This window comes from Vicinamibacterales bacterium (assembly GCA_036496585.1).
Taxonomy (GTDB): domain Bacteria; phylum Acidobacteriota; class Vicinamibacteria; order Vicinamibacterales; family 2-12-FULL-66-21; genus JAICSD01.
The window spans coordinates 229,627-277,272 of sequence record DASXLB010000004.1 but is presented as its reverse complement, the minus strand read 5'-3'; the positions used below and the strand labels follow the sequence as shown (position 1 = coordinate 277,272).

At 69.1% G+C, this 47,646-nt stretch carries 39 protein-coding genes (1 of these 39 only partly in view); 18 read left to right on the top strand and 21 right to left on the bottom strand.

All coding sequences use genetic code 11. The features are described 5' to 3' along the window. The 3 genes from VGI12_01675 to VGI12_01665 all read left to right on the top strand — a co-directional run. The coding region (locus VGI12_01675; GenBank protein HEY2431352.1) for a hypothetical protein at positions 1-251 on the top strand (251 nt) is incomplete at its 5' end. Further along, entirely contained in the window at positions 206-1,660 is a 1,455-nt protein-coding gene (locus VGI12_01670; GenBank protein HEY2431351.1) for an NCS1 family nucleobase:cation symporter-1, read from the top strand. The genes VGI12_01675 and VGI12_01670, both read left to right, overlap by 46 nt. 20 nt (positions 1,661-1,680) lie before the next feature. Beyond that, positions 1,681-2,490, top strand: coding sequence for a hypothetical protein (locus VGI12_01665; protein ID HEY2431350.1), 810 nt, complete (start codon positions 1,681-1,683; stop codon positions 2,488-2,490). Between the two features lie 52 nt (positions 2,491-2,542). On the opposite strand, the gene VGI12_01660 is transcribed toward VGI12_01665, so the two are convergent. After that, positions 2,543-2,899, bottom strand: a complete 357-nt coding sequence (locus VGI12_01660; protein HEY2431349.1) for an RNA-binding protein — start codon at positions 2,897-2,899, stop codon at positions 2,543-2,545. A gap of 359 nt (positions 2,900-3,258) precedes the next feature. Between VGI12_01660 and VGI12_01655 the strand changes: the two genes are divergently transcribed. Genes VGI12_01655 through VGI12_01640 form a run of 4 tightly spaced genes read left to right on the top strand, consistent with a single transcriptional unit; the run spans position 3,259 to position 6,642 of the window. After that, positions 3,259-4,008, top strand: a complete 750-nt coding sequence (locus VGI12_01655) for an MIP/aquaporin family protein (protein HEY2431348.1) — start codon at positions 3,259-3,261, stop codon at positions 4,006-4,008. A gap of 39 nt (positions 4,009-4,047) precedes the next feature. Further along, entirely contained in the window at positions 4,048-5,559 is a 1,512-nt protein-coding gene (gene glpK, locus VGI12_01650) for a glycerol kinase GlpK (GenBank protein ID HEY2431347.1), read from the top strand. 55 nt (positions 5,560-5,614) lie between these two features. After that, positions 5,615-6,154: an FKBP-type peptidyl-prolyl cis-trans isomerase gene (locus VGI12_01645; protein HEY2431346.1), complete on the top strand. Its 540-nt coding sequence runs from the start codon at positions 5,615-5,617 to the stop codon at positions 6,152-6,154. 29 nt (positions 6,155-6,183) lie between these two features. Continuing rightward, positions 6,184-6,642 (top strand): FKBP-type peptidyl-prolyl cis-trans isomerase, encoded by a 459-nt coding sequence (locus VGI12_01640; GenBank protein ID HEY2431345.1) that lies wholly within the window; start codon positions 6,184-6,186, stop codon positions 6,640-6,642. Here the strand turns inward: VGI12_01640 and VGI12_01635 are convergent. The 4 genes from VGI12_01635 to VGI12_01620 all read right to left on the bottom strand — a co-directional run bounded on the left by VGI12_01635 (position 6,626) and on the right by VGI12_01620 (position 10,148). Next, complete coding sequence (locus VGI12_01635; protein HEY2431344.1) at positions 6,626-7,306, bottom strand: HAD-IA family hydrolase; 681 nt, start codon at positions 7,304-7,306, stop codon at positions 6,626-6,628. The genes VGI12_01640 and VGI12_01635 overlap by 17 nt on opposite strands. A 28-nt stretch (positions 7,307-7,334) precedes the next feature. Then, positions 7,335-8,135 (bottom strand): hypothetical protein, encoded by an 801-nt coding sequence (locus tag VGI12_01630; protein ID HEY2431343.1) that lies wholly within the window; start codon positions 8,133-8,135, stop codon positions 7,335-7,337. A 109-nt stretch (positions 8,136-8,244) separates the two neighbouring features. Further along, positions 8,245-8,409, bottom strand: a complete 165-nt coding sequence (locus VGI12_01625) for a hypothetical protein (protein ID HEY2431342.1) — start codon at positions 8,407-8,409, stop codon at positions 8,245-8,247. A 56-nt stretch (positions 8,410-8,465) separates the two neighbouring features. Then, complete coding sequence (locus VGI12_01620; GenBank protein HEY2431341.1) at positions 8,466-10,148, bottom strand: dynamin family protein; 1,683 nt, start codon at positions 10,146-10,148, stop codon at positions 8,466-8,468. A 50-nt stretch (positions 10,149-10,198) separates the two neighbouring features. Between VGI12_01620 and VGI12_01615 the strand changes: the two genes are divergently transcribed. Further along, complete coding sequence (locus tag VGI12_01615; GenBank protein ID HEY2431340.1) at positions 10,199-10,642, top strand: FKBP-type peptidyl-prolyl cis-trans isomerase; 444 nt, start codon at positions 10,199-10,201, stop codon at positions 10,640-10,642. Positions 10,643-10,668: 26 nt separating this feature from the next. On the opposite strand, the gene VGI12_01610 is transcribed toward VGI12_01615, so the two are convergent. The 9 genes from VGI12_01610 to VGI12_01570 form a co-directional block, all read right to left on the bottom strand. Then, positions 10,669-11,703, bottom strand: a complete 1,035-nt coding sequence (locus tag VGI12_01610; protein ID HEY2431339.1) for a hypothetical protein — start codon at positions 11,701-11,703, stop codon at positions 10,669-10,671. A 126-nt stretch (positions 11,704-11,829) separates the two neighbouring features. Next, positions 11,830-12,279 (bottom strand): thermonuclease family protein, encoded by a 450-nt coding sequence (locus VGI12_01605; protein HEY2431338.1) that lies wholly within the window; start codon positions 12,277-12,279, stop codon positions 11,830-11,832. 209 nt (positions 12,280-12,488) lie between these two features. Further along, the gene (locus VGI12_01600) at positions 12,489-15,731 is read right to left on the bottom strand and encodes a DEAD/DEAH box helicase (GenBank protein ID HEY2431337.1); all 3,243 of its coding nucleotides are present in this window, start codon (positions 15,729-15,731) and stop codon (positions 12,489-12,491) included. A gap of 234 nt (positions 15,732-15,965) precedes the next feature. Next, positions 15,966-16,451 carry a hypothetical protein gene (locus VGI12_01595; GenBank protein ID HEY2431336.1) on the bottom strand — a complete coding sequence of 162 codons (486 nt, stop codon included), beginning with the start codon at positions 16,449-16,451 and terminating at the stop codon, positions 15,966-15,968. Between the two features lie 34 nt (positions 16,452-16,485). Continuing rightward, on the bottom strand, positions 16,486-17,478 hold the full coding sequence (locus VGI12_01590; protein HEY2431335.1) for an LLM class flavin-dependent oxidoreductase: 993 nt from the start codon (positions 17,476-17,478) through the stop codon (positions 16,486-16,488). Positions 17,479-17,518: 40 nt separating this feature from the next. After that, positions 17,519-19,141, bottom strand: a complete 1,623-nt coding sequence (locus VGI12_01585) for a S1C family serine protease (GenBank protein HEY2431334.1) — start codon at positions 19,139-19,141, stop codon at positions 17,519-17,521. 124 nt (positions 19,142-19,265) lie between these two features. After that, the gene (locus VGI12_01580) at positions 19,266-20,273 is read right to left on the bottom strand and encodes a rod shape-determining protein (GenBank protein ID HEY2431333.1); all 1,008 of its coding nucleotides are present in this window, start codon (positions 20,271-20,273) and stop codon (positions 19,266-19,268) included. A gap of 162 nt (positions 20,274-20,435) precedes the next feature. Beyond that, a complete protein-coding gene (locus VGI12_01575; GenBank protein ID HEY2431332.1) occupies positions 20,436-20,675 on the bottom strand; it encodes a hypothetical protein in 240 nt (79 codons plus the stop codon). A 50-nt stretch (positions 20,676-20,725) separates the two neighbouring features. Then, the gene (locus tag VGI12_01570) at positions 20,726-22,903 is read right to left on the bottom strand and encodes an ATP-binding protein (protein ID HEY2431331.1); all 2,178 of its coding nucleotides are present in this window, start codon (positions 22,901-22,903) and stop codon (positions 20,726-20,728) included. A 103-nt stretch (positions 22,904-23,006) separates the two neighbouring features. On the opposite strand from VGI12_01570, the gene VGI12_01565 reads away from it, so the two are divergent. Both VGI12_01565 and VGI12_01560 read left to right on the top strand, forming a co-directional pair. Next, positions 23,007-23,354: a polymer-forming cytoskeletal protein gene (locus VGI12_01565; protein ID HEY2431330.1), complete on the top strand. Its 348-nt coding sequence runs from the start codon at positions 23,007-23,009 to the stop codon at positions 23,352-23,354. A 94-nt stretch (positions 23,355-23,448) separates the two neighbouring features. Continuing rightward, entirely contained in the window at positions 23,449-23,961 is a 513-nt protein-coding gene (locus VGI12_01560; protein ID HEY2431329.1) for a hypothetical protein, read from the top strand. A 117-nt stretch (positions 23,962-24,078) separates the two neighbouring features. On the opposite strand, the gene VGI12_01555 is transcribed toward VGI12_01560, so the two are convergent. The 4 genes from VGI12_01555 to VGI12_01540 form a co-directional block, all read right to left on the bottom strand. After that, positions 24,079-25,095, bottom strand: coding sequence for a rod shape-determining protein (locus VGI12_01555; protein HEY2431328.1), 1,017 nt, complete (start codon positions 25,093-25,095; stop codon positions 24,079-24,081). Between the two features lie 142 nt (positions 25,096-25,237). Beyond that, positions 25,238-25,594, bottom strand: coding sequence for an STAS domain-containing protein (locus VGI12_01550; GenBank protein HEY2431327.1), 357 nt, complete (start codon positions 25,592-25,594; stop codon positions 25,238-25,240). Positions 25,595-25,631: 37 nt separating this feature from the next. After that, positions 25,632-27,944: a protein kinase gene (locus VGI12_01545; protein ID HEY2431326.1), complete on the bottom strand. Its 2,313-nt coding sequence runs from the start codon at positions 27,942-27,944 to the stop codon at positions 25,632-25,634. Positions 27,945-27,995: 51 nt separating this feature from the next. Beyond that, positions 27,996-28,790: a cupin domain-containing protein gene (locus VGI12_01540; protein HEY2431325.1), complete on the bottom strand. Its 795-nt coding sequence runs from the start codon at positions 28,788-28,790 to the stop codon at positions 27,996-27,998. A 66-nt stretch (positions 28,791-28,856) separates the two neighbouring features. Here VGI12_01540 and VGI12_01535 point away from each other — a divergent pair, with 66 nt between their 5' ends. From VGI12_01535 to VGI12_01525, 3 genes are read left to right on the top strand one after another with little or no spacing between them, the layout of a single operon-like run. Then, positions 28,857-29,717: an NAD(P)-binding domain-containing protein gene (locus tag VGI12_01535; protein ID HEY2431324.1), complete on the top strand. Its 861-nt coding sequence runs from the start codon at positions 28,857-28,859 to the stop codon at positions 29,715-29,717. Positions 29,718-29,746: 29 nt separating this feature from the next. Beyond that, positions 29,747-32,827: a hypothetical protein gene (locus VGI12_01530; GenBank protein HEY2431323.1), complete on the top strand. Its 3,081-nt coding sequence runs from the start codon at positions 29,747-29,749 to the stop codon at positions 32,825-32,827. After that, on the top strand, positions 32,806-34,176 hold the full coding sequence (locus tag VGI12_01525) for an APC family permease (GenBank protein HEY2431322.1): 1,371 nt from the start codon (positions 32,806-32,808) through the stop codon (positions 34,174-34,176). The genes VGI12_01530 and VGI12_01525 overlap by 22 nt, the downstream gene beginning before the upstream one ends. Here VGI12_01525 and VGI12_01520 read toward each other — a convergent pair. Then, on the bottom strand, positions 34,162-36,258 hold the full coding sequence (locus tag VGI12_01520; protein HEY2431321.1) for an ATP-binding protein: 2,097 nt from the start codon (positions 36,256-36,258) through the stop codon (positions 34,162-34,164). The genes VGI12_01525 and VGI12_01520 overlap by 15 nt on opposite strands. A 92-nt stretch (positions 36,259-36,350) precedes the next feature. Here VGI12_01520 and VGI12_01515 point away from each other — a divergent pair, with 92 nt between their 5' ends. From VGI12_01515 to VGI12_01495, 5 genes are all read left to right on the top strand, one after another. Further along, positions 36,351-36,998 (top strand): hypothetical protein, encoded by a 648-nt coding sequence (locus VGI12_01515; protein HEY2431320.1) that lies wholly within the window; start codon positions 36,351-36,353, stop codon positions 36,996-36,998. 85 nt (positions 36,999-37,083) lie between these two features. Further along, positions 37,084-40,428: a CPBP family intramembrane glutamic endopeptidase gene (locus VGI12_01510; GenBank protein ID HEY2431319.1), complete on the top strand. Its 3,345-nt coding sequence runs from the start codon at positions 37,084-37,086 to the stop codon at positions 40,426-40,428. A 35-nt stretch (positions 40,429-40,463) separates the two neighbouring features. Then, the gene (locus VGI12_01505; protein ID HEY2431318.1) at positions 40,464-41,189 is read left to right on the top strand and encodes a hypothetical protein; all 726 of its coding nucleotides are present in this window, start codon (positions 40,464-40,466) and stop codon (positions 41,187-41,189) included. A gap of 7 nt (positions 41,190-41,196) precedes the next feature. Continuing rightward, on the top strand, positions 41,197-42,537 hold the full coding sequence (locus VGI12_01500) for a hypothetical protein (protein HEY2431317.1): 1,341 nt from the start codon (positions 41,197-41,199) through the stop codon (positions 42,535-42,537). A 7-nt stretch (positions 42,538-42,544) separates the two neighbouring features. Beyond that, positions 42,545-42,991, top strand: a complete 447-nt coding sequence (locus VGI12_01495; protein ID HEY2431316.1) for a YhcH/YjgK/YiaL family protein — start codon at positions 42,545-42,547, stop codon at positions 42,989-42,991. A gap of 27 nt (positions 42,992-43,018) precedes the next feature. Here VGI12_01495 and VGI12_01490 read toward each other — a convergent pair whose 3' ends face one another. After that, the gene (locus VGI12_01490) at positions 43,019-46,549 is read right to left on the bottom strand and encodes a UvrD-helicase domain-containing protein (protein HEY2431315.1); all 3,531 of its coding nucleotides are present in this window, start codon (positions 46,547-46,549) and stop codon (positions 43,019-43,021) included. Next, a protein-coding gene (locus VGI12_01485) for a PD-(D/E)XK nuclease family protein (protein HEY2431314.1) crosses the window boundary here: on the bottom strand, positions 46,546-47,646 show its 3' portion. It continues 2,259 nt past the right edge of the window; only the last 1,101 of its 3,360 coding nucleotides appear in the window; the start codon falls outside the window, past its right edge; the stop codon is at positions 46,546-46,548. Before VGI12_01485 ends, VGI12_01490 begins: the two co-directional genes overlap by 4 nt.

The following is a 47,646-nucleotide window of genomic DNA, read 5'->3' as shown; positions in this document are numbered from 1 at the left end:
GAGGCACGGCTGAAGACCGGCGCGGCAGCATCGGCAGCCCTGAAGGGCTGCGCTACAGCATCGGCAGCCCTGAAGGGCTGCGCTACAGCATCGGCAGCCCTGAAGGGCTGCGCGACGGACATGGGCAGGCTCGAGGGCCTGCGCCGCAGCATCCGGCGGGGTCGGCGGCACGGCGCCACAAGGTGTGCGCTACACTCTCCCGCCAATGCCGGCCACTCAAGTCCTTCTCGCCGACGGGCGCGTCGAACTGAGCGATCGCACGCGCATCGAGCGCAGCCCGCTGTACAACGACGACCTCGCGCCGGTGCCGATCGCCCTGCGCAACTGGTCGACCTACAACTACGCCGCGCTGTGGATCTCGATGGCGCACTGCATCCCGACCTACATGCTCGCCTCGGGTTTGATCGCCACCGGAATGAACTGGTGGCAGGCGCTCCTCACGGTCGCGCTCGGCAACACCATCGTGCTCATTCCGATCCTCCTCAACTCCCATCCGGGCACCAAGTACGGCATCCCCTTTCCGGTCTTTGCCCGCGCGGCCTACGGGACGATCGGCTCGAACCTGCCTGCGCTCATGCGCGCGCTCGTCGCGTGCGGCTGGTTCGGCATCCAGGCCTGGATCGGCGGCGAGGCGCTCAACACGTTCTTCGCCAACCTGATCCCCGGCTGGCCGGCCCTGCTCGGCGCCGGCGTCGCCGGGCACACGACGACGGAGTGGGTCTCGTTCCTGCTGTTCTGGAGCCTCAACGTGTTCGTCATCTACCGCGGCATGAACCTGCTGCGGCACGTCGAGAACTGGGCGGCGCCGTTCGTGCTCGTCATGACGTCGGCGCTCCTCGGCTGGGCGCTCTGGCGGGCGCACGGGTTCGGGCCGCTGCTCGAGGATCCGGGCAGGTTCGCGTCGTTCGGCGCGTTCTTCAAGGTGTTCGTACCGTCGTTGACCGCGATGATCGGCTTCTGGGCGACGCTGTCGTTGAACATGCCCGACTTCACCCGCTTCGGCCGCAGCCAGCGCGAGCAGATCGCGGGTCAGGTCGTGGCGCTGCCGACGACGATGTTCGTGTTCGCCGCGATGGGCGTACTGATCACGAGCGCGACCGGGATCATCTACGGCGAGCTGATCTGGGATCCGATCAAATTGATCGGCGGGTTCCACGATCCGATGATCACCGCGGTGTCGATGTTCACCGCCGTCATCGCGACCCTCTCGGTCAACATCGCCGCCAACGTCGTCTCGCCCGCCAACGACTTCGCCAACGCCTTTCCCCGCGCGATCGGCTTCAGGACCGGCGGACTGATCACCGGCGTGCTCGGCATCGCCATCCAGCCGTGGCGCCTGCTCGCGGATCCCTCCGGCTACATCTTCACCTGGCTGCTCGGCTACTCCGGCGGATTGGGTTCAATCGCCGGCGTGCTGATCGCCGATTACTGGATGGTCCGCCGCACGCACCTGGAACTCGAGGACCTGTACCTGCCGGATGGCGCCTATCGCTATACCGCGGGCTGGCATCTGCCTGGGGTCGTCGCGACGCTCGCCGGCTGCGCCGCGGCGTGGGGCGGCCTGGCCATCCCGGCGATGCGGCCGCTCTTCGACTACGCATGGTTCGTCGGGCTGGCTGTCTCGTTCACGCTCTATGCGGCGCTGGCGAAAAGGCGCTAGCATCTCCAGAGGTTTCCACCATGCTGTCTCGATCACTCGCTCGGCTCGCCTTGCTCGTCCTTCCCGTGCTCACGGCTTGTTTCCAGTCGTCGACGCTCGTGAAGCTGAACCCGGACGGCAGCGGCACCATCGAACAGACCACCACCATCTCCGCGCAGGCACTCAGCCAGCTCGAGTCGTTCGGGACGATGGGCGGCAAGGACAAGAAAGACGCCGGCAGCGATCCGTTTTCGATTGACGAAGCGAAAACGGCCGCGCCGAAGATGGGCGAAGGCGTGACCTTCGTCTCAGGCGACCGGATCGACACCCCGGATCACAAGGGGCTGAGGGCGGTCTACGCCTTCACCGACATCCGCAAGCTGTCTCTGCGTGAGATGAACGCACCGGCGGGAGCCGACGTCGGCGGCAAGCCGTCGCAGCCGATGTCGCTGGCGTTCGCGCAATTGCCCAATGGCCACGCGCTGCTGACCATCAAGAACGACACCGATCTGAACAAGGCCGGGGCCACCGCCAAAACGGAGGCTGCCGGCACGCCCTTCGGCGGCATGGACCAAAAGCAGGCGATGGAGATGATGAAGGCGATGTTCGCCGGGATGAAAATCGACTTCGCGATTCAGGTCGGACACGTCGTCAAGACGAACGTTCCGTATGTGAGCGGCGGGACGGTCACGCTCCTCAGCATGGACTTCGACCAGGTTCTGTCCAATCCCGCCGCGCTCGAGCAGATGGAGAAGGCGCAGTCGCTGGACGACGCCCGGGTGGCGCTGAAGGGGGTCAAGGGGATCAAGGTCACCCTCGATCCGGAGCTGACGATCGAATTCACGAAGTAGCGGTCCAACGGAAGCGCCGGGCGCGCCTCCGTTGGGGTCTCTCACGCGTCGATTACCAGCGGGGCTCGCGCCGGCCGCCCTTGCCGCCGCCACCGCCGCCGCCACGGCCGTAACCGCCGTCGCCATACCCGCCGCCGCCGCCGAAGCCGCCGGACCGTTCAGGCCGCGGTCGCGCTTCGTTCACCGTCAGGTTGCGCCCACCGAACGAGTAGTTGTGGAACTTATCGATCGCCTTCTGCGCGTCCTCGTCGGTGGCCATCTCGACGAAGGCGAACCCGCGCGCGCGGCCCGTGGCCATGTCGCGCATCACCTTGACCGAGTCGACCGCGCCAGCCTGCGCGAACAGTTCCTGCAGTTCCGACTCACCCGCCGAAAATGGCAGGTTTCCCACGTACAACTTCCGGGCCATCTGCGTTCTTCTCCTGTCCCGTACCGCACGGGAACAACAACCGGATCCGTCAGCGTCCGGTCGGAAACAAAACTGATTGGGCGGAAGGCTCGGAGCTCTGACAAGGAGGCGGGCAGTTCGTCCAACTCTGACGGCTTCAGGGTAGCACAGGGAGCGCGGGGGCGCATCCGGTCCAAGCCCGTACCCTGAATCCCTCTGTCCACCATCACACGATGCCCTGTGCACTACCGCGCGGGCGCGCCCTGCGAGCCGGGCTGGCCCGCCGCGCCGTGCGAGCCTGGCGGCCGATCGTCTGCCATGGCACGCGATCGCCCGGCTCCCTTCGTGAAATCGCGCGACAGCGCGTATACTCCCGGCCCATGCAAGCGCTCCTGGCCGAAGCCGTCGGCACCATGATCCTGGTGCTGCTCGGCGACGGCGTCGTCGCCAACGTCGTACTGGAGCGGACCAAGGGTCAGAACAGCGGCTGGATCGTGATCACGACCGGATGGGCCGTGGCCGTGGCGATCGCGGTCTACGCGGTTGGCCGCATCAGCGGCGGGCATCTGAATCCCGCCGTGACGATCGCGCTCGCCGCCATCGGCAGCTTTCCGTGGGCGCAGGTGCCCGGCTACTTGGCTGCGCAGCTGGTCGGCGCCTTTGCCGGCGGCGTGCTGGTGTGGCTGGCCTACCTGCCGCACTGGGGGGAAACGAGCGAGGCCGGCGCGAAGCTCGGCGTGTTCTGCACCGGCCCGGCGATCCGCCACGGCGTCGGCAACGTCGTCTGCGAGTTCATCGGCACGGCGGTCCTGCTGTTCGGGGTTCTGGCGATCGCCGCCAACGCCCAGACGCTCTCGAAGCCGGGCGACGTCGACCTCTCGTTCGTCTTCAGCCGCGGCCTGCAGCCGTTGCTCGTCGGCATGCTGGTGCTCGGCATCGGCCTGTCGCTCGGCGGTCCGACCGGCTACGCGATCAACCCGGCGCGCGATCTCGGTCCGCGGCTCGCGCACGCGCTGCTGCCGATTCCCGGCAAGGGATCGTCGGATCTGGCTTACAGCTGGATTCCCGTCTTCGCGCCGATCGCCGGCGGCCTCGCCGGCGCCGGGCTCTACGTGCTCGTCGGATTCTAAGGAGGGGCGCGTGCATCGCGAACGAGCGACCATCGGCGCATGATGATGCCCCGCTACGTCGGCGCGCTCGATCAAGGGACGACCAGCACGCGGTTCATGATCTTCGATCGCGGCGGCAACGCGATCGCGCGGCATCAGCTCGAGCATCAGCAGATCCTGCCGCAGCCCGGCTGGGTCGAGCACGATCCGCTCGAGATCGCCGCCCGCAGCGACGAGACGATCGCGCGCGCCATGCGCAACGCCAACATCCAGTCGGACGATCTGGCGGCGATCGGCGTCACCAACCAGCGTGAAACGACGATCGTCTGGAACCCGAAGACCGGTCACCCCTGGTACAACGCGATCGTCTGGCAGGACACGCGGACCGATCGCCTCATCAACGCGCTGACCGCGGCGCAGGCCGAGGCCATCCGCGCCAAAACCGGGCTGCCGCCCGCGACCTACTTCTCGGGCGCGAAGATTCAGTGGATTCTCGACAACGTGCCCGGCGTGCGTGCCGCGGCCGAGCGCGGCGACGCGGTCTTCGGCACCCCCGACACCTGGGCCATCTGGCATCTCACCGGCGGCCGCAGCGGCGGCGTCCACGCGACTGACGTCACCAACGCGAGCCGGACGCTGCTGATGGATCTGCGGACGCTGGAGTGGGACGAGGAGCTGCTGCGCATCTTCACGATCCCGCGGCGGATGCTGCCGACGATTCGTCCGTCGGCCCACGCCGCCGCGTTCGGAGTGACGCGTCACGACGGCGCGACCGGCGGCGAAGTGCCGATCACCGGCGATCTCGGCGATCAGCAGGCCGCCACCCTCGGCCAGGTCTGCATCAAGCCCGGCGAGGCAAAGAACACCTACGGCACGGGCAATTTCATGCTCCTCAACACCGGCCGCAACATCGTCCCCTCGAACGCCGGCCTGCTGACGACCGTGTGCTACCAGCTGCAGGGCCCGACGATCTACGCGCTCGAGGGATCGATCGCGGTGACCGGGTCCGCCGTCCAGTGGCTGCGCGACCAGCTCGGCATCATCAGCAGCGCCGGCGAAATCGAGACGCTCGCCAACACGGTCGCCGACAACGGCGGCGTCTATTTCGTGCCGGCGTTCTCGGGTTTGTTCGCGCCGTACTGGCGGTCGGACGCGCGCGGCGCCGTCGTCGGCCTGTCACGCTTCAACACCAAGGCGCACCTCGCGCGCGCCACGCTCGAAGCGATCTGCTACCAGACGCGCGACGTGCTCGAGGCGATGGTCGCCGATTCCGGAGTCCGCCTCGAGGTGCTGAAAGTCGACGGCGGCGCGACCGTGAACGACACGCTGATGCAGATGCAGGCGGACGTCCTCGGTGTGCCGGTGGTGCGCCCGGTGGTCGCCGAGACGACCGCGCTCGGCGCGGCCTACGCGGCGGGGCTCGCCGTCGGCTTCTGGTCGGATCTGAACGACCTCTGCGAGAACTGGCGAATGGACAAGCGATGGGAGCCGCGCTGGTCGGTGGATCAGCGTGACGCCGCGTACGCCGGATGGAAGAAGGCGGTACAGCGGACGCTCGACTGGGTCTCCTGACCGCTTGACAACGCCGCGGCCCGGGGCGCATCGTCTCACCGGAACCTGTCAGCCAATGTCCAAACCGCAACTCTCAGTACCTGCAGCGGAGCCGTCCTCGTCGTGGATGGCGAACTCGTGGAATCGGATCCGGATCCGGCGCGGCCGGCCGTGGATGCTCGCGCCAGTCTTCCTGGCGGCGGCGCTGGCTGGCTGTTCCGGCGGCTCGAACGGCACGTCGGGGCCCGCGCCGATTCCGGCGCCTCCCGATGTCGCCGCCGTCCCGGCCGATGCGCAGCGCACGTCGGACAACCTGGCGAGCAAGGTGCTGCAGGCCGGGACAGGCGCCCGTCATCCGCGCGCGAACTCCGAGGTCACCGTCCATTACACAGGATGGAGCACCGACGGAAAGATGTTCGACAGCTCGGTGGCACGCGGCGAGCCGGCGACGTTTCGTCTCGACAGAGTGATTCCTGGCTGGACCGAGGGCGTTCAGATGATGGTTGAAGGCGAGAAGCGCCGTTTCTGGATTCCGGCCAAGCTCGCTTACGAAGGCGCGGACGGCCCGCAGGGAGTGCTGGTGTTCGACATCGAGCTGATCCGCATCCTCTCCTGACCGGTGAGACTTCGCGGTACACTTGCAGGATGACTCCGCTGCTCCGACCCGGACGCCTCGTCGCAGCCGTCCTGATTTCCGCGTGCGCCGCCGGATGCGACTTCGGCAAGGTGGCGGCGCCGACGGCGCCCGATCAGAGCAACGTGCCGTACTCGCAGACCGACTTCACCATCGGCACGGGTGCGACGGCGGTGCCGGGAAGCACAGTGACGGTGAACTACGGGGCGTGGCTCTACGACGACACCGCGCCCGACAAGAAGGGTGTGCAGCTCGACGCCAATACGACGACGTTCGTGATCGGCGCCAACCAGGTCATCCCGGGCTTCGAACAGGCCGTCACGGGGATGAATGTCGGCGGAACGCGCCGCGCCATCATCCCGCCATCGCTGGCCTATGGCTCGACCGGCTCCAACGGCGCGATCACGATCCCGCCAAACGCCGCGCTCGTCTTCGACCTCGCCCTGACCGCCGTCACACCTCCCCAGTAGCCCGCCGCCTGTTCCCCGGCGAGTCACGCGCAAGCGCGTCGAGCAGCGACGGCAGCTGCGAGAGATCCATCAGTTCGGCCGCTCTCGGCAGCGCAGAGGTTTCAGCGAGACGATTGATCCAGATCGCCCGCAGCTTCAGCGCTGCCGCTGGTGCGATGTCGTGATACAGACTGGCCGCGACATGGACGTGGGCGCGCGGGTCGGCGCCGGTGCGGCGGAAAAACGCCTCCCAGTGGTTCGCCGCCGGCTTGTAGGAACCGATCTCCGAGGCGACGATCGTCAGGTCGACGGGCACGCCAATGGCCGCCAGGGACGCCTCGATATAGTCGCGATCGGTATTCGAGAGAATGGCCAGCCGCCACCCGCTGGCGCGAAGCGATCGCAACGCCTCGGGCACCTCGGGGAACGGCGGCCACGACGGCAGCGACGCGGCCAGCGTTGGCACCTCGCTCGCGGGCGCGCCGAGTTCGCGCATCGCCATCGTGAGGATCTCGCGATACGTGCGCCGGCCGTCGTGCTCGAGCCGCGGTTCGATCTGGTGATACTGCTTCAGCTTCTGGTCGGCCTCTGGCTCGCCGAAGACGCGCGCCATCACCGAGCGGATACCGCCGTTCCAGTCGATCAGCGTGCCGTAGCAGTCAAAGGTCGCCCAGCGATCTGACATATGGCGGCGCGGCCCGTGTCAGCCGCTATCACCCGCCGAGCTCGCTCAGCCACGTCTGGGCGGCAGTGCGGGCGGCAGCGGTCGCTTCCTTGCCCGCGCGGTAGCAGACTTTCCAGGGCGATGACTTCGCCTGATAGGCGGGATTCTCGAAGGTCGACGCGCCTTCCTGGGTCTTCAGACGGGCGTTGAAGTCGACGTCGGCGGACAGCGCCAGGAACTCTTTCAACCGCTTGACGATGATCGGCTTCGGATCGTCCGGATAGTCGCGGTTCCAGCCGGCGAGTTCGTCTTGATAAGCCTTCGTCTGGCGGGCCCGGTCCTGTTTGATCGCGTCGAGCCGCATCTTGCGCATCTCGGGCGTATTCGTCGCCGCGGCCGCCTGTGCTGCGCCCTTTATCGCCTCTTCGATCTGCTTGCGCTGTTCCGCCGGGAGGCTGGCGAGCGCCTTCGTCGATTCCGCGAACTGCTTGTTCTGCTCGTCGTCCTGCTTCTGCTGTTCCTGTTCGGGCGTCGTGTCCCAGGTCGGCGCCTCGGGTCGGTGACTCTGCCGGACCTGCGTGTACTGCTTCTTGAAATCCGGCGTGGCGGCGTACGCCTTCACCCATCCCGCCGCCGACGTGACCGCCTGCGCGCGCGCGGCCGGCGGCAGCATTTTAAAGGCCTTCGACGGCAGTGCCGGGTCGTTGACGCCGCCGGTGATGATGCTGCCGATGGCTTCCTTGGCCGCCTCTGGCGTCAGCCCGAGTTGCGACAGACCGTCCAGCCCCGCCGCGGCGATCCCTGCCGCGACTCCGGCGAACAGCACGATGCGGATCCACTGTGCTCGCATGGCCAGCGATTATAACGTCCCGTCCTGGAGAGGCGCGGGGTTTGGCGGCGGAGGTGGAGGCCTATCGAATCGGGACACACCCGGCGCCGAGCGATGTCACCTGGAGAGGTCAGGCTGGCTGCTGTTTGACGGCCTTGGCCGCCAACTCGCGCTGGCCTCTGAGAATGCTGCACCATTCCTTGTGCTCGGCCACGGGCATCCCGCACTCCACGCAGACGTGGATGCGCTGCTTCGGCTCGGCCTTTTTCCTAAACAGCTTCTGGAGGAAACTCATAGCCTCTCAGACGGATAAAACCTGCGGGAGGTTTGCAGAAACGTTTTCCGGAGGCCTCAGGCCGCGAGCTGATCCACCCGGTCGCGCAGGCCCGCCACCGCGGCCCGCAGCTGGCCCAGCCGCGCCTCTGTATCCCGCAGCTTGTCCCTTTCGGACCGTATGAGCCGCGTGTAGGGAGCGATCCCCTCCCGCATTCGCGCCGCGCTGTGCTCGATTTCTTCGCGGAAGCGCGACGTCAGCGCGTCCGACAGGCTGGCCCGAACGCCGGCGATCCGGTTGCGCATCTGCACCTTGGCCCGCGCGCGCCGCGCCGGGATGATGAACAGCCCGAGCGCCGCGATCACTCCGGCCAGCAGGATCCCCGTGACGTCGGCCGCGGCCGTGCTGGCAGCCACCGTCACCAGGGTGCCGAGCCCGACCGCGCCCGCGCCGGCCGCCGCCGCCGCGGCCACCGCGTTGCGCGCGCCGTCGGCGAGCTGGCTTGCCTCCCGCCGGCGGTCGTAGCCCTCGACGACCCGCTGCGCGGCGCCGCCGACGCTCTCGACCATGCGGCGCCGCTGATCGTGAAATGGACGGGCTTCCTCGTCCTCGGGCGCAACGACGAGGCGATCCTGGAAGGCGCGGCGGCGCGCGGAGAGATGGCGGGTGATGCGCTGCCACTGCCGGAAATCGGCTTCGACCAGCCAGTCAATCAGCTCGTGGACGCGCGCCTCTATCTGCTGCGGCGCGTCGGCGACGACCTGCCGCTCGAACCCCTCCTGTACTCGCGACCGGTTCAGCAGATCCAGGACGCGTCCGATCCGGATGGTGTCGTCGAAGTAGTCATCGCCGCGGCGCTCCATCTCGAGCAGCACGTTGTCGATCACGGCCAGGCGCGCGCCGATGTCGTGGAGCATGTCACGCTCGTAGGCGGCGAGCTGCTGCTCGACGTCGTCGATGACGGTGACGTCCTCGGTGAGCGCCTGGAGGCGCTCGTGCGTCGACGTCACGTAGCGCTCGATCAGGGCCGCGCCAACGCCAATCGGATTGAGCAGCTTGAGACGGGTGCGTGCAACGGAGTCGAGCGACCCGCGGATGTAGTCCTCGAGCGCCGCGAAGCCGCTCGACGACCAGAGGTGCGGTTCGCCGCTCCTGCCACGGAACGCGGCGCGCGCGCTGACCGCAAAGATCTCGGGCGTGACGCCGAGCCACCGCCGCGCGTTCCCGGCGACGTAGGCGCGGACCTCGCCGACCTCCTTCTCCCCCGCGAGGATGTCGATCTTGTTGATGACGATCACGACCTTCTTGCCCCACTCGGCGATCTGCTCGAGGAAGGCGCGCTCGGTCTCGGTGAACGGCCGGTCGGCGGAGGTGACGAACAGGACGAGATCCGCCCGCGGCACGAAGCGGGTCGTGATCTGCTCGTGCTCGCGAAGGACGGCGTTGGTGCCCGGCGTGTCGACGATCTGCATGTCGCCGTAGCGGACGGGGGTCACCCGGGCGGTCGTCGGGGTCACACCCTCCTCGACCAGCCGTTCCCCGGCGAGCGCGTTGATGACCGCGCTCTTGCCGGCGTTGAATTCGCCGACCACGACCAGCAGGAACAGTTCGTCGAGCTGTTCGATCGAGCGTTCGAGCGGCGCCAGGCTCTCGTCGCTGGCGTTGAACCTGATCAGGCTGGCGCGAAGGTCGCCGAGAATCCGACGCTCCTCGCGTAACAGCTCCTGCTCGGCAGGCCCGAGTAGCCACTGCAGCGCCACAACGGCCCCGACGGTGCAGGATGCGCGCCAGATCGCGTTATAGTGGACGCATGAGGCTCGTCGTTGCCGCCGGCGTCATAGCGGCCTGTGGGTTGAGCGCGGCGTGCGGCCAGTCCGTCACCAGTCCGTCCTCGACCGCTCCCTACAGCCAGATCGATCTCCTGCTCGGCACCGGCGACGTGGCGGTCAGCGGAAACATCCTCACGGTCAATTACACCGGCTGGCTCTACGACACTTCGAAGCCCGACACCAAGGGACTGCTGTTCGACACGAGCAACGGCAAGACGCCGTTCGTGTTCACGCTGGGGACCGCGTCGGTGATTGCGGGATGGGACCAGGGACTGGTCGGCATGAAAGTCGGCGGGATCCGGCGCCTCGTCGTTCCGCCGTCGCTCGCCTACGGCGGGATTCGCAACTCTTCCATTCCGGCGTATTCGACCCTGGTGTTCGACGTCGAGCTGTTGGGCACGTGCCCCGCGGCCGGCTGCTCGTGAGCGGGCGGCGCACCGCGCCGCGGGGCTTACCGGCCCAGCCGGACCTTGACGCCCACTGACACGTATCTCAGCCGATCGTCAATCATCGCTTCACCGCCGCTTTCGGCGTCCCCCTTGATCCGCATGATCCCCGCGTCGCCGAAGACGGCCAGCCGCTGCTTCTGACCGATCCACGCTTCCATCCCGCCACCGAAAACCCAGCTCCAGCCCTTGGTCTTGTACTGAAAGGTCTGCGCCGCGACGTCGATCGTCTCGGCCGTGGTGTTGGTCGCCTCGTGGTAGTTCACGCCGCCCTGGCCGTAAATGCGGACCACGCCCGCCTGCGCGCCAAGCTTGCCCAGGATCGTCCACACGTCGCTGTCGAGCGTACTGTTGAATTTGAACGTGTCGCCGCCCGACGCCGTGACTTCGTGCGGGCGGATGTACGAGCCCTCGATGCCGACGAACCGGGTCAACCAGAGCGTGGCGCCGAAGTTGTACGTCAACCCGTGCGACGTCTGGCTGCAGGGCGTCGCGTTGCCGCAGAACAGATCGCCGGTGTTGCCGAAACTGGTGAAGGCCCCGCCCGCGAACATCAGAAGTCCCTTCGGCAGCGGGCGGCTGGGAGTGCCGCTGTTCTCGTCACCCTCCGCCGTCGGCTTGGGCGGCGTGTAGCTGCCACGGACCAGCAGCAACGAGGGAGCCACGCCGCCCACGTCGACCACGATCGTGTTGACCGGCCGCACCCAGTAGATGCCCGCAATCTCGCGGCGGTCGCAGCCTTCGGCCACGGCCGCCGGCTGGCGCGCGCGATCGACGATCACCACCTTGCGCAGCGTGCCGCAGGTATCCACGAAGATGTTCGCGTCCATCTCGGTGATGCCGGCCGGAAGCGAGAAGGAGACCTTCGCTTCGCCGTCGGCGTCGACGGCGGTGGTGCCGGCGGACGCGGCGTTGGCCACGACCTCGACCTGGCTGCCCGCCGGGGCATGACGCACGTACACCGTCTGCGCCGACACCGCTCCAGCCCCCGCGATCACTGCTGCGGCCGTCGTCGCGACAATCCTCCACGGAATGCCCATCCACTCTCCTTCGCGTCGATTATATCGGTCCACGGATCCGCCGCGGCCGCGCCATCCAGGGTAAGACGCTTCGTCCCGACAAAAGGCCGTCCCTGCCGCGGGCGTGTATCACTCGGAACCCCGCGGTCAGGGCCGCCCACTCCAGATTCCGACGCGAGCCTGCTGCGCACGCGCTTGCGCCCGCGCGAGTTCCTCGCCGCGCGGCCCGCCAGGTCTGCCCGACACCCGCGCCAGGCCCTCAGCGACCAGCAGCGCGTTGACGAACGTTCCATCGTCCAGCACCACCCAGGCACTGGCCCGCGAGGTCGCCGACGGGAATTCCAGACGCACGAACCGCCGGCCGACGAGGCCCTCGAGCCGCGCACTCGCTTCGCGGGCGAACGGTTCTCCGTCGAAGCCGCGGCGGGCAATCCGCGGCGCATGGATCCCAGCGAGGCGCACGTGCCCATAGGTCGCGAGCACCACCGTGTTGCCGTCGACGACGCCTTGCACCGCCACCACGTCGGGACCCGACAGATGCTGCGGGACAGCGATTGCTGCCATTGCCGCCATGAACACAACGCGCAGGAACTGCATGACGCCACACTCCTTCAACGGGTTACAGGGAACGGCGTCGTGCCACTGCAATCGACACTCCGGTCACCAGGTGGCCGATCTGATCGTCAGGGAGCGCTACGAGGCGTCGCCCGCCGCCGAGCAACGGGCGAGCACCACATCGAGGAGGAAGAAGGGAGACGGGCTGGTTGAATTCGGGGCGCGGATGGCAGAGATGAACGCGGAAGCCATCACTCGAGCAGGATCTCGAGGTCCTCCCGGCTCAGAGACCGGAGCAGCCCTTCGTCGGCACGGACGATGGCGTCGGCGAGGTCGCGCTTGGTCCCCTGCAGCTCGATGATCTTGTCTTCGACCGTGCCGACCGCCAGCAGGCGGTAGGCGAAGACGTGCCGCGTCTGGCCGATGCGGTGCGCGCGGTCGATCGCCTGCGCCTCGACCGCCGGATTCCACCACGGGTCCAGCAGGTACACGTATTCCGCCGCGGTCAGGTTGAGGCCGAGCCCTCCCGCCTTCAGGCTGATGAGAAAGAGCCGCGTGTCAGGGTCCTCCTGGAACCGGCGCACCGGCGCTTCGCGATCGCGCGTGCGCCCGTCGAGATACTCGTAGCGGAAGCCCTCCGCGTCGAGACGCGTCCTGAGCAGCGCCAGCAGGCTGGTGAACTGCGAGAAGACGAGACACTTGTGCCGCTCGTCGATCACTTCGGCGAGCTGCGGCACCAGGGCATCGAACTTGGCCGAGGGATCGCCGGCGCGCGCCGGATCGACGAGCCCCGGATGACAGGCCGCCTGCCGCAGGCGCAGCAGCGCCTCGAGGACGTGAATTTTCGACCGCTGGATACCGTCGCGGGCAATGCGCGACAGCAGCGTCGATCGATAGTGGTCGCGCAGCTCGTCGTAGAGCTCGCGCTGGGGCCGGGACAGCTCGCAGCGGATGGTCAGCTCGGTGCGGGGGGGCAGCTCCGGCGCCACCTGCGTCTTGGTGCGGCGCAGGATGAACGGACGCACGCCTCGGGCGAGCACGTCGACCGACTTCGGGTCCCGGCGCGAGGCCGCCGACCCGTGCCGGGCGAACGCCGAGGAGCTGCCGAGCAGGCCGGGATTGAGGAACTCGAACAGGCTCCACAGCTCGCCCAGATGGTTCTCGATCGGCGTGCCGCTCAGCGCCAGTCGGTTCGAGGCGCGCACCAGCCGCGCCGCCTTCGCGGCCGCGGTCGCCGCGTTCTTGATCGCCTGCGCTTCGTCGAGCACCGCGTAGTCGAACGACACGTCCTTGAGCAGCAGCGCATCGCGCCGCAGCGTCCCATAGGTGGTCAGCACCACGTGATGACGCGACACGGCGTCGAGTGTGCGGCCGGCGCCGCTGAAGTCGAGCACCGTGAGCTGCGGCGCGAAGCGCCTCGCCTCTTCCACCCAGTTGAACAGCACCGACCTCGGCACGACCACGAGCGAGGGGCCGCGCAGCTCGCGCGAGGCCCGCAGCCGATCGAGCCAGGCGAGTACCATCACCGTCTTCCCCAGCCCCATGTCGTCAGCGAGACACCCGCCGAAGCCGAAGCGCCTCAGGAACGCCAGCCACCCCAGCGCGTCGCGCTGATAGTCGCGCAGTCGGCCGTTGAACGACTTCGCCGGATCGAGCGGGGTGAGTCCGCCGAACGTCGACAGCTCGTCGCGGGCGCGGACGAAGCGCTCGTCCATGTCGACGGCGGGCAGATCGGCGAGCGCGGCGTCGAGCAGCGCCGCCTGCGAGCCGCGGAACCGGACATGATCGCCCGACGCCTCGCCGGCGCTGGCGATTCCGGCGAAGCGGAGGAGCCATTCGTCCGGGACCATCCCTTCGCTGCCATCGTCCAGCGTCACCGTCGAGCGCCCGGCGCGCATCGCTTCAAGCAGGCGCGGCAGCGGCGCCGTGAGGCCTTCGCCGAAGTCGACCGTGCCGTGAAGCTCGAACCAGTCGATCCCCGATTTGACCTCGGAGGTCATCCGCTGCGCCGGCCTGAAGGCTCGGCCTTCCGCCTCGATCCGCCAGCCGAGCGGCACCAGCGTCCGCACGGCGTGACCGAGCATCGCCGGCGAGATCGCGTACCCCTGGCGCGCGGCGAGATAGTCCCAGTGCCGCGCGAACCCGGCCGGCCCGAGCTGCGCCAGGGCCTGCTGCTCGAACGCGGTGTCGCGCCGCACCAGGCGCCTGCGCTCCTGGTCGTAGACACTTCCCGGCATCTCCGGCGAGACGCGAAGGCCGCCGTAGTCGAAGGTGACCGCCGCATTCAGCGACGCCATCGCGTCCCGTTGCGGATCGGCGCGAACGCTGACCGACGGCTTCGGCCGGCTCGCGACGATCTCGAACTGCAGCTCCGGCGGCAGCTCGGACGGGTCGACCCCGGACCGCGCCAGCACGTCCACCAGGCGGCCCGTCGCGTCGGGGGGAATCGTGACCTCTCCAGAGCCGCGCAGCTGCGCCAGCCAGGCGAACGCGCCACCGGTGTCGAGCCGGGCGACACGCCCGCGATGAACCAGATACCCGGCCGCCAGCACCATCGACGGCTCGCGGATCGTCAGCCGCTCGTCTCCGCGCACCAGCGCCCCGTCGATTGAAAAGCTCTCGTCGCGCGTGCCGTGGACGATGTCCAGGCGAAAGAGCCAGGTGGGGCCGTCGTCCCATTCGAGCGCCTGGTATTCCTCGGGCTGCCGCTGCAGCCGCAGCACGGCGCGACCGGTGCGCACGATCGCCGGCAGCAGCCGGTCGAGCAGCGGGCCCGTCAGACGGAACGAGGACCGCCCGAAGTCTGCATACGCGCCATAGGTATCGAGCGCGCCGACCAGCTGCGGCAGGATCTCGCGATCGCCGGGGTCGGTCATGTCCTCGAGGTCGCCGATCGAAATCTGCGCCGGCTTCGGCTTCGCCCAGTCCCCCGTCTTGCGTCGGGTTCGCGTCATCAAGTCGATGGCCACGATCCCGGTGGCCAGGGTCGCGGCCCGATCGATCGCGTAGATCAGCTGCGCGTCGGCGAACTTCGAGGCGCGGGTCGGGCGCGTGGTCGAGCTGAGGTTGCGGGAGAACTCGTTGAGAAACCGCTCCCAGGGTTGGGGCGATTCGGCGCGTCGGGGGGCCGGAAGGCCGAACTCGGGGTCGGCGTCCGGGTCGAGATCAGCTGCCCGCAGTATTGCCTCGTCGCTGATGCGGCCGCCGCCCATCAGGAGTCCGCGCCGCTCGGCCTCGAGCAGCGTCGCCCAGATGTGTTTGCAGATTCCGCGCTCCACGAAATAAGCGCATTCGCAAGCGGCGGTGAAATCGTCGCCGCGGCGGGTGAGTTGGACGCGGTAGTCGTGCGATCCGCGGATGACCGCGCGGACACTCCATGCGTCCCCCTCGATCCGGGTGACCGCGCCGTCGAGGTGGTACTGGCGTCCCTTGCTGCGGCTCCCGCCGGCCACCTCGCGCGCGAGCACGCGGGTGAGCGGGAACGGAGAAGACATCTCTCCAGTGTACTGCGCGCCAGCCCGGTAACGTCCTCGACTTCAATCACAGGACGATCGAAGAGTTCGTTGAGGGCCGCCGCCATCGGGGCGGCGCCGCTTGATTCAGCGGCGCCGCCCGTCCATGACAGCGCTTCGCGGAAGCCGGGCGGCAGCGGACGCGTGCGACGGGAGGTTCGCACCGTCGCCGACCGCACCGGCTTCAAACGCGAAACGGGCGCTTCGCCGCGGCGCTCAACGAGAGCGCGAGGCGGCGGCAAGCGCCGGCAGGGACATCTGCATGCCGTCGACATCCGACAGCACGACGCGCTCGAGGTAATTGGCGCCGGCCGTACGGCGGAACTCGAGCCGTGGCCCGTCGGCGAGCGCCTCGTTCGACAGCCGAACCGCGAGCGCGATCGTCACGTGCTCGCCGCTCGCCGCGGTGATGGTCAGCAGGTTCGGCTGCTCGCTCCGATAGCTGATCGTGTAGACGCCCGCGGGCAGCGTCATCTCGCCGACCTGGAACACGAACGGCACGGTAGCGGTGACCTGTTGGTCGGCGCGCGCCACCGCCGCACCGCCGGTCAACATCGCCATGGCAGCCATCAGCACCGACGCTCTCTTCGCCAGAGTGTTCACAAGGACCTCACCTTCCAGCATCGCAGCCGCGAACAACGCCGCGTTCTTGAAGATGTAGACGAGCCCGACTGTGACGGAGATGCGGCAGCCCTGGTACACGTTGGTGGCGGCGATCGCCGCCTGCTCGCCGCCGTCAATCGGCGCGCGCGTCCAGGTTCGCCACGATCTCGTAGGATCGCAGCCGTGCGCCGTGATCGTGGACGTGCGACACGACGATCAGCTCGTCTGGCGCGGTGAGCGCCGTGAACGCCCCCAGCCCCGCACGGATCGTCGCCGCCGACCCGACGATGGAAATCGACGGCAGCGATTCGATCCGCGTGGCGTCGAACGGCACCACTGCCTTCTCCCATTCACGGCTGGGCGGCGGCAGCCGAATCGGCGTGCCGGCGCGCAGGCTGGCGAACGACTGGCGTGCAGACGACGCAAGGAACCGCGCCTCGTCGTCGGTCTCGGCCGCGACGATGCTGACGCCGAGCATCACGTACGGCTGCGCGATCTGCGCGACCGGCGATGCGGTGAAGCGTTCGCGGTAGATCCGAATCGCCGGCAGCATCTGCGCCGCGGCGAAATGCGACGCGAACGCGAACGGCAGCCCCAGCGCCGCCGCGACCTGCGCGCCGAACAGGCTCGACCCGAGGATATAGATAGGCACGGACGCGCCCGCGCCGGGAACGGCGCGGAGGTTCTGCCCGTCTTCCGGTTGGAAGTAGGACAACAGCTCGAGCACGTCCTGCGGGAACGCGTCCGGGTCGCTGGCGAGCGTCCGGCGCAGCGCCTGCGCGGTCCTGGGATCGGTGCCGGGGGCGCGCCCGAGGCCGAGATCGATCCGCCCTGGGAAGAGCGACTCGAGCGTGCCGAACTGCTCCGCCACGACGAGTGGCGCGTGGTTGGGCAGCATGACGCCACCCGACCCGACGCGGATCGTGCGGGTGCCGCCCGCGAGATAAGCGATGACGACGGCGGTCGCGGCGCTCGCAATCCCCGGCATGTTGTGGTGCTCCGCGACCCAGAAGCGGCGGTATCCCCACTGCTCGGCATGCTGCGCGAGATCGAGCGAGTTGCGCAGTGCCGTACCGGCGTCGCTCCCTTCGGTGATCGGCGACAGATCGAGAATCGACAGGTGCATGGTCTCAGGTCGCGCTGCGGTCTGGCGGCAGATCACTCGTTCAGCGATACGGTGCGAAGTCGTCCCACACCTGCTGGACGATCTTCGCATCGACGGTTCGCGTGTCCCCCTTGTCCGACGGCTTGTCGGAGAACAGGGTGATCGACACGCGGCCGCATTGCGGCGAAAACGCCGAGACGTCGAAGGCATACAAGCCTTCGTCGATCGAGGCGGACCCATCGAGGCGGTGCTCGATGCGGAACGGATGAATCGGCGCGATCTCCTTGTCGCCGCACGACAGGCGCAGCCCGCCAAAGCCGGCCTTGGGGCGCTTGATCGCCGGAATCGCCACCCCCTGGGTCTGCGCGGCGCCGCGGGCGACCGTCGTCCAGAAGTTCTCGCCGAATTTCGGCGTCACCCGAATCAACACGACGGGGGGCGCGTCGCTCACGTACTCGCGCCAGGTCCCGAAGTCGTCGAGCGGGTTGAGCACCGCCTGCGCCTGGGCATGGTCATCGCGCGCGTAGTCGAAATGCCCACCGTCGTCGCTCTTGTGCAGCGAGCCATAGAGCACCGGCGGGGTGATGATATTCACCTCGAAGTCGGACGCCGCCACCAGGTACGGCGAGAGGCTGGCACCGCGCGCCTTGGCGGCCTTCTTCAGCGCCTCCTCCGGGAAGGGCAGATCCGGGTCCATGGGCAGCGGCGTGGCCGAGGGTGGCGCCGCGCCTTCGATCTTCTTTCCGGCCTCCGCCAGCGCGCTTTGCGCGTCGTCGATCCGAACCGAGCGCGGTGAGATCTCGTTCACCGCCGAGGCCTCTTCAGCCGATGTCGTGATCGCGACGACCCGGCCCGATGCGTTCAGGAGCGGCACGCCGGCGCTGTCACGACCGAGCGGCACATCCGACGAGACGGTGTGCGCCGACACCCGGTCGACGGTGCCCGAGATCACGCTCCGGGCGCCGCTGGCCGGCGCCTCGATCGCGTAGACCGTGTCGCGCTCGGCCAGCGGCGCAGCCGGCGGCGAGAAGGCCGGCGTCAGCGGCCGTGCCGGCGCCACCGCCCGTGGATCGATCCAGATGATGGCGACGTTCCGGTTGGGATCGTTCGCCACGACGCGTCCGGCGACCTTCGTCGTGGCCGAGACCTGCACTTCCACCGTGGTGGCTGTCTCGATCAGCCGCTGGTTGGTGACAACGAGCCCACGCGCGTCCATCAGAAATCCCCGGCCGACACGCGCCGGGGTCCAGATGATGACGATGCTGTCCTTCCAGTCCGCGAGCAGCGAACCCTCGACCCGCTCCTCTACGGCGGCGACGGTCGGCGCGGCGCCTGGCTTCGCCGCCTCGATCGCCGCGTTCGCGGCCGTCAACGCCAGCGTCGTCTCGCCGGTCGCCGCGACCTTGACCGGCTGCGACCATTCGTAGGCCTGTCCGTCGAGCACGTAGGGGTTGTCGGATTCGACGACGTACTTCCCGGGCTTGAGGTGCGCTTCCGCCGTGCCGTCCGCCTTGGTGACGAATCGCTGCGGCGAGGCGGTGACCGGGTCGTCGCTGATGAGAAGGACATGCCTCGGCACCGGGTGGGTGCTGCCATCGGCGGCAGTCACGCTGACGGTGATTCTGAGTACGGCCGTCTGCGGCGCCGCCGCCAGGGCGATCAGCCACGCGAGGAAGAGGGCCACGTCTCAGTGTACGCCGTGCGGCGCAACATTTACGTGCGTAACCGCGCGGCGGATGAGCACGACGCCCGCCGGCGTGTCGTGCGGGCGGTGGCCCGCTCGCAGGCGCCTCAGCCTGTGCGAGGTCCTAGTTCGACGCCACCTTTCGCAGCAGCCCGATGTCCGACAGCATCATGCCGGCGCCGAGGACGACCGAGGTCAAGGGGTTTTCAGCGATCAGGACCGGCAAGCCGATGTCGTCCCTCAGCCGGTGATCGAGATTGCGCAGCAGCGCGCCGCCGCCGGTGAGCACGATGCCGCGGTCGTAGATGTCGGCGCACAGTTCCGGAGGAATCCGTTCGAGCGCCTCGCGGACCGCGCGAACGATCTGGTGAAGAGGGTCGGCGAGCGCCGTCCGGATGTCTGCGTCGGTGACGATGACGGTCTTCGGCACCCCTTCGAGCACGTGCCGCCCCTTGACGATCATCTCCAGTTTCTGCTCGAGCGGCATCGCCGACCCGATCTCGAACTTGATCTGCTGCGCGGTACGCTCGCCGATATACAGGTTGAAGGTCTTGCGCATGAAGGCGACGATCGCATCGTCCATCGCGTCGCCGGCGACGCGGAGCGACCGGCCGTAGACCGAGCCCGCCATCGAGATGACGGCGATGTCGGTCGTGCCTCCGCCGATGTCGATGATCATGTTGCCGGCGGCCTCGGTCACCGGCAGCCCCGCCCCGATCGCCGCCGCCATCGGCTCCTCGACCAGGTGGACTTCACTGGCCTTGACGCGGAATCCGCTGTCGCGCACGGCCCGCCGCTCGACCTGCGTAATCTCGGAGGGCACGCCAATCACCAGGCGCGGCCGTTTCAGGTACGAGCGCCCCATCGCCTTGCGCACGAAGTGCACCAGCATCTTCTCGGCGGCGTCGAAGTCGGCGATCACGCCGTCGCGCAGCGGCCGCACCGCCTTGATGTACCCGGGCGTCCGCCCGAGCATCTCGTGCGCCTCCTGGCCAACCGCTTCGACGTGACCCTTGGCCGTGTTGAATGCGACGATCGACGGTTCGTTGAGGACGATGCCGCGGCCGTGTGCGAAGACGCAGGTGTTCGCCGTACCGAGGTCGATGGCGATATCCGTAGAGAAGAGGTTCATGGATGCGCGGGCGCGCAGCACGATCCGTTCCCGGTGTTTTTGTGCGGAAATGCTCGCGACCTGGGAACAGCAGCGCCGCGATATTTACACTGGCGAGTATTTCTTACGCACCGACGCGCACGCCTTCGCTGGTCGAACGCGCCCGGCGCACCGTCGAAAGCGCTACTCCTTGGCTTTCAGCTTCGACTCGTTTTCCTTGATGAAGGCGCGGATCTCGTCGGCCATCGCGAGCAGCTTGGCCCACTGCTCTTTGTAGAGGGTGACGGGAAAGCGGCCAAGTCCGTAGACGGAGACGGCGCCTTTCTCGCTGACCTTGAGGCCGCCGCGGGCGGGCCGGTTCTTCAGTTGGTCGTTCTCGGCGCGCAACCGCTCGACTTCCGCTTTGAGATCTTCGTCGGACATGTCAGCGATTGTACTGGAGCCGCGCGGCTGCGCGGCGGTTCCGATCGTTTTCAGTGCACCGTGCCGCCGAGCAGCGACGCGACTGCGGCCAGCAGGCGCCCCTCGTCGATTGGCTTGGCCAGGTGGATCTGAAAGCCGGCGGCCCGCGCCTCGTCGGCGTCTTCCTGGCGCGCGTACGACGTCAGCGCAATGGCCGGCGTCACAATCCCAGCCCGCCGCAGCGATCTGATCAACGAATAGCCGTCTTCCTTGGGCATCCGAATGTCGGAGATGAGGACGTCCGGCGGCCCGCCCTGCATTTCGCGCCGCGCCTCGCCGGCGGTCGCCGCCGTGTCGACCGACGCACCGGCGCGCTGCAGCGTCAGGCGAAGCACTTCCCGGACATGCTCGTCGTCTTCCACCAGCAGAATCCGCGCGCGCGCGAGGCTACGTGGAGCGGCACCGGGCAGCGCAGGGTTCTGGACCCGCACCGTCAGCGACGTCGAGCTCGGCTCGTACGCCGGGAGTGTGACCGTGAACGTGGAGCCGCGACCTTCGCCGGCGCTCTCGGCCCGCACACTGCCGTGGTGAAGCTCGACGATGTGCCGGACGATGCCCAGCCCGAGACCGAGGCCCGACTGACCGCGGGCCAGTCCGTCCGCCTGCCGGAACCATTCGAAGGCGTGCGGCAGGAAGTCCGCCGGGATGCCGGCGCCGGCGTCGCTGACCGTCAGCACCAGATTGCGTCCGCTCCGTCCCAGGACCACGCTGACCCGGCCGGGCCCATCGGAGAACTTGATGGCATTCGACAGCAGGTTCCACACCACCTGCTCGAGACGCCGCGGGTCGCCGAAGACCAGCGACGGGTCGCGGAGATCGCTGTGGATCTCGAGCTGCTTGCCCTGAGCCTGCGGTCGCACCTGTTCGAGCGCCGCCTCCACGACGTGGGCAAGCGGGATCGCTTCGCGCAGCATCCGCATCCGGCCCGACACGATTCGCGAGACGTCGAGCAGATCGTCGACGAGGCGGCTCTGCGCGCGGGCGCTGCTCTCGATCACGTCGATCGCGTGCCGGAGCTCGGCCGGCGGCAGATCGTGCGCCTTCACGACCTGCGCCCAGGCAAGGACCGCGTTGAGCGGGGTCCGCAGTTCGTGCGAGACGGTGGCGAGAAAGTCGTCCTTCGCCCGGTTTGCCTTCTCGGCGTCGAGGCGCGCCGCCTGCTCGCGCCCCACCAGCTCCTCGAGCTCGCTCGACATCGCGCCGAAGCTGCGTCCAAGCGCGCGCACCTCCGACGGGCCGCCAATCGGCACCGGCTGTTGGAAGTTGCCCGACTGCAGGCGCCGCGCCGCCTCGGCGAGCCGCCTGATCGGCGCCGAGATCCAGTGCGCCGCCACGAGTGAGAGCAGAATGCCGCCGAGGACGAACCAGATCACGCGGCGGACCAGATCGTCGTAGAGCGCCTGGGCCGGCGCGATCGCTTCGCTGTAGTCGAGGCGGGCGCCGACACAGCCGCCGCCGAGCGCCGCCAGGGGCTGAAGGCTCTGAAAGCTGGTCGTTCCGGTGAAGTCGACGCCGACAAACGTCGCCGACCCGGCCCGGCAGCGTCCCGCCAGCGCCGAAACCTGCGTCCGCGCGGCCGATGCGCCGGGACTCGAGGAGGCGAGGAAGGTGCCGTCGGCGTCGAGCAGAAACACCTCCGCGCTCCGGCGAAACGGCGACGACGAGGCAAACAACCGCTGGACGTCGTCGTCCCCGAAGCGCAGCGTCAGGGTCAGGTCGCCGCGCCCGGCTTTGAGCACGTATTCCACCGCGCCGCCCGCCACGCGCAACGGTTTCGCGAGGGCGTTCGGCTCCGGCTCGACGTCGCCAACCTCGTCGCCGGCCCGTCGAAGGACGCGTCCCCGATACGTCAGCAGCGCGCCGAGCGCCTCCTCGCTCCTGCGGAAGTCGGCCAGCATCGGGGCCACGCAGTCGGGCGCCCATCCCAGGCGGCCGAGCCCCGACGACTCGGCGCATACCGATGTCAGACTGCCCAGGAAGTTCTCGGCATGCTGACGGCGGAACTCGAAAAGCTGGGACAGACTCTGGGCGCGCGTTTCGCTCTCGAGGCTGACCTGGCGCCCGGCGTCAGTGCGCAGCGTCGAGGCGAGGGCGGTATAGGCCGCCCGGGTCAGCACCGTGGCAAGCCCGATCAACAGGGCGAGAAACGCCAGCAGCAGTTGGACCGACAGCGGCAGCGCTCTGCGCATCTCGAAAGGTTTCTCGGCTGGAACGCCCCGGGGTATCAGCCTACCCCGCCATTATTGCCGAGGTCGGTGTCGCAAGGGACAGTCTAGCGCGTAACATATCCGGATGCGCATCGGCAGAGACTTGACGATCAAGGGCGACCTGGCGGCGGCGGAAGACTTCACCGTCGATTTCACGCTCGAGGGCTCGATTGACCTTCCCGGCTACAAGTTGATGGTCGAGGAGGCCGCCTCCGTGCAGGCCAGGGTGACGGCCGCCTCGGTGGTCGTGCGCGGGCGCCTCGATGGCCATGTCGCGACCGATCGACTGGAAATTGCCTCCACCGGCAGTGTTCAGGGGAGTGTCGTCACGTCGAAGCTGCTGCTGCAGGACGGCGCGCTGCTCAACGGGCCGGTCAACACCGAGCGCGCGCAGGCCGCCGGCAGCGTCGCCCGTCACAAGCAGAAAGCGTAGACCGGCGGCGACCGTAAACGCGCTACAATCCCGGCCTCCCGACAATTCGGCGGATCCCCAAGGCGGAACCCTTCACATCGGAACGGAGGCGACGATGAGAAACACGGGTGTACTGTGTCTGGCTGCACTGCTGTTGGCGATCCCAGCCGGCGCGCAGACGAAAACCGGCGGCAAACTGCACTGCGCGAAACCCGATGCCGACCAGTCGATCGAGGTCGGCGACAAACCGGGTCACGTGGTCTACGCGCGCAAGTCCGCGTGCACATGGGACGGCTCGCAGGAGATCGAGGGGCTCAAGACCAAGACCGGCGTCGACGTCGCGACCGGCGAGGTGAACGGCACCACCATGCGCGACAGCGGCTATCACACCGCGACGATGGACAACGGTGACAAGTACATGGTGCGGTTCAACGGCGCGACCGCGATGGCCAAGGACAGCAACGGCACCATCGAAGGGAAATGGACGTTCGTCAGCGGCACCGGCAAGCTGAAGGGGATCAAGGGGGCCGGCACCTACAAGGGCACGGCCAACGCCGACGGCAGCGCCGACGTCACCGTCGACGGCGAGTACACGCTGGCGCCGCCGCCGCCGGCGAAGAAGAAATAGCGCGTCCCGGCCACGTCTGCGGCCGGGGCTCGGGCACCGGCCGCGGACGCCCGGCGTCAGTCGCAGCGCGGAGTCGCGGCCGGATCGCGCCGCGTCACGTCTCGCGGACGACCTTCCTCAGTTCGTCGACACCTTCCGCAGCAGCGCCATGTCGGTCAGCATCATCCCCGCACCAGTGACCACGGACGTCAACGGGTTCTCGGCCACGAGCACCGGCAGCCCCGTCTCATCGCGGAGGCGCTTGTCGAGGTTGCGCAGCAGCGCGCCGCCGCCGGTGAGGACCACGCCGCGGTCGTAGATGTCGGCGCAGAGCTCGGGCGGAATGCGCTCGAGCGACTCGCGGACGGCGATCACGATCTGCCGCAGCGGCTCGGCGAGGGCGGTTCGGATGTCGGCATCGCTGACCGTGACGGTTCTCGGCACCCCTTCGACGACGTGCCGTCCCTTGACGTCCATGCGCAGCGGCTCGTCGAGCGGCATCGCCGATCCGATTTCGAACTTGATCTGCTGCGCGGTGCGTTCGCCGATGTGCAGGTTGAACGACTTCCGCAGGTAGGTCATGATCGCGTCGTCCATCGCGTCGCCGGCGACCCGCAGCGAACGGCCGTAGACGGTGCCGGCCATCGAAATCACCGCGATGTCGGTGGTGCCGCCGCCGATGTCGATGACCATGTTCCCGGCCGCCTCGGTGATCGGCAGGCCCGCGCCAATCGCCGCGGCCATCGGCTCGTCGACGAGGTGCACTTCGCTCGCCTTGACGCGGAAGCCGCTGTCGCGCACCGCCCGCCGCTCGACCTGGGTAATCTCAGACGGCACGCCGATGATGAGACGCGGCCGCTTCCATCGCGACGACCCCATCGCCTTCTTGACGAAATGCACCAGCATCTTCTCGGCGGCGTCGAAGTCGGCGATGACGCCGTCCTTGAGCGGCCGGACCGCCTGGATGTTGGAGGGGGTGCGGCCGAGCATCTCATGCGCGTCCTGGCCGACGGCTTCCACCTCTCCCCTGACGGTGTTGAAGGCAACAATCGACGGCTCGTTGAGGACGATACCCCGCCCCTGCGCAAAGACGCAGGTGTTGGCGGTGCCGAGATCGATCGCGAGGTCAGTGGAGAACACGGATGGAAAGGTCATCTCGGGCGCGCGACAACGCACGAATCGTTCCGGCGCGATCGACGTCCGTATCCTCTTTTGCCGGGGGTTTCGACCGGTATGGACGTGGGGGGACGGGCGCCCGATTACGAAACCGACGCCCGGTAACGATTCTGTCGCCCGGCTACGAGCCGCCGAGATTCAGGAGCGCCTCCCGCTCGTCGTCGAAAATGTCGAAGACGAGCGTCATGTGCGCAATGCCCAGGACGCGCCGCGCCGTCGGGCTCGGGCGCAACAGCTTCAGCTGGCCGCCGCGGCGGGTGACGTGGCGGAACATCGCCACCAGCAGGCCGACACCGCCGGAGTCGAGATGGGTGAGGCGCTCGAGATCGAGCAGGATCGCCGGAGCGTCGCCGGCGACCACCGCCGTGATCGCCGCGCGCAGCTGGCGCGTCGCATCCTCGTCGACCAGCGCCCCGGAGAGCGTGAGGATCGTCACGCCGCCGCCGGTCCGCTGAAGGATCTGCAGGGCATCGAGCATGGGGGCACCCTCCAGTTTATGTCGGAAGAGAGACGAATCAGGCGGTGCGCGATTTCGAGGATTCGAGCCCCGGGCCGGCGACGTCGTAGATGGTATCGAGCAGGGCATTGACCTCCGGATCGGAGCGGAACGTCTCGAGCATCGGCCCTGGACCCATCCGCACCGTCAGCCAGCAGGTCTGCTCGTCGATGCAGGCGCGGAGCGCCGCGCGCACCAGCCCGACGTCGCGGCGGCCGACCGCAATCATGACGTCGCAGGCGCGCGGGATGTACTCGCCGCGAGACCGCCGCTCGTCGAGCTCGGCTTCGATGCGCGCGCAGCCGCCGGGCTGGCGCTGCAGCGCGTAGATCTTCCCGAGCATCGAGACGAAGATCGGCGCGCGCGACAGCGCGGTGGTCTGCTCCATCAGTTGTGCGGCTTCGTCGAGCTTGCCCTGGTCGTCGAGCGCGATCGCCAGCAGCCACACTCCCATCAGGAAGTCGGGCTGGAGCTGCAGCGCGCGGCGTGCCGCCTGCTCCGCCGACGCGACGTCGCCGCCAGCGAAATAGGCCATCCCGGCAGCGCCGTGGATGAACGGCGACAGGGGATCGAGCTCGATCGCCGCCGACGCTTCGACCGTTGCTTCGCCGAGACGGTACATGCCGGCCAGCGCCACACCGTGGAAGGCGCGCGCCAGCGACCAGCGCGCATTCATTTCGATGGCGCGCTTGAAGTACGGCTCGGCCTCACGCCAGCGGCGGTGGAAATAGAGCACGTGCAGCGCCTGGGCGAACTGCACCTCGGCCAGCTCGGGCGCCAGGGCCATCGCCTGCTCGACCGCGGCCTTGGCCTGCGGGTAGCAGGCCTCGATCGGCAGCCAGCCGTAGGGCCGGTAAAGCGCCCACGAATCCGCCAGCCCGGCGTAGGCGAGCGCGTAGTCGGCGTCGAGGGCGATCGCCCGTTCGAAGGACTGGATCGCCAGCCGCAGCGTGGTCGGCGAGCGCTGGTGCCAGTAGTGCCGCCCCTTCAGATATTGCTCGTAGGCCTCGAGATTGTCGGTCGGCCGCCGCACGGCGTCCTTGGCCTTGCCGAGCAGCGCCGGCGCCAGCGCCGTGACCAGCGCCGAGACGATCTCGTCCTGGATCTCGAAGACGTCGGCCATCTCGCGGTCGTAGCGCTCGGACCAGAGCTGGAAGCCGGTATCGGCATCGACCAGCGCCGCGCTCACCCGCAGCCGCGAGCCGGCCCGTCGGACGCTGCCTTCGACGATCGCGCCCACTCCCAGCGCGGCGCCGACCGCCTTGAAATCCTGTGCGTCGTCGCGGAAGCGGAACGCCGACGCCCGTGAGGCGACGCGGAGACCTCCGACGCGGCCGAGCGCGTCGATCAGGTCCTCGGTGATGCCGTCGCTGAAGAAGGCGTTGTCGGCATCGGCGCTCAGGTTGCGGAACGGCAGCACCCCGACGGACTTCTGCGCGGCCGCAGCGTGGGCGCTCGTACTGCGCGAGTGAGTGGCCGGCCCATGCAGCTCGCGCAGCGCGCGCTTCAGATCGGCGCGGACGTCGGCCGCCTGCCGATAGCGGAGCTCGCGATCCTTCTCGAGCAGCTTGGCGATGATCGCGGCGAGCGACGGTGGCAGCGCCGGATTCAGCTCGAGCACCGGCACGGGCGCCCGATTCAGAATCGCGTCGGCGATCAACCCGGTCGTCGCACCGACGAAGGCGCGGCGTCCGCTCGCCATTTCATAGAGCACCAGCCCCAGCGCGAACAGATCGGCGCGCTGGTCCAGCGTCTCGCCCCGCACCTGCTCGGGCGCCATGTAGGCGGTCGTCCCGATCGTCTCGCCGGCGTCGGTCAGCGCCGCCATCGTCGTCGCCTGCACCGATTGCGCGTCGACCAGCTTGGCGACGCCGAAATCGAGCACCTTCAGGTCACCGCGCGCCGTAATGACGACGTTGGCAGGCTTGAGATCGCGGTGGATGATGCCGCGCGCGTGCGCCGCTTCCAGCGCGTCGGTGAGCTGCATGCCCCAGTCGATGACCTGTTCGGCCGGCAGCCCGCGCTGCTCGAGCAGCGCGTACAACGGCTTGCCGTCGAGCAGTTCCATGACGATGTAGGGGCTGCCGCCGTACTCGCCGACGTCGTAGACGGCGCAGATGCGCGGATGGCTGACTGAGGCGATCGTCCGGGCTTCGCGGTTGAAGCGCTCGAGCGCCAGCGGATCGCGCGCGGCGCTCGACGGCAGCACCTTGACCGCCACGTCACGATCGAGCCGCGTGTCGCGCGCACGATGCACTTCCCCCATTCCGCCGGCGCCGAGCAGGTCCGTCACCTCGTACGGACCGATGCGGGTGCCAGGGGAAAGCGCCACGGCGCATTATCGATCGAAATGCCGCGGCCGCGGCGGCGACTGGAGACGGCCTCAGCCGGCGCAGCTGCCGCCGGCGCGAACGGAAATCATCACCAGCGGCTTCTTCGGCCCGGCGGTAAAGGCGTGCGGCAGACCGCGCGGGATCAACAGGTAGACGCCGGGACCGAGCGATTCGTCGCGCGCCCCAAGCTTGACCGTGCCCTGACCCGCGATGACATAGAGGAACTCGTCGGCATCGGCGTGCGCGTGGCTCGCGATGGCGTCGTTGATCTGGATCAGCGTGCCCGAGCCTCCCGAACTGCACCCGAGCGGCGTCGCCTTGCCGCCGGAGCGGCCGACGTAGTTCTTCTCGATGAACGCCGGCATGTCGAGGACGACGGGTTTGGCATCCGACGGCGGGGGGGCCGGAGGCGCCGGCGCCGGCACCGGCGGCGCGGCCGGCGCGGGCGGAGGCGGCAGCAGCACCAGCGTCACCTTGACGTCGATGGGAACGCTGCCGCGCGCGGCCAGCTCCTTCTCGAGCGGGACGAATCCGTCCTTCTCGAACCGGAACCGGTAGTTCCCGGCCGGCAGGTCCTCGAACACGATGCGTCCCGATTCAGTGCGGGACGCGCGTTCGGCGGCGCCCGTCAGCGCCACTTTGACGTCGGTGAGCGCGGTGCCGGATGGATCCGTTACAAGCACGGCAAAGGTTACGTTGCCGCTACGCGCCGCGCCGCCGCGCTTCGGCGCCGGCGTCTGGGCCGGCGCCGGCGTCTGGGCCGACGCTGACGTCTGGGCCGACGCCGGCGTCTGAACCGACGCCGCGACCAAAACCGCCAGCGACAGAATCACAGTCTTCTGCATGAGGTTCTCCGTCATGGATACACCACGATCCATGCCACGCGCATACAAGAGTAAGATTGCCGGCCTATGGACACAAATCCGACCAGAATCGCACTGCTGGGGACCGGCCTGCTGGGGTCGGGTATGGTCCGGCGCTTCCGCACCCAGGGGCTCGAGGTCACGGTGTGGAACCGCACCGCCGCGAAGGCCCGGGCGCTCGAGGCCGAGGGGGCTCGTGCTGCCGCCTCCCCCGCCGAGGCGGTGAGAGACGCCGGGCGCGTCCACATCGTACTGTCGGAGGACGCGGTCGTCGACGCCGTCCTGGAACAGATCCTTCCGGCGCTCGCCGCCGACGCGCTCATCGTCGATCACTCGACGACGCTGCCGGCCGCGACGCAGGCCCGCGCGGAGCGGCTGAGCGCCCGAGGCGTGCGATTCCTGCACGCGCCGGTGTTCATGTCGCCGCAGATGGCCGCCGACGGCACCGGCGTGATGATCGTGTCCGGACCGCGGCCCGAGTACGACGCGGCACGCCGCGACCTGGACGCCATGACGGGCGACGCCTGGTACGTCGGCGAGCGCCCCGACCTCGCGGCGGCCTACAAGCTGTTTGGCAACTTGATGCTGTTCGCGGTCAACGGCGGGCTTGCCGACATCTTCACCATCGCGCGCGCCAACGGCATCGATCCGCTCCAGTCGCTCGAAGTGTTCGACCACTTCAAGCTGATGGGCGGCATCCCGATGCGCGGACGGCGTATGGCGAGCGGCGATACGGCGCCTGCTTCCTTCGAGTTGACCATGGCGAGAAAGGACGTCCGCCTGATGACGGAAGCCGCCCGTGGCGGCCCGCTCCTCATCCTGCCCACCATCGCCAGGCGGATGGACGAGGTCATCGCGGAAGGCCGCGGCGATCACGACCTCGCGGCGCTCGGCGTGGCAAAACCGTAGACGGACTGGGCGCGGATATACTCCCGCGCATGTCACGCAGCTGGCTGTCTCGGGCGGCGCTCGCGATCTGCCTCGCCGCCGGGTCGATTGGCGCGGGAGCACGCCAGGCGAGCCTCCCCGCCTCCTCCCGACCGTTCTTCAACGACCTGCGCTGGAGGCCGATCGGGCCGATGCGCGCCGGCCGCACCAAAGCGCTGGCCGGCATTCCCGGTCAGCCGTTCACCTTCTACATCGGCATGGTCAACGGCGGCGTCTGGAAGACGATCAACGCGGGCCGCACCTGGACGCCAATCTTCGATGACCAGCCGACCGGATCGATCGGCTCGATTGCGGTGTCACCGTCGAATCCCGACGTCGTCTACGTCGGCAGCGGCGAAGGCCTCCAGCGTCCCGACCTGGCCATCGGGGACGGGATGTACAAGTCCACCGACGCCGGCCTGACGTGGGCGCATCTCGGCCTCCGCGACTCGCAGCAGATCGCGCGGGTCGAGGTCGACCCGACGAACCCCAACCGCCTGTTCGTCGCCGCGCTCGGCCACCCCTACGGTCCGAACGAGGAGCGAGGCATCTTCCGATCCACGGACGGCGGCGCGACGTTTCAGAAAGTGCTGTATCGCAACGCCGACACCGGCGGCAAGGACGTCGACATCGATCCCTCGAATCCGGACATCGTCTACGCGGTGCTGTTCGAAGGGCGCCAGGGCCCGTGGGAGAACGCGGCGTGGAGCGGCACCGGCGGAATCTTCAAGTCGATCGACGGCGGCTCGACCTGGAAGCCCCTCACCAACGGCCTGCCCGCGCGCATCGGCAACGCCGAGTTGACGATTGCGCCGAGCAACCCCAGGCGCCTCTACGCCTACGTGACGGCCGCCCCGGACGGCGCCGCCGTGGGCAGGGGAGGCGGAGGCGGCGGCCGCGGCAGGGGAACGGGCGCTCCCCGAAACAATCCGATCTACCGCTCCGACGACGCCGGCGAGACGTGGGCGCCGGTCTCGACCGATCCGCGCGTCGGCACGAGCAACGAGGCCTCGATCTGCGTCGATCCGAAGAATCCTGACTGGCTGATCGTCACCAGCCAGGTCACCTATCTGAGCGAGAACAGCGGCGCGTCGTGGGTACCGTTCAAGGGGGCGCCGGGAGGGGACGACTACCAGTACGCGTGGATGAACCCGATCAACCCCGACATCATCTTGCTGGCGTCCGATCAGGGCGCTGTCGTGTCGCTCGACAAAGGCCGCAGCTGGAGCTCCTGGTACACGCAGTCGACGGCGGCCATGTTCCACGTTGCCGCCGACAACGCGTTCCCGTATCGCGTCTGCGGCGGCCAGCAGGACAGCGGGTCGGCGTGCGTCGCGAGCCGCGGCGTCGATGGCGCGATCACGATGCGCGAGTGGCATCCGGTCGGCATCGAGGAATACGGCTATGCCGCCCCCGATCCGCTCGATCCCGACATCGTCTACGGCAGCAAGGTGGTGACGAAGTACGACCGACGCACCGGGCAGGTGTCCGACGTCGGCCCGATCGAGTCGGGCCGCGGCGGCCGCGGCGGCCAGGCCACCGGTCCCGTCGTCAATCGCCAGGTCCGGACACAGCCGCTCGTGTTCTCGATGGCCGACAGGAAATCACTCTTCTACGGCACCAACGTCCTGTGGAAGACGATGGACGGCGGCCGCACCTGGAAGCAGATCAGCCCGGACCTCACCCGCAAGGCGCACGAGGTGCCGAAGAGCGTCGGCACCTACACCGAGCAGGTCACGAGTGCGAAGCAGGCCGACGAGAACGGCGCGCGCGTCGTCTACACGATCGGCCCCTCCCCTCTCGACATCAGCCGCATCTGGATCGGCACCGACGACGGTGTGATTGCGACCACTGCCGACGGCGGTCTGCACTGGACGGACGTGACGCCAAAACAGATCGGCTCGTACTGGAAAGTGTTCATGATCGAGCCGGGCCGCTTCGATCCGCTGACCGCCTACGCGGCCGTCAACACGCTGCGCCTCGACGATCAGAACCCCCACCTCTTCCGCACGCACGACGGCGGGCGGACCTGGACAGAGATCGTCAGCGGCATCGCTCAGGGCGGCGCGCTCAGCGCCATTCGCGAAGACGTGAAGCGGAAAGGCCTGCTGTTTGCCGGAACAGAGACACAGGTCTACGTCTCGTTCGACGACGGCGACCACTGGGAGTCGCTGCGCCTCAACATGGCCCCCTCCTCGGTCCGCGATCTCCAGGTGAAGGACGACGACCTCATCGCCGCTACGCACGGGCGGGGAATCTGGATCCTGGATGACATCACGCCCCTGCGCCAGCGTCCCGCGACCGACGCCGACATGTTGTTCTCGCCGCAGCCGGGGCAGCGCGTGCGGTGGAACACCAACAGCGACACGCCGCTGCCGCCAGACGAGCCGCGGCATCCGAACCCTCCCGAGGGCGCGATCATCGACTACTACCTGGCGCGGGACGCGCCCGGGCCGGTGGTGCTCGAGATCCTCGATGCCGCGGGACGGCAGGTACGGCGCTATTCCAGCGCGGATCCGCCGCCGCCGCTTCCCGAGCCGAACGTGGACGCGCCCTTGCCGCTCTACTGGTATCGCAGGCCGCAGCCGCTGATGACGACCGCGGGAATGCACCGCTTCACCTGGGACGTGCACTATCAGCCGCTTCCGGGCGGCGGCGGACGCGGCGGCGGAGATCTGCCCAGCGCCGCCGTGCCGTACGACACGGCGCCGGCACCAGCGGCGCCGTGGGTCGGCCCCGGCCGCTACACGGTCAGGTTGACGGTCGGCGGCCGGGCCTACACGCAGCCGATCACCGTGACGCAGGATCCGCGCGTCACGACGCCGGCGCCCGCGATGCAGCAGGTCTACAGGCTCTCGCGCACGATGTACTTCGAGGCGAAGGCGATCGAACAGGCGGCGGCGGACGCGGAGTCGCAGGGAAAGAGCGAGGCTGCCACCGCGCTGCGCGTCGCCGCGCAGCCGCTTCGCGCCGTGATGAACTCCCTGCAGGCGGCAGATGTCCCCGCCACCGCGCGCCAACTGGCCGGCATCGCACGGGCCCGCGCCGCGGCCGCGGCCGCGATGGCGAGATGGACACCCGCAACACGGTAGATCTGCGAAGGGATCTCGGCGTCAGCGACCTCACGCTGACACAGGTCCTCTTCATCGTCGGCCTGCCGTGGGTCGGCGTCGCCGCGAAGCAGGGCCCGGCGCACGTCGTGTTGTGGCTGGCGGCCATCGTGTTCTTCTACCTGCCGTCGGCCGCGGTGGTGATCCACCTCAATCGCGCGATGCCGCTCGAGGGCGGGCTGTACCAATGGGCGAAGCTGGGGTTCAACGAGTTCGTCGGGTTCCTGGTCGCCTGGAACCTGTGGCTGTTCGCGATTCTCAACACGTCGGAAACCGGCCTGCAGGTGACCCAGTATTTTCAGTACATCCGGCCGGGGGCCGGCGGCCTCGCCGAGCAGAGCGCCCTGGTCGTCGCGATCAACGTCGTGATCCTCTCAGCGCTCGTCGCCATCACCATCGCCGGTCTCAACGTCGGCAAATGGGTTCACAAGAGCGGCGGCGCCCTGATGCTGGCCACCTTCGCGATGCTGGTGGCATTGCCGTGGCTGAATCTGTGGCACGGCTCGCTGCCCTCGTTCCACCCGCTCGCCACCGCGATGCCGGCGATGACCATCCTCGGCTTCAACATCTTCACGAAGATGGGCTTCGGGGCGCTCGGCGGGTTCGAGTACGTCGCGATCCACGCCGGCGAGTGCCGCAGTCCCGAGCGCGCGATCACGCGCTCGGTCTGGTTCGCCGCTCCCATCATCGGAGCGATGTTCGTCTTCGGCACGGCGTCCGTGCTGACGCTGGTGCCGATCGATCGCATCGATCTGATCGCGCCGATCCCGCAGGTGCTGAGCGAAGGGTTCGCGCCGCTCGGCGCGTTCCGGTGGATCGCGCCGGCGGCGATCGTGGTCCTGCTCTGCATCCGCGTCGCACAGGCCAGCGTGATGTTCGCCGGCAACACCCGGCTGCCGATGGTCGCCGGCTGGGACGGGCTGCTGCCGGCGTGGTTCACGCGCCTGCATCCGCGGCGGCAGACACCGGTCAACTCGATCGTGTTCGTCGGCGCGGTGACACTGGCCTTCAGCATCGCCGGACAGATCGGCGTCGGCAAGCAGGAAGCCTTCCAGCTGCTGTGGAACGCCTCCGGCATTTTCTACGCCCTCACCTACCTGGTGATGTTTGCGCTGCCGATCGCCGACGTCCGTTCACCGGCGTGGCTGAGGCTGGCCGCCGCCTCCGGACTGCTGATGACGCTCGCGTTCGTCGTGCTCTCGATTCTGCCGATCATCTCGGTCGAGAGCCGGCTGGCCTTCGCGGTCAAGATCGGCGGCGTCGTGGCAGCCGCGAATGTCATCGGCGCGGTCGTCTTCCTGAACGCGCGGCGGCGGTCAGTGCACGGTTGACGCGTCCTGAACGACGAGACGGCCCGGCTGCAGTGTGACGGTGAAGGTGGCGCCGCAGCCAGGCCCTTCGCTCTGGGCGCGGATCGATCCGCCGTGCGCCTCGACCAGCTCCCGCGCGATCGACAGCCCGAGGCCGACGCCGGCCGCCGTGCCCCGCGTCTGGTCGGCCTGGCGGAACGCGTCGAATACGTGCGGCAGGAACTCCGGCGCGATGCCGGCGCCGCTGTCGGTGATGCGGATCTCCGCCGCATCGTCGATGGTACGCGCGGCGATCTCGATGCGCCCCCCGTCAGGGGTGAACTTCAGTGCGTTGCCGACGAGATTGAAGAACACCTGTTCCAGACGCCGGCGGTCGCCGCGCACCACGAGCGCCGGCACGGGCGCCAGGTCGAGGGCCTGGCCGCGGGCGGCGGCGACAGGAACGTTCGATTCGACGATGGCGCGCAGCAGCGCGCGCAGGTCGATGTCCTCGACCGACAGCGTCAGCCGGCCGGACCGGATGCGCGAGAAATCGAGCAGCTCTTCGACCAGGTGCTGCTGCCGCCTGGCGTTGTCGGTGATGGATTCCAGCGCCCGTTCGGCGGCCGCGCCGTCGAGCGATCCCTGCTGCAGGATCGACGTCCAGCCCAGGATCGCGTTGAGCGGTCCGCGGAGATCGTGCGAGAGAATCGAGACGAATTCGTCCTTCTGGCGATTGGCGCTTTCCGCCTCGGCGCGGGCCAGCTGGGCCTCTTCGTAGAGCCGCGCCCGGTGGACGGCCTGCGCGCAGTGCTGCGCGACCGAGGCCAGCAGCGCGCGATATTCGTCGTCGAAGTTGACCGGCGCCGTGAAGTGGAACGCGGCGACGCCGGCGACGTCGCCTTCGACGATGAGCGGCAGCGCGGCCGACGACACGTAGCCGCCGTCGGCGGCGATCGCCGCCGAGCGCGGATAGCGATCCTGCCATTCGGCGAACGAGCCGACCAGCACCGGCTCGCGCTGCGCGACCGCGGCGGTTTCACACAGGCCCGCGTCGGCCTCGTAGCGGGCGGCGTCGCCGCGCGCCGCCGGCACGTCCGAGTAGATGGTCTCGAACCCGGCGCCGGCCTCGACCAGCATCGCCACCTCGCCGCTGGCGGCGCCGAGCACGTTGCGTCCGTGTTCGACGACGGCGCGCGCCACCGCCTCGAGCGTCGCCGCCTGCGACAGCGCGGCGGCGAACCAGTGCAGACGGCTGGTCCGCGCGGCCAGCGCGCGATAGCGGGTTTCGCTGGCGCGCAGCGCCTGCTCGACCCGCTGCCGCTCCTCGAGCGCCCGCGCCGCGCGCGTGCGCATCGCGTCGGCCTCGTCGCGGGCGGCCAGCGCGGCATCGAGCTGCCAGGTGCGATCCAGCGCCTGCGCCGCGCGATGCGCCGTCGCCTCCAGATACTCGCGATCGGCCGCCGAGAACTCGCGCGGCGCGCCGAAGTCGAGCTGCAGCACCGCGACGACGCGGCTGCCGATCATCAGCGGGACCGCCGCCGCGGCGCGGAAGCCGCCGTCGGCTCGTCCGGACTCGATGGCGCGGGCCTGCGGGTTCTCGACGAAGACCGCCGCGCCGCGCCCGACGGCGTCCGACGCCGTGAGCTTGCGGCCCGCCACGATCGCCGCGCGCAGCGCGGGCTCGTCGGTGCCGTAGCCGATCGCATGGGCAACCTCTCCCAGCCGGCCTCCGAGGTCGACGAGGATCAGGACGCCGGCGTCCGCCTCGAGGGCCTGGGCCGGCTCGAGCACCGCCGCTTCGGCCGCGGCGGACGGCGTGCGCGCCGCGGCCAGCGCAGCGATCGACTGCGCGAGGCGCTCGGACTGATGGGCGGCGGTCTCGGCGTGCTGCAGCCGGCGGCGGCTGGCCGACGCGCGGTTGACGCTGCGGATCGCCAGGAGCCCGGCCACAATCCAGGTGGCGCAGTAGACGGCGATGGCGCCGGACACGGCCGGGGTGCCGCCGGCCGGAAGGAATCGGAGGCCGGCGACGAACACCCAGACGAGCGCGGCGGCCCCGAGCGCCATCGTCGACACGCGCAGGATGCTTCGGCGGAGCGGAGCGGATGATTCGGACTGCACGTCGTCTCCGAGCCATCTCGCAGGAATGGCCGAGCCCGTCGAGCTCGTGTTCAGGCTACCACGGCAGGGGCGGTGCGGGCGATGATGATCGCGTGCTCACGTCACGCGAACGCCAGCGCCGTGTTCTCGTGCTGGACGCGCTCGATCGGCGCATCCGTCAGTTTCGCGCGCGCGACGGCGCGTGGCCGTTCCGGCTGCCGAACGATCCGATCGACCTCGAGTCGATCGTCAGCGAGGCGCTTGGCGAGCCGGGCACGCGGCTGTCGCACGACGCGCTGCGGACGCGCAGCGTGCTGCGGCTCACCTGGTCGACGGGCGACGAGTGGGAGCTGTGGGCGATCGCGTTGCCATCGGGCCTACAGGTCTACTGCGACGGCGACGCGGACGAGACGCGCGTGCTCGCGTCGGCCCGGCGCGGCAACCCGTCGGATGCCGACGGGTTCTTTCTGGAGCGCCTGGCCGAAACGCACGGTCAGCTGTTCGGGATCGAGATGGCGGGGGCGCCGCCCGAGCGTGTGCGCAGCTCGATTGGCGACCGCGCGTTTCTCGCCGAGGTGTTCGTCGACCTGTTCGAGGGAACCGACGCGGAACCGGCGTTGCGAGCCGACCCGCGGTCGTCCGCGCATGCGTCCGATTTCCACGCGGTCGTCGCCGCCTGGCTCGATCGGGTGCTGTCCGCCCCGCCGGCGGCGCGCCGCCAGCGCCGCGTGCGCGACGAAGATCCGTCGCTGTCAACCTGACGCGTCTGGCTGCGCTCGCCGATGACGGCGACGGCGGGCGCCGCACGCGGTGCGTCCTCGCGCCCGTGGTAGTGTCGTCCGCGCGATGAGACGTCCGCGCTTCTGGATCGCGCTCGCCCTCGCCTCGGCGGCGGCCGTCGCCGTCGGCGCCCACTACTTCCCCGACGCCTTCGCGATCGTCGCGCTCGACATCACCATGGATCGCGCGCACGCGCTCGCCGAGGCGCGGGCGATCGCGGCGCGCGACGGCCTCGGTCCACCACGCTTCACCCAGGCGGCCTCGTTTGCCGGCGACGACGAGGCGCAGACGTTCGTGGAGCTGGAGGGCGGCGGTACCAGCGCCTTCACACGCATGCTGCGCGACCGCGTCTACGCCGCCTACACGTGGCGGGTCCGCCATTTCACGGCCGGCGAGACGAACGAGACGACGATCAGATTCACCCCGGACGGACAGCCGTACGGTTTCACCGAGACGCTGAAGGAAGACGCGCCGGGGCCGGCGCTCGGCGCCGCGGCGGCGCAGCGCGTCGCCGAGAGCGGGGCGGCCTCGCGCTGGCACGTGCCGCTCGACAGATTCACGCTCGTCGAGCAGGGCGCGGACCGGCGCCAGTCCGGGCGCGTCGATCACACGTTCACCTACGAACGATCCGATGTCACCTTCAACGAGGGCCGGATCCGGGTGCGCCTCACCGTCGCCGGCGACCGGCTGACCGGCGTCGACTACTTCGTCAAGATTCCCGAAGCCTTCACCCGACGCTACGCGAGCATGCGCTCGGCGAACGAGCTGATCGGGGTCGGTTCGGTCGTCGGCATGGTGGTGCTCTACGTGCTCGGCGGGATCGGGGTGGGGCTCTTCTTCATGATGCGCCGCCGTTGGGTGCTGTGGCGCACCGCCGCCATCTGGGGCACCGTCGTCAGCGCGCTGCAGGCGCTGGCGACGATCAACGAGCTGCCGCTGGCCTGGATGACCTACGACACGGCCATCCCGCGCGCGACGTTTCTGGCGCAGCAGACTGCGCTGGTGGTGGCGAGCTTCGTCGGCTTCTCCGTCTTCTTCGCTCTCTCGTTCATGGCGGCCGAGACGCTGTCGCGCCGCGCCTTCGGTCACCATCCGCAGCTCTGGCACGTGTGGGGACGTCAGCAGGGCGCGTCCGTCCAGATCCTCGGCCGCACCGTCGGCGGCTACCTGCTGGTCTCGCTTTTCTTCGCGTATGACGTGGTGCTGTACCTCGTCATGACCCGCGTCTTCCACTGGTGGAGCCCGGCCGAGGCACTCGTGCATCCGGATGTGCTCGCCACCTACGCGCCCTGGCTGTCGGCGATCGCCAATTCCCTCCAGGCCGGCTTCTGGGAGGAATCGCTCTTCCGCGCCGTACCGCTCGCCGGCGCCGCGCTCATCGGCGATCGATTCGGCATGCGAAGGCCCTTCATCGTGGCGGGCCTCGTCGTCGAAGCGATCGTCTTCGGCGCGGGGCACGCCCCGTATCCGAACCAACCCGCCTACGCGAGGCCGGTCGAACTGATCATCCCCTCGATCGGCTTCGGCCTGCTCTATCTCTACTACGGGCTGGTGCCCGGCATCATCCTCCACTTCACGTTCGACGTTGTCTGGTTTGCGCTGCCCATCTTCATGGTGAAGGCGCCCGGCATCTGGGTGCAGCAGGTGATGCTCGTCGGCATGACGCTGGTACCGCTCTGGGTGGTGTTCTGGCGACGGCGGCAGGCGGGACGGTGGACCGAACTCTCTCCGGCCGACGATAACGCGGCGTGGCAGCCTCCGCCCGCCGCGCCGACGCCGGCCGACATCGTGGTGATACCGGCTCAGCGTCTGTCGGTCGCGGCGCAGCGCGTCTGGATGGCGCTCGGCGTCGCCGCTCTCGTGGCGCTGACGGTGACGTATCTGCGCGGAACCGCCAACCCGTACGGCCCGATCGCGACCGGCCGCCGGCAGGCCGAATCGATCGCGCGCGGCGAACTGCAGCGCCGCGGACTCACGCTGTCGCCGAAATGGCGCGTGCTGGCGCAGCCGGAGGATGGCAGCGGCGGACCGCAGCAGTTCGTCTACGAGACGGCGGGCGAACGCCGCTGGATCGAACTGCTCGGCGTCTACCTGCCCAGGCCGCGCTGGCGCGTCCGGATCGCCACTTTCGAAGGAGACATCGCGGATCGCGCGGAAGAGTGGCACGTCATGGTCGCCGCCGACGGACACGTGCGCAGCGTCCAGCACACGGTGCCGGAAGGCCGCGCCGGCGTCTCGCGCGACGAAGGGACGGCGCGGCAACTGGCGCTGGCAGCCATCGTGGAGCGCTACGGGCTGACGCGCGGGCAATTGAAAGACGTGTCGGCGCAGCCCGAGAAGCAGAAAGCGCGCACCGACTGGACGTTCACGTTCGCCGACACGACGATCGCGCCGCTTCCGCAGGGCGAGCCGTGGATAGAAGTGGGCATCTCGGGAGACGAGGTGACGTCGATCGGCCGATTCATCCACGTCCCCGAGGAATGGACGCGCCAACAGCGCGCCGCCACCACGCGCAACACCGTGATCCAGATCGCCATCGCCGTGCTCTCAGCCGGGTTGCTGCTTGGCGCCGCGATCACCGGCATGATCCTGTGGAGCCGCCGGCGCTACGCGGTGACGCTGTGCGTGGCGGCCACCGCCATCGTCCTCGCCGCGTCGGCGATGGTCCTGTTCAACAGCTGGCCGTCCGTCGTCGCCAGCCTGACGACCGCGGCGCCGCTCGAGCTGCAGCTCGTCGGCGTGGTTGCGGTGGGCCTGGTCGGCGTCGCGATGCTCGCCGCGATGGTCGGGCTGGCGATGGGCGCGCTGCCCGGTCGTCTCAAAGGATTGGCGCATGAGCCGGACGCGGTGGCGTGGCGGCTCGGGATCGCCGCCGGACTCACCGGCGCTGGAGCGGCCGCGATCGCCGGCGCCGCACGGTCGGCGCCGTGGGCGCGCTTTCCCGATGTGGCCCCGCTCGGCACCTTCGTGCCGGCGCTCGCCGCCGCGCTGGGCCCAGTGACGAGCTACATGACGCAGCTCGTCGTGGTGACCGCAACCCTCGCGGCGATCAGCGGCTGGACCGCGTCGTGGACGCGGCGGCGAGTGGCGGGGAGCGTGGCGGTGCTGATGCTCGGGTTCCTCGCGGCGGGCGCGCCACCCGGCTCACACCTGGCAGGCTGGGCCGTCGGCGGCGCGATCACGGCAGCGTCGCTGCTCCTCGCGTACGTCACGCTGCTGCGCTTCGATCTCACCATGGCGGCGGTGACGCTTGGCGTGATGTGGTCGGTCCGTCTGTTCGCGCGCGCCATGGAAGAGCCATACCCCGGCGCGATGGCCGGCGCCCTGCTCGGTGCGCTGTTCGTCACCGCACTCGCGGCGGGCTGGTTCCGTGCGCTGCGCCGCGCGGTGGCCGCGGAACCTGCTATATAGTGTGCTATTCGTTCTGCTTCAGGAGGAGATGTTCCATGCGTGTAGCTACAGTCACCGCGATCGCGTTCGCCGGTGCCCTGACGATGACCCAGCTGTCGGCGCAGCAGCCCCCGGCGGGCGGCGGGCGCATGGGCGGCATGAACATGCAGGACGTCGCGCACAAGGTGCCGAACGGCGGGATCCGCGGGTCCGGCTGGCAGGGGCGACCCGACCCGGGCACCGGCGCGATGAACGATTCGAGCCTTGACGCGAAGGGCTCCGATCTCGAGATCCACACCGGTCCGGCGATGCTCTACTGGAACACCGCCAACAAGACGAGCGGCGACTTCACCGTGTCGGCGACCTTCACCGAGCCGAAGTACATGTCGTCGAACGATCATCCGCATCCGTACGGCGTGTTCATCGGCGGCAACGATCTCGACGGCGCCAACGCCTCGGCGCTCTACTGCGCGGTCTACGGCAACGGCAACGTGATCATGCGCGCCTTCCCGACGTCGTTCGCGCCAGGCACCGGCCGCCGCCCGGCGGCCAACGAAGCCGCTCACAAGGCCGCCGGCAAGGGAGAACCCGTGACGCAGACGGTCTCGATGAGCGTCAAGGGAGACACCGTCGACTGCAGCGTCAACGGCACGAGCGTCGCCTCTCTGAAGAAGGCGGATCTGGTCGGTGACGGCAAGCTGAAGTCGATCGACGGTTTCGCCGGGGTCCGCGTCGCCCACAACGTCGACGTCGACGTGAAGGACTTCAAGGTCAGCAAGTAAACCGGCGGTGCGCCGTCCGCAGCTGCCCCATCCCCTCGCGCTGCTGACGGCCTGCGTCCTCGCCGCTGCCATCCTGACGTGGATCGTTCCGGCCGGTCAGTACGACCGCCGGGACGATCCCGCCACCGGGCGTAAAATCGTCGTCGCCAGCTCCTTCCACCACGTCGACGCCCGCCCGCTCGGACCTTTCGACACGCTGCTCGCGATTCCGCACGGCCTCACCGACGCCGCGTCCGTCATCTTCTTCGTGTTCCTGGTCGGCGGCGCCTTCACCGTCGTCGAGGAGACCGGGGCCCTGCGCCAGGCGGTCGGATCGCTGGTGCTCGCCGCCGGCGATCGCGGCACGCTGGTGATCCCGATCGTCTCGCTGGCCTTCGCGGCCGCCGGCGCGCTCGAGAACATGGCCGAGGAGATCATCGCGCTGGTCCCGGTGCTGATGCTGGTCACGCGTCGTCTCGGCTTCGATGCCATCACCGGGGTGGCGATCAGCATCGGCGCCGCCGCCATCGGCGCGGCGTTCAGCCCGATCAATCCCTTTCAGGTGCAGATCGCCCAGAAGGTCGCGGGACTGCCGCTGCTCTCGGCCTGGGTCTACCGGACCGTCGTCATGGGGCTGGCGCTCGCGATCTGGATCGGCTGGACATGGCGTCACGCGCTGCGCACGCGACGCGCGCCGGAAGCGGCAGAGGCGGGCGACTCGTCACTTCCGCGGCGCCTGACGGCCGTGCTCGCCATCGTCATCGTCACCTTCGTGGTCTTCATCTATGGCGTGCTCCGCCTCGGGTGGGACTTCGATCAGATGGGCGCGTTGTTCTTCGCGATGGGGCTCGCCGCCGGCCTGATCGGCGGCCTCGGCGTCGGCGGGACGTCGCAGGCGTTCGTCAACGGCTTCGGCGCGATGGCGATGGCGGCCATGCTGATCGGCTTCGCGCGCGCCATCTTCATGGCGCTCGACCAGGGGCGCATCGTCGACACGATCGTGTCGGCGCTGGTGGCGCCGCTGCAGCACCTGCCGGTCGTGGTCTGTGCGGTGGCGATGCTGGGCGTCCAGGCGCTGCTGCACTTCCCCGTCCCGAGCGTCAGCGGACAGGCGGTGCTGACGATGCCGCTGCTCGTGCCGGTGTCGGACGTGATTGGCTTGTCACGCCAGGTGACGGTCCTGGCGTTTCAGTACGGCGCCGGGTTGACCGAGTTCGTCACCCCGACCAACGGCGCCATCGTCGGAGTGGTCGCCGCGTCGCGCGTGAAGTTCTCCGACTGGCTGTCGTTCGCCATACCGATCTATCTGCTGCTGTTGCTCTTCTCGGCGATCGCGATCGCGATCGCCGTCCTGGTCGGAGTGGTCTAAACGAGCCATGATTCTCGACACCATCAGCTCAGCCGAACGATACACGGCCCTGCACCGCCGTTTCGGTCGCGCGTTCCGCTTTCTCGCCAATACGGACCTCGAGGCGCTCCACGACGGGCGCACCGACATCGACGGCGACCAGATGTTCGTCCTCCTCAATCGCAAAGACGGCCGCGGCCGCGACGGCGCGCGTCTCGAGGCGCACCGCCGCTACATCGATATCCAGTACACGATCCGCGGCGAGGAAGAGATCGGCTGGACACCGCTGGCGACGTGTGTCGGCGCCGACGGGGCGTTCGACACGGAGAAGGACATCGTCTTTTTTGACGACGTACCGTCGGCGTGGCTGCGCGTGCCACGCGGGACGTTTGCGATCTTCTTCCCCGGCGACGCGCACGCGCCGCTCGGCGGGAACGGTCCGCTCGTCAAGGCCATCGTCAAGGTCGCGTTGTAGCGAGCCGCTCGCGACGGACGAGCGCGATCAGATCTTGAAGAGCACGCCGGTCGTCTGACGGCCCGTCGCCTGCGCGACGGCGTTCACATACTGCTGCAACTGGGCGCGATACCGCGCTTCACCGGGCGCCAGCTCGTGATCGGTCTTGAAGTCGACGACGATCGTACGGTCGCCTTCGTCGAACGCGAGATCGAGGACCCCCTCGATCAGCGTTCCGTCCTGCAGCATCCATGACACGGGAGTCTCGCGCCGGACGTTCGACGCCGCTCGGGCGCGCGCGATCAGTCCGTGCCGGAGGACGGCGGCAACGACGTCCGCCGCCGCCTGGACTTGATCGGGCGCGGTGATCCCGAGCAGGCGGCCGTGCGTCGCGGCCACGCGCTCGACGCGCGTGTCCGGCGCGTCGAGCGGCACGGTCGCCAGCACCGCGTGCACGTGCGAGCCGAACAGCGGACCGCGAGGCCGGCCTTCGATGCCCGGAATCTCCTCGATGGCGACGCCGTCGCCCGCCACCGCCGCATCGAGCCCGCGCTCCGAAGCCGCTGCCGCCCACGCCGTCGCCGTCGTCACGACGACGCCCGGCCGGGAGGCCCGCGCGATCGACGCGGCACGCTCGTCGCGCCACGACTCGTAGGTCGCGAGGCGTTCGTCGACCGCGAACATGTCGCCGTCCTTGACGATCAGGTCGTCACGCCGGAGCCCGAACGTCGACTCGACGCCAAGCTGCAGCGCGTGCGGGTCCCACCACGTCACCGCGTAGGCGGCGTCAGGCCGAGGCGCGGGGTCCGAGGGCCCCCGCCCGGGGTTTGCGGCTCGAGGATCGGCCGGCGGCGGGAAGACGAACGTGCCGGGTGCGACCGTGCGCGGCGTCGCCGTCCCGTCATCGGGACGGTTCAGCACGGTGTCCTTCGACCTGAAGATCGGAACGCCGCGCGCCGGCTTCGGGAGGCGGCGGTCCGCCTCGGGAGGATAGATGGCCTGCATCAGCGGATCGAGCCAGCCGCCGTCGTAGGGCCCGTCGCCGATCGCCGGCACGACCAGGAGGTCCCGGGCGCGCGTCGCGGCGACATAGGTCAGCCGTTCCGATTCGGCCTTGTCGCGGGCCGATTCCTCGGCGTCGTGCAGAGTCAGGTCGACGGGCGACCATCCGCCGAGCTTCAAGGCGCAGACGCCGCGCTCCGCATCGAGCCACCGCCCCGCCTCCGCGCGTGACAGCTTGCACGTCGGATCCGCGAGCACGACGACCGGGAACTCCAGTCCTTTCGCCTTGTGCACCGTCATCAGCCGGACGCCGTCGCTCGCGTCTTCGAGGATCGGCGCCTCGGGCGCCTGCGCGGTGTCGGCGGCGGCGCGCAGATGGTCGACGAACCCGCGGAACGACAGTCCGCCGGAGGCCTCGTATTCGCGCGCCAGCTCCGAGACATGCAGGACATTGGCGAGCGCCTGTTCGCCGGCGGCGCGGAGCACGATGCCGACGTGCGCGCGCGTCGCGTCGAGCAGCGCGTGAATCGTCTCGGCCACCGGGCGGTAGTTCCGCCGTCGGTGGAGCGTCCGCAGTACGCTCAGCGCGCCGGCGATCGGCTGCAGATGCGGCGCGACGGGCTCGAGATGCCCGGCGCGAAACGGATGCAGCGATCCCAGGGAGTCGCGCCACTCGAGCAGCTCTTCGTCGCCGATCGCGAACAGCGCGCCGCGCAGCGTCGCAAACACCGACAGCTCGTCGTCCGGCCATTCGATCGCCGACAGGGCCGCGCGGATCGTCTCGATCTCCTCACGGCCGTGAAACGACTTGCCGCCGACCAGCACGTGCGGCACGCCGCGGGCCTCGAGCGCGCGAACGTAGGGCTGCGTCATGTCTTCGCCGAAGCTCAGAAAGCGGCGGAAGAGGATACAGACGTCGCGAGCTGCGACCCCCCAGCCGCTCTCGTGGATCGACCAGTCGAGAAACGCCGCGACCGCGTCCGGCAGCGACTGCTCGATCTTGACGGCCGACAGATTGCGAAGGCCGTACGGCTCGGGCACCGGCAGCGCAATCACCGACGGCCGTCCGGCCAGCTCGGCCCGGTGCGGCGACAGCGCGACGTAGCTGGCCTGGAGCGTCGCCGGATCGCCGGTCATCACCGGCGCGAATGCCGCGTTGACGCACGCCTGAATGCCGGGCACGCTGCGAAAGTTCGTGGTGAGTTGTACGGGTGTGCCGCCGGCGGCGATCAGCCGGTCGCAGACCTCCCGGTAGATGCCGACGTCGGCTCGCCGGAAACGGTAGATCGATTGCTTCGGATCGCCGACGATGAACAGGCGGCCCGGGATCGGCCGCACGCGCCTCCAGTCGTCCTCGCCGGGATCGTCGGAAGCGAGCAGGAGCAGGATCTCGGCCTGGAGCGGATCGGTGTCCTGGAACTCGTCCACGAAGAGGTGGGTGAAACGACCGTGGAATCCGCGCCGCACGCCGGCGTTGCCGCGCACGAGATCCCGCGCCTTCAGCGGCAGATCGAGAAAATCGAGCGCGCCCGCCTGCGCCTTCAGCTCTTCGTAGTGTGCGATGGCTCCCTGCAGCTCCTGCTGGAGCAGCGCCGCGAGGTCGGCGTCGGCCCGCAGCCTGAACTCGTCGAGCTGCTGCTTGAGCGAGGTGTACGCGTCGACGACGCGCTGCCGGGAAACGCCCGCCTTGTAGCCGGGCCCGCGGCCGTGGCGCACCCGACCGAAGGTGCGGTCGCGCGAGAGATCGACCAGCCGCGCCTCCCAGCCGTCGTGGTCCACGTCGCCGGCGTCGCGTTGCAGCGTGAGATCGGCCGCCAGACGGCGAGCCGGATCGGTGTCGAGGTACAGCGTATCCTTCGAGTACGAGGGGGCTTCAGTCAGCGGCGCGAACTCGGCCAGCGCATCGGCGAGGCGCTCGACTGACCCGTCGCGGTCGAACGGCGGCCTCGTCCACGCTCCGGTGAAATCGCGCCATTGCGCGAGCTCCCAGGCAGCCCGCCGCAGCCTGTCGACGGGGGTGTCCTCCCGTGCCATCATCCCGAAGCCCTGCCACACCGATCGGCGGAGCGCGCGCCGCACCCCCTCGCGCGGCTCCTGCAGTTCGCTCTGCATCCAGGCTCCGAACGCCTGATCGAAAGTCCGCTCGGCCTGTGACTCCGTGAGCACGGCGAAGAGCGGATCGACCGCCGCCTCGACCGGGCGTTCGCGGAGCAGCTCTGCGCAGAATCCGTGAATCGTGTTGATCTGCGCCTCTTCGAGATACTGCAGCGCGTGGTTCAACGCGTCGCGCTCGGTCCCCTCGGCGCCGGCTCGCGCGAGGTCGAGCGCCTCGCGAAGCCGCAGCTTGAGCTCGCCGGCCGCCTTCTCCGTGAATGTCACCGCGACGATGCCGCGCACGCTCGCGCGTCCGGTCGCGAGAATGCGGACGATCCGGTTGACCAGCTCGGTCGTCTTGCCGGTCCCGGCCGCCGCCTCGACGACCAGCGTCTGGTCGAGCGCCGTCGCGATCACGCGCCGCTGATCGGCGTCCGCGAGTTCCTTCGCGCGCTTCGCCTGCTTCGTGTCCTTCGCACTCATGGCTTTTCCCGCAGGGCGTCCAGGTCCCCGAGCCTGTCGGGCGACTTGTGACGGACGCGGCGCGGCTCGTCAGGCCCGCACACCGGCAGGAAATCGCACCAGGTACACGCCCGTTCGGCGGGCGCCGCCGGCAGGAAACCGAGCTCGATCGCGCGGTCGACGATCTCGAGCGCCTCGACGCCGCTCCGGCGGGTCTGTTCGTTGAGCGGGATCTCGTGATCCGTGAAACCGCCGGCGGAGGTGCAATAGAACAGGCGACCCGACGCGACCGTGGCGCCGAGTCCCTGTTCGATCGCCAGGCTGTACAACACCGGCTGCAGGATCGCGCCGCCGCCGATCACGGTCTTCGCGGTCGTCCGGTTCTTCCCGGTCTTGTGGTCCGTGATGCGGAGTTCCTGACCGCGCGTTTCGATCAGATCGACCGAGCCGCGCAGCGTGAACCGCCCGTCGATCGTCGCGGGATCGCGGCGGCTCGCCGGATCGCGCGGCGGTACGTCCTCGCCGAATTCCTCCTTCAGGCCGAACGCAAATTCGAAGTAGGCCGGCCGCCACTGTCCGGCCGCGGCGGCCGGGACGGCGATCCGCCGGATCCACACACGCAGGTCGCGCGCCAGGTCGGCGATCTCGTCGCGCCACACGCGATCGATGGCCGGCGCCAGCCGATCGCGGTAGCGCGCGGCGACGGCCTTCACCGTCTCGTCGAGCAGCCGGACCACCTCGGGCAGCTGCGCGGCGGTGACCGGCAGGCGATCGCGTTCGCGAAGCGTCCGAAAGAGGCGCGTCTGGATCTCGTGGAAGATCGATCCGCGGGTCAGCGGATCCAGCTTCTGCAACGGCTCGATGTCGGGCGGCGGTTCGAGACGATGCACGGCCGAGAGCAGGAACTGGTACGGACACGCGGCGTATTTCTGCAGCGCCGACAGCGAGTAGGGGCGCGCGGTCAGGCGGTGCTTGTCAAGCGCCGGCTTCGTCATGCCGGTCACGCGGGTGATCCCGTCGAACGGCGTCCACGACGATCGGCCGCGGGCCCAGCGCGCCGACACCGAACGTTTGAGCGCCTCGTTCAGGCGCAGCAGGTAGTGCGCCTGGCCGCGCAC

Excerpts from the sequence above, each read along its gene's own strand:
- VGI12_01670 (HEY2431351.1), top strand. The coding sequence starts at position 206 with ATGCCGGCCACTCAAGTCCTTCTCGCCGACGGGCGCGTCGAACTGAGC.
- VGI12_01665 (HEY2431350.1), top strand. The coding sequence starts at position 1,681 with ATGCTGTCTCGATCACTCGCTCGGCTCGCCTTGCTCGTCCTTCCCGTG.
- VGI12_01660 (HEY2431349.1), bottom strand. The coding sequence starts at position 2,899 with ATGGCCCGGAAGTTGTACGTGGGAAACCTGCCATTTTCGGCGGGTGAG.
- VGI12_01655 (HEY2431348.1), top strand. The coding sequence starts at position 3,259 with ATGCAAGCGCTCCTGGCCGAAGCCGTCGGCACCATGATCCTGGTGCTG.
- glpK (HEY2431347.1), top strand. The coding sequence starts at position 4,048 with ATGATGATGCCCCGCTACGTCGGCGCGCTCGATCAAGGGACGACCAGC.
- VGI12_01645 (HEY2431346.1), top strand. The coding sequence starts at position 5,615 with ATGTCCAAACCGCAACTCTCAGTACCTGCAGCGGAGCCGTCCTCGTCG.
- VGI12_01640 (HEY2431345.1), top strand. The coding sequence starts at position 6,184 with ATGACTCCGCTGCTCCGACCCGGACGCCTCGTCGCAGCCGTCCTGATT.
- VGI12_01635 (HEY2431344.1), bottom strand. The coding sequence starts at position 7,306 with ATGTCAGATCGCTGGGCGACCTTTGACTGCTACGGCACGCTGATCGAC.
- VGI12_01630 (HEY2431343.1), bottom strand. The coding sequence starts at position 8,135 with ATGCGAGCACAGTGGATCCGCATCGTGCTGTTCGCCGGAGTCGCGGCA.
- VGI12_01625 (HEY2431342.1), bottom strand. The coding sequence starts at position 8,409 with ATGAGTTTCCTCCAGAAGCTGTTTAGGAAAAAGGCCGAGCCGAAGCAG.
- VGI12_01615 (HEY2431340.1), top strand. The coding sequence starts at position 10,199 with ATGAGGCTCGTCGTTGCCGCCGGCGTCATAGCGGCCTGTGGGTTGAGC.
- VGI12_01610 (HEY2431339.1), bottom strand. The coding sequence starts at position 11,703 with ATGGGCATTCCGTGGAGGATTGTCGCGACGACGGCCGCAGCAGTGATC.
- VGI12_01605 (HEY2431338.1), bottom strand. The coding sequence starts at position 12,279 with ATGCAGTTCCTGCGCGTTGTGTTCATGGCGGCAATGGCAGCAATCGCT.
- VGI12_01600 (HEY2431337.1), bottom strand. The coding sequence starts at position 15,731 with ATGTCTTCTCCGTTCCCGCTCACCCGCGTGCTCGCGCGCGAGGTGGCC.
- VGI12_01590 (HEY2431335.1), bottom strand. The coding sequence starts at position 17,478 with ATGCACCTGTCGATTCTCGATCTGTCGCCGATCACCGAAGGGAGCGAC.
- VGI12_01580 (HEY2431333.1), bottom strand. The coding sequence starts at position 20,273 with ATGAACCTCTTCTCTACGGATATCGCCATCGACCTCGGTACGGCGAAC.
- VGI12_01575 (HEY2431332.1), bottom strand. The coding sequence starts at position 20,675 with ATGTCCGACGAAGATCTCAAAGCGGAAGTCGAGCGGTTGCGCGCCGAG.
- VGI12_01570 (HEY2431331.1), bottom strand. The coding sequence starts at position 22,903 with ATGCGCAGAGCGCTGCCGCTGTCGGTCCAACTGCTGCTGGCGTTTCTC.
- VGI12_01565 (HEY2431330.1), top strand. The coding sequence starts at position 23,007 with ATGCGCATCGGCAGAGACTTGACGATCAAGGGCGACCTGGCGGCGGCG.
- VGI12_01560 (HEY2431329.1), top strand. The coding sequence starts at position 23,449 with ATGAGAAACACGGGTGTACTGTGTCTGGCTGCACTGCTGTTGGCGATC.
- VGI12_01555 (HEY2431328.1), bottom strand. The coding sequence starts at position 25,095 with ATGACCTTTCCATCCGTGTTCTCCACTGACCTCGCGATCGATCTCGGC.
- VGI12_01550 (HEY2431327.1), bottom strand. The coding sequence starts at position 25,594 with ATGCTCGATGCCCTGCAGATCCTTCAGCGGACCGGCGGCGGCGTGACG.
- VGI12_01540 (HEY2431325.1), bottom strand. The coding sequence starts at position 28,790 with ATGCAGAAGACTGTGATTCTGTCGCTGGCGGTTTTGGTCGCGGCGTCG.
- VGI12_01535 (HEY2431324.1), top strand. The coding sequence starts at position 28,857 with ATGGACACAAATCCGACCAGAATCGCACTGCTGGGGACCGGCCTGCTG.
- VGI12_01530 (HEY2431323.1), top strand. The coding sequence starts at position 29,747 with ATGTCACGCAGCTGGCTGTCTCGGGCGGCGCTCGCGATCTGCCTCGCC.
- VGI12_01525 (HEY2431322.1), top strand. The coding sequence starts at position 32,806 with ATGGACACCCGCAACACGGTAGATCTGCGAAGGGATCTCGGCGTCAGC.
- VGI12_01510 (HEY2431319.1), top strand. The coding sequence starts at position 37,084 with ATGAGACGTCCGCGCTTCTGGATCGCGCTCGCCCTCGCCTCGGCGGCG.
- VGI12_01505 (HEY2431318.1), top strand. The coding sequence starts at position 40,464 with ATGCGTGTAGCTACAGTCACCGCGATCGCGTTCGCCGGTGCCCTGACG.
- VGI12_01495 (HEY2431316.1), top strand. The coding sequence starts at position 42,545 with ATGATTCTCGACACCATCAGCTCAGCCGAACGATACACGGCCCTGCAC.
- VGI12_01490 (HEY2431315.1), bottom strand. The coding sequence starts at position 46,549 with ATGAGTGCGAAGGACACGAAGCAGGCGAAGCGCGCGAAGGAACTCGCG.